This is a genomic window from Corynebacterium sp. MSK074, from assembly GCF_030229735.1.
Classification (GTDB): Bacteria; Actinomycetota; Actinomycetes; order Mycobacteriales; family Mycobacteriaceae; genus Corynebacterium.
Genome location: NZ_JASPIX010000004.1, coordinates 143,935 through 198,019 on the forward strand (window position 1 = coordinate 143,935; position 54,085 = coordinate 198,019).

Genomic DNA, 54,085 nt, shown 5'->3' on the forward strand with positions numbered 1-54,085 from the left:
GGTTGTTGTTAAGGACAAGGATGGCAACAAGGTTGGTGATCCGATTGATGTGAAGATCACTGCGCCGAAGACCGATGCCCCAGACACCTCTAATGCTTCTGTAGTGCCTGACACTGTGACCGTTGTTGAGGGTCAGGAGGCTAAGCCGTTCGAGGTTGCTAAGAACATCCCAGAGGGTGGCAAGGTTGCTGCTGAGGGTCTTCCTGACGGCTTGAGCATTGATGAGTCCACTGGTGAGGTCACCGGTACTCCGTCGGTTTCTGACTGGGGTAAGGATGAAGAAGAGCGCGATGTTGAGGTAACTGTTTCTGTCACCGATAAGGATGGCAAGGAAGTTGCTCAGGGCACCAAGATTGTTACGGTTCAGCGTGATACCGATGGCGATGGCCAGCCGGATGTCACCGACACTGATGATGACAATGATGGTGCTACCGATGCAGAGGAAGCTGCGGCAGGTACCGATCCGAAGGATGCCTCCTCCAAGCCTGCTCCGACTGATGAGCCTTCCGTAGTGCCTGACACTGTAACCGTTGTCGATGGCCAGGAAGCTGACCCGTTCGCAGTTGCAAAGAACATCCCAGAGGGTGGCAAGGTTGCTGCTGAGGGTCTTCCTGACGGCTTGAGCATTGATGAGTCCACTGGTGAGGTCACCGGTACTCCGTCGGTTTCTGACTGGGGTAAGGATGAAGAAGAGCGCGATGTTGAGGTAGCTGTTTCTGTCACCGATAAGGATGGCAAGGAAGTTGCTCAGGGCACCAAGATTGTTACGGTTCAGCGTGATACCGATGGCGATGGCCAGCCGGATGTCACCGACACTGATGATGACAATGATGGTGCAACCGATGCAGAGGAAGCTGCGGCAGGTACCGATCCGAAGGATGCCTCCTCCAAGCCGGAAGCCAAGCCAGGTGATGACCAGGGTGCAACCTCCGTCGATAAGTCCGATGTGAAGGATGTAAAGCCTTCCGGTGAAGAGCAGAACACCGGCATCAAGGTGACCAACCCTGATGAAGGCACCAAGGTTTCTGCCACGGATAAGAATGGCAAGGACGTTCCTGCCAAGATTGATGACAACGGCAACGTTGTTGTTACTCCGGGTAAGGATGTTGAAGGCCCGATTACCGTAGTCGTCGAGGACGAAGACCTTGATGGTGGTAAGGCCGAGGTTGAGGTCGGCGTTAAGGACGAAGAGCCGGACAACCAGGGCGGTTCTTCCGACCTGCCTGACGGATCCTCCTTGCCGGGCCAGTCTTCTGGTTCTTCCAATGTTGATTGGAAGCGTTGTGCGCCGGCTGCTGCTGGTGTTGGCATCCCGCTGCTGTTCCTGATTCCGGTTGGTTTGGCTTCCCAGATGAACATCCCGGGCTTCTCCCCGCTGGTAAAGCAGGTCTCTGCACAGATTGATGGCATCAACCGTCAGCTGGCACAGCAAAACACCGCGCTGCAGAAGCAGCTGGGTATCTACAACGGCCCGCTGGCAAAGCAGGCTAGCCAGATTGACCTGATGCTGAAGAAGGTTAGCCCAGAGGCTGGCCGCATTGGTGGCGGAATTGCTCTGGCTGCGGCTGGCGCACTGGCACTGGGATTGCTTATCAACTCCTGTGCTCCGGGCGCTGGTTCCTCCAGCTCTTCCAAGTAATCGTGAGTGCGGGACCGTTTAGAGTCTTGCACTTCCGCGCCACGGGAAGGGCGTAATCTTCCCACCGAGTAGGGAACGGTAATGGCCGTTAGCCCAGTACAGTCCGTAGGGATTGCTGGTGCTAACGGCCTATCGTTTTCTTACGTCTGATAACTGATTGCGCTGGTGATTTTGGCTGGGCAATTGACCTCAGATCGTGACCCTGCGTGGCGTTTGTTGGCGCTCCGCAGGGTTTCATTGTTCTGGGTGGCTTTGGTGGAGGGTGGTGAGCATCTGGGCCGCGCTGTGGGGAAAGTGCTCGTTCGGTGCTGGGTAGGTAGACATGTCTCGATGATGTGGCTGAACCTTATGCTGCGTGCCGAGTGGTAGTAAGGGGTAGGGTGTTGGGACTTGCTAGGATGAGTACAGCTTTTGGTCAGGAATGCACATACGTCTGTGTGGCTCTTGACTGAGGTTTGATAATTGCACAATTCACGGGTGCTTTTGCCTGCGCTAACAATGACGTTGTTGAGCGGGGTAGAGGCTGAGATGCCACAGAAGTTGTGGCGAACCGTAGAACCTGATCCGGATAATGCCGGCGAGAGGGAGGAAATTATGACTACTAATACACGTGTGTCTGCAGCACCGAAGCGCAGCTTGAACTGGCGTGTGGTCGATATTGTGGTGGCATCCGTGCTGGGTGTGGCCTGTGGCTTTGTGTTCCTGGGGTGGAATGCGGTGGGCTATGCCTGGTTTGAAGCGATGGATGCCGTGACGCCGGGCCTAGGCGGTATCGCTACGGGTATTTGGCTTATCGGTGGCGTGCTTGGTGGCCTGATTATTCGCAAGCCAGGTGCGGCTGTCTATGTGGAGGTTCTTGCCGCAACCGTTTCTGCGGTGCTGGGCTCCCAGTGGGGCATTAGCACCCTGTACTCTGGTCTCGCGCAGGGCATTGGTGTGGAGATCATCCTGGCCATTTTCCTCTACCGTAAGTTTGGTCTGGGAGTATCTATCTTGGCCGGCATGGCTGCCGGTTGGGGTGCGTTTGTTCTGGAGCTATTTCTCTCCGGTAACCTGGCGCGAAGCTTTGAGTTCAAAGTTATTTACCTGGCTACGCTGAGCATTTCCGGTGCTATTTTGGCCGGTGCGTTGGGCTACTTTGTGGTCAAGGCGTTGGCGAAGACCGGTGCCTTGGACCGCTTTGCCGCAGGTCGTGAACAGCGCGCTTAGGGCGAGTTGTATCGGTGTCTGATTTTTCAACGCTGGCGGGAAACGCCACCAAGATAACGGCCCGCGGATTCGGCTGGACCCATGCCGGGCGCAGCGAGCCGGCCCTGTCCGATATTGACGTGGTTATCGAGCCAGGTGAACGCGTGCTTCTCTGCGGCGACTCTGGCTCGGGCAAATCCACCCTTCTTGCGGCGATGGCCGGGGTATTGGGCTCCGTTGAGGAAGGAACCCGCACGGGTGAGCTTCTCTTGGAGGATGCCACCGGCCTGGTGGAGGAACCGGGGCGCTCCATTCCGGTGGGGTTGGTGCTCCAGGACCCAGACTCGCAGGTGATCTCCGCGCGTGTGGGGGATGACATTGCCTTTGGCTGTGAGAACCTGGCTTACCCGCGGGAGGAAATTTGGCGTCGAGTAGCGGCTGCTAAGGAACTGGTTGGCCCATTTGTGGATCTGGATTTTCCCACCGAGCGGCTCTCCGGTGGGCAGAAACAGCGCTTGGCGCTCGCCGGCGTCATCGCTATGGGGGCGGGCGTGGTGCTTCTCGATGAACCCACGGCCAACCTTGACCCCGCCGGCGCACGCGATGTGGTGCGCGCCGTATCCAGGCTGGTGGAAGAAACCGGCGCGACGCTCGTGGTGGTAGAACACCAGCACGCGGCGTGGGACGGCGTGCTCGACCGAGCAGTGGAGCTGGACCGCGGGCGCATCGTGGCCGATACCTCCTTCGCGGAGGTGGCCCAGCGCCGCCAGGTCTCCGGCCTACCGCAGGCGCGCCGCCTCAGCGAGGCCGAACTTGCCCAGAGCGACGCCGCGCTGTGGAGTACCGACCTCGTCACCCGCTATGGCCCGCCGCGCACGATTGCGCTGCCAGCGGGAGCCTCCACGGTCATTACCGGGCCGAATGGCGCGGGTAAGTCCACCTGGTTGATGACCATGGCCGGGTTGCTGTCGGCAAAATCCGGTGAGATTGGGGTCGCCGATTTCGTGCGTCGCGGGGTTAAGGGGCCGCCACTGCGCTGGAAATCGCGCGAGCTGGCGGACCGCATTGGCTTTGTCTTCCAGAACCCGGAGCACCAATTCGTCGCCCGCACGGTGGCCGAGGAGCTGCGGGTTGCGCCCAAGGTAATGCGCGTGGACCCGCCGGAGGAGAGGATCGCGCAGCTGGTGGATTCACTGCGGCTGGAGCATCTCTTGGAGGCCAACCCGTTTACGCTCTCGGGCGGTGAGAAACGGCGCCTGTCGGTGGCCACTGCCTTGGTGACCGCGCCATCGGTGCTGCTCTTGGATGAGCCCACCTTTGGGCAAGACCCCCAGACCTTTGTGGAGCTGGTGCGCTTGCTGCGGCAAATGGCAGATGATGGCACCACCATCGCCTCTATTACCCATGACCCGTTATTTATCCAGGCCTTGGGGGATCACCGAGTGGAGGTGCGCGGTGCCTAATCTTTTGCGCGGGGCTAACCCGCTAAGCCGCATCTTTTTGATGTTTATCTGGGTTACCCCACTATTGGCCTCCATTGACTGGGTCTCGGCGGCGGTATCGCTGGCTCTTACCCTGATCCTCGCGCCGCTGTGCGGGGTGTCATGGGGGCAGCTATTAAAGGGCGGTTGGTTCCTGTTTCTCATTGCGCCGATATCTGGCATCTCGATGCTGTTGTATGGCGAGCCAGGTGGCGCGGAGTACTTCAGTTGGTGGCTGGTGCAGGTCACCGAGAATTCCCTTACCCTCGCGATCGCGATTACGCTGCGCGTCTTTGCGGTGGCGCTACCCATGGTGGTCTTAGCCCGCGATATTAACCCGACGGAATTGGGCGATGCGCTCTCGCAGATCCTCAAGCTGCCCTCGCGCTTTGTCATTGGTGCGGTCGCCGGCGTGCGTATGATGACGCTCTTCCAGTCCGACTGGCAGTCGTTGGGGATGGCGCGCAGGGCAAGGGGACTGACGGACGTCGGCAAGCTGCAGCATTTGCTGACCATGTCCTTTGGCCTTCTGGTAATTGCGCTGCGCCGCGGTGGCAAGTTGGCAACGGCCATGGAGGCGCGCGGTTTCGGCCGTACCCCGCCTGGCGGTGGGAAGCGCTCGTGGGCGCGTGAGTCGCGCCTGCGGGCCCGCGATTGGTGGATTATGGCCTGCGGCACCGTCCTCGCTTTTGTACCGGTGGTAGTTTCGGTACTCACTGGGGCCTGGAGATTCTTCGGCCTATAAACCGCGAAAGCAGTGATTGAGCGACCATGGACTTTGATAGCCAACAAGAGCGCCTTTTAGAGGACATCGTCAAGCTGGCGGCAGCCAGAAAGCGCGCCTTCAAGCCAGTGACCGTGCTTATCGACGGCCCCTCGGGCGCCGGCAAAACCTGGACGGCCGCCGCGCTGGCCGAGCGCACCAATTGGCGCGTGGTACATCTCGATGAGTTCTACCCTGGCTGGCACGGTCTGGATAAGGGCTCCGACATGGTGGCCGAGCAGGTATTGCGCACCATGAACCCCGGCTACTGGCGCTGGGACTGGGAAGCAGGCGCCCCAGGGGACTGGGCCAGCTTGGACGTGCGCGATGATCTCATCGTGGAGGGCGTGGGCTCGGTAACCGCCGCCAATATTGCCGCGGCCAAGGAGAGGGGAGCGGTAGTAAGCGTGCTTATCGACGGCCCCCGGGACCAACGCCGCGAACGCGCCATCGCCCGCGAGCCTGGCTACGAGCCGTGGTTTGAAACGTGGGAAGAACAGGAAAAGGACTACTTTGCCACCAAGGCCGCCGAGACGGACCTGGTCTGGGAATGGTCCTAGCAGGAGGACGCTGCCGATCGTGTTTTGTATAAAGCGCGGTCGGTTTGCTAGTCTAAACCTCAGTTCACTATGCGTGCCTTGATGGCACGCGGTGAAGAGTCTGATCCTTAACAAGGCACCGGCCTTGGAAAGAGTTCTGGACATGCGGCAGCGCCCCGGGAAAGAGCGCCCATTTTTGCATGTTTGGTTCCTTTCTTTTGGTCTCGGTGCGATTCGACAGAAAGACTGTTAAATGCCAACTATTCAGCAGCTGGTCCGCAAGGGCCGCCACGATAAGCGTAAAGAGGTTTCCACCGCTGCGCTGAAGGGTTCCCCGCAGCGTCGCGGTGTGTGCACCCGTGTGTACACCACCACTCCTAAGAAGCCGAACTCCGCACTGCGTAAGGTTGCTCGTGTTCGTCTGACCACCGGTATTGAGGTTTCCGCCTACATTCCGGGTGAGGGCCACAACCTGCAGGAGCACTCCATGGTCCTCGTTCGCGGCGGCCGTGTGAAGGACCTTCCTGGTGTTCGTTACAAGATCATCCGCGGCGCTCTGGATACCCAGGGTGTCAAGGACCGTAAGCAGGCCCGTTCCCGTTACGGCGCAAAGAAGGGACAGTAATAAACAATGCGTAAGAATGCTGCTCCGAAGCGTCCTGTAGTCAAGGACCCGGTATACAACTCCGAGCAGGTAACCATGCTCGTCAACAAGATTCTCCAGGACGGCAAAAAGTCCACCGCAGAGCGCATCGTTTACGGTGCTCTCGAGGCTTGCCGCGAGAAGACCGGTACCGATCCGGTTGGCACCCTGGAGAAGGCACTGGGCAACATCCGCCCAGACCTCGAGGTTCGCTCCCGCCGTGTCGGTGGAGCTACCTACCAGGTGCCGGTTGAGGTTCGCCCTGACCGCGCTAACACCCTGGCACTGCGTTGGATGGTGACCTTCACCCGCCAGCGTCGCGAGAACTCCATGATCGAGCGTCTCGCAAACGAGATCCTGGATGCCTCCAACGGCCTCGGCGCTTCCGTTAAGCGTCGTGAGGATACTCACAAGATGGCAGAGGCCAACCGCGCCTTCGCCCACTACCGCTGGTAATTTCAGCACCCACATCAATGGCCCAAGCAACGAGAAACAAGTTTCGCGCTGGCTGCCGGCAGTTTTCCTGCCGCGGCAACACAAAACTCCATATCTCTTGCTTGGGTCATTTTTTGCCCTAATGGGTGTGATCCCTGGGCAGTATCCCTGCCCAGTCCAGCGGCATCGTGGAGTGTCCAGTACACTGAAGCGATGGAAGTCTAGGGGCAGGCTGCCCCGAGGACGGCCAAATAGTGGCAAAAATATACATGACCTTATCCATGCAGGCGTCATAGCCAGAAACCTGGTCACGGCGTCGACGACTATTAAGTTGGGGTATAAACGTGGCACAAGAAGTGCTTAAGGATCTGAACAAGGTCCGCAACATCGGCATCATGGCCCACATCGATGCTGGTAAGACGACGACCACCGAGCGTATTCTCTTCTACACCGGTATCAACCGTAAGGTGGGCGAGACCCACGACGGTGCTTCCACCACTGACTGGATGGCACAGGAGAAGGAACGCGGCATCACCATTACCTCCGCTGCCGTGACCTGCTTCTGGAACAACAACCAGATCAACATCATCGACACCCCGGGTCACGTTGACTTCACCGTTGAGGTTGAGCGTTCCCTCCGTGTTCTCGATGGCGCCGTCGCAGTCTTCGACGGTAAGGAAGGCGTTGAGCCGCAGTCCGAGCAGGTGTGGCGTCAGGCTGCTAAGTACGACGTTCCGCGTATCTGCTTCGTCAACAAGATGGACAAGCTGGGCGCAGACTTCTACTACACCGTCTCCACCATCGTTGACCGCCTGGGCGCTAAGCCGTTGGTTATGCAGCTGCCTATCGGCGCTGAAGATGACTTCGACGGCGTGGTTGACCTGCTGAACATGCAGGCCATCACCTGGCGCGGCAAGGTCGAGACCGGTGCTGAGCCTACCTACGAAGAGATCCCTGAGGACCTCAAGGACAAGGCAGCAGAGTACCGCGAGAAGCTGGTTGAGACCGTTGCTGAGTCCGACGAAGAGCTCATGGAGAAGTACTTCGGCGGCGAGGAGCTGACCATTGACGAGCTCAAGGCCGGCATCCGTAAGCTGACCATTAACTCCGAGGTTTACCCGGTTTACTGCGGTACCGCCTACCGCAACAAGGGCGTGCAGCCGCTGCTGGACGCTGTCGTTGACTTCCTGCCTAACCCGCTGGACGTCGGCGAGGTTATCGGCCACGAGGTGGGCAACGAGGACAACCAGCTCACCCGTAAGCCTTCCGTGGAGTCTTCCTTCTCCGCACTGTCCTTCAAGATTGCAGCTCACCCGTTCTTCGGTCAGCTGAACTTCATCCGCGTGTACTCCGGCCAGGTCACCCCGGGTACCGAGGTCATGAACTCCACCAAGGGCAAGAAGGAGCGCATCGGTAAGCTCTTCCAGATGCACGCCAACAAGGAGAACCCTGTTGAGCAGGCAGACGCCGGCAACATCTACGCAGTTGTTGGCCTGAAGGAGACCACCACCGGTGACACCCTGTGTGACAAGGATGACCAGATCATCCTCGAGTCCATGGACTTCCCGGATCCGGTTATCAAGGTTTCCATCGAGCCGAAGACCAAGGCCGACCAGGAGAAGCTGGGTAACGCAATTCAGAAGCTTGCTGCTGAGGACCCAACCTTCACCGTTGAGCTGGATGAAGAGACCGGCCAGACCGTTATCGGCGGCATGGGCGAGCTCCACCTCGACGTTCTGGTTGACCGCATGAAGCGCGAGTTCAAGGTCGAGGCAAACATCGGTAACCCGCAGGTTGCATACCGTGAGACCATCCGCAAGAAGGTTGAGTCCATGGAATACACCCACAAGAAGCAGACCGGTGGTTCCGGCCAGTTCGCAAAGGTTATCTGCACCATCGAGCCGTACAACCCGGACCCAGAGACCCTGGAAGAGGGCGAGTCCGCAACCTACGCATTCGAGAATGCCGTTACCGGTGGCCGCGTGCCGAAGGAATACATTCCTTCCGTTGACGCTGGTATCCAGGACGCAATGCAGTACGGCTACCTGGCAGGCTTCCCGATGGTCAACATCAAGGCCACCCTGGAAGACGGCGCTTACCACGACGTTGACTCCTCCGAGATGGCCTTCAAGCTGGCCGGCTCCCAGGTCTTCAAGGAAGCAATGGCCAAGGCTAAGCCGGTTCTGCTCGAGCCGATGATGGCCGTTGAGGTCGTTACCCCTGAGGAGTACATGGGTACCGTTAACGGTGACATTTCCTCCCGTCGTGGCCAGGTCTTCGCTATGGAAGACCGCTCCGGTGCGAAGGTTGTTAAGGCTAAGGTTCCGCTGTCCGAGATGTTCGGTTACATCGGTGACCTGCGTTCTTCCACCGCAGGCCGCGCAAACTTCACCATGGTCTTCGATTCCTACGCAGAGGTTCCTTCCTCCGTGGCACAGGAGATCATCGAGGAGCGCACCGGCGGCGCTAACTAAGCGCTAGCCCCGTCTCCTCCGCGGTCTAGTCGGGCTGGTACTCTTCGCCAGTAGATGCCAGACCCGCCGCGGGGCGGGACAACTGGGCCAGGGTAGCGGCGGGCTGAGTTTGCAGCTTGGGGCTCTAAGTTGTGAATTGAGCCGGCCGTTACCCTCCCAGGATCCTTTTCAAAGATTCTTGTCGAGGGAAATGGCCGCGATTTTTCGCGGGGTTACCTCCTATAACGGCGGTTTGAAAAAACCGCGACATAAATCTAGGATCGTGTAACTGGCACGTAAAGAAAGCGTCATTAGCGCTTTGCCCCACATACTGTGGGTCGGGTGCCAATGACAACTGTCAACCACGTGGCTGCGAAGGTCGTAGCCACCATATAGTCCAGGAGGACATACAGTGGCAAAGGAGAAGTTCGAGCGTACGAAGCCGCATGTGAACATCGGCACCATCGGACACGTCGACCACGGCAAGACCACCACCACCGCAGCGATCACCAAGGTTCTGGCTGACCAGTACCCTGAGGAGAACGAGGCATTCGCGTTCGACATGATCGACAAGGCTCCTGAGGAGAAGGAGCGCGGTATTACCATCAACATCTCCCACGTTGAGTACTCCACCCCGAAGCGCCACTACGCACACGTTGACGCTCCGGGCCACGCCGACTACATCAAGAACATGATTACCGGCGCTGCTCAGATGGACGGCGCTATCCTGGTTGTTGCTGCAACCGATGGCCCGATGCCGCAGACCCGCGAGCACGTTCTGCTTGCTCGCCAGGTTGGCGTTCCTTACATCCTCGTTGCACTGAACAAGTGCGACATGGTTGATGATGAGGAAATCATCGAGCTCGTTGAGATGGAGATCCGTGAGCTGCTCGCAGAGCAGGACTACGATGAGGAAGCTCCTATCGTTCACATCTCCGCTCTGAAGGCTCTCGAGGGCGATGACAAGTGGGTACAGTCTGTCGTTGACCTGATGGAAGCATGCGACAACTCCATCCCGGATCCGGAGCGCGCTACCGACCAGCCGTTCCTGATGCCTATCGAGGACATCTTCACCATTACCGGCCGCGGTACCGTTGTTACCGGCCGTGTTGAGCGTGGCCGTCTGAACGTCAACGAGGACGTTGAGATCATCGGTATCCAGGAGAAGTCCCAGACCACCACCGTTACCGGTATCGAGATGTTCCGCAAGATGATGGACTACACCGAGGCTGGCGACAACTGTGGTCTGCTTCTGCGTGGTACCAAGCGTGAGGACGTTGAGCGTGGCCAGGTTGTTATCAAGCCGGGCGCTTACACTCCGCACACCAAGTTCGAGGGTTCCGTCTACGTCCTGAAGAAGGAAGAGGGCGGCCGCCACACCCCGTTCATGAACAACTACCGTCCGCAGTTCTACTTCCGTACCACTGACGTTACCGGTGTTGTTAACCTGCCAGAGGGCACCGAGATGGTTATGCCTGGCGACAACGTTGAGATGTCCGTTGAGCTCATCCAGCCGGTCGCTATGGACGAGGGCCTGCGCTTCGCTATCCGCGAGGGCTCCCGCACCGTCGGCGCTGGCCGCGTTACCAAGGTTATCGAGTAATCGATACCCCGTAACCGCTCAGTAGAGCTTTAAAGAGTCCGCTCCACCTTCGGGTGGGGCGGATTTTTGATCTCTGGTCACCGGTGCTGAGCGTAGTGCTACCGCGGACAGTTGATACCGTATGCGTGGATTCTGTGGGCAGAAGAAAGCCTCCCGCGGCATAGCCTGTTGGGTTTGCCGCGGGAGGCTTGAGCGTAGTGCGCTAGAGGCTTGTAGAGCTTCTACTTCTCCCAGCCGATGTCTTCCTTGGGGAGGATGGCGAAGCCGTTAGCGCCATAGTTAGCTAGGCCCTTCTTCACACCGACCATCTGTGGGCCGTTGGCGAAGGGGAGGATGCCGTAGTGACCAAAGGCCTCCGACTCGAGTTCATTGACGCGGTCGATCTGCTCGTCCTTGGTTGGTAGGTTCTGCAGTTCCTCAATCTTCTTATCGAATTCCTTGGTGCCGGTGCTCGACATGTTCAGCGTGGAATCGCTGGCGTAGGTCTGGCCAAAGTATGCGACTCCAAACGGGTCAGAGGAGGCAAACGCGGAAAGGAAGAGGTCGAAGTCTCGCTCCGAGGTTACTTTGGAGAACTCGGACGAAGGGCGCTCTTCAATCTTGAGGTCAACGCCGACGTCCTTGAGCATCTTTTGCACTGCTGCGGCGAGGGACTTTGACACTTCATCGTCACCGATGAGGATATAGCGCAGGGAGAGCTTTTCGCCGTCTTTAGCGTAGATACCATCATCGCCTTGCTGGTAGCCGGCGTCCTCTAGCAGCTTCTTGGACTGCTCAGGATCGAACTTGATGACGTCCTTGATGTTGTCCTTGTATCCCTCCTGAGTGGAGTAGAGGGTAAGGGAGCCCGGCATCTCTTCTTCGTAACCCAGGCCGTTGTAGCGGATTTCGGCCAGCTGATCGCGGTCGATGGCGGAGAAGACGGCGTGGCGTACGTCCTCGTCCTGGAGCTGTGGTGCCTTGGAATTGAGGGTGAAGATGACGTTGGCGGGGCGTAGTGCGGCACGGATGTCGATGGCATCGCCCATCTCGCCGGCAATGGTGAGGCTGTTCTTATCGGCCACACCGGCGGCGTCAATTTCGCCGGCTTGGAAGGCGTTGATGGTGGCCTGCGATTCCATGACGCGGAAGCTTACCTTCTTCAGCTTCGGCTTATCGCCCCACCACTTCTCATTGGGCACGAGGGTGAGGGTGCCGCCCTTGAAGTCCACGTTATCAACCTTGAACGGGCCGGCGCCGTATTGCGGGTTCAGCTTGCCCAGATACGCCTTGTCGAAGTTTTCAGGGCTGTCGATGGCGGGGTGGAGAAGCTCGTTGAAGAGGCCCTGCCACCACGGGTAGGGGCCGTCGAAAGTGACAACGACGTCCTTGTCGGTAGCGCCCTTTTCCACAGAGGTAATGCGCTCGAAGCCATCGGTGGCGTTTACCTGGACGTCTTCATCCTTACCGTTGTTGAAGCGCCAGGTATTGTCAAAGGCCTTCCAGTCAATAGGCGTGCCATCGTTGAAGGTGGCATCCTTGTTGACCTTGAAGGTGACGACGGTGTTCTCGCCCTTCTTATCTTCCTTGACATCATCGATGTAGTCGGGGTTTGGGGTGTAGTTTCCCTCGCCGTCGTATAGCGCCAGCTGTGGGTTGTACCAGCCCCAGACCTTGCGGGTATCGGCGGTCATGTTGGCGTGGAACATGTTTTGTTGCTCGGTGAGTTCATCGAGAGCGAGGGTGAGCTCGCCGTCGTCCTTGAGCTCGTCGCGGGACTTTTCGTTGTAGTCGCCAGCCGGATTAACCTCGATGTCGAGGCCGCCGACTGCCTTGGAGGAGTCGCCGTCCGAGTTAGCGGCGCAGCCGGTGAGGGCGAGGGCTGCGGCGGAGAGGGTAGCTACGGTAGCAATCCGGAAGCGGGTGAACTTTTTCATGGTGGGGTGTCTCCTTGAGTGAGAGGAAAGTGAAGGTTGCGGTAGCGGGGTAAGCTGCCGCAGCACTTCAGGTGTGAGGTTTACTATATATAACGCACGCTGTGTAGCGGGTCACTTTTGGGAAATTTGTGAGGCTTGTGCCGGACCGGGGTTGCGTCGCCTGCGGGCAGCCTCCGGATCCGGAATCGGAATGGCATCCAGGAGCTTCTTGGTGTAGTCCGCTTGGGGGTTTTCGAAGATGTTATCGGTCGGCCCGGACTCCACAAACTGAGCCTTGTACATGACGGCCACCCGGTCTGAAAGGTGGCGCACCACGGACAGGTCATGGGCGACGAAAAGGTAGGACAGGCCCAGCTTTCGTTTGAGATCCTCGAGCAGGTTGATGACGCCGGCCTGGATGGAGACGTCGAGCGCGGAGACGGGCTCATCCAAGACCAAAACCGAAGGGTTCGTGGCCAGCGCGCGGGCGAGGCCGATGCGCTGGCGTTGCCCGCCGGAAAAGTGGCTGGGGAAGCGATCCAGCTGAGAGGAGTCCAAACCGACAAGGCCCATGAGCTCGTTCACGCGGGCGTCCACGTCGCCGTCGTAGCCTAGGGAGTTGAGTGGTTCGGCGATGACCTCGCGCACGGTCAGGCGCGGGTTGAGGGAGCTCATCGGGTCCTGGAAGACAATCTGGATGTCCTTGCGGGCCTCGCGGCGCTCGGAATTGCTCATCCCGGCCGCGTCCTTCCCGTTGAGTACTACCGCGCCGTTTTCGGGCTTTAAGTCCATGATTTCTAGCAGGGTGGTGGTCTTACCGCAGCCAGACTCGCCTACGATGGCCATGCATTCGCCCTTGCGAATATCAAAGGTGAGGCCGTCCACTGCCTTTACCGTGCCTACGCGGCGCTTGACTAGTGCGCCCTTGGTAAGTGGAAATTCCTTGCGCAGGCCCGTGACCTCCAAGGTGGTGGGACGCTCGTCGCGGGGGATGCCGGCCATGACGTCCTCCGCGAGCTGCGGGGGCTTGAACATGAGCTCGCCGCCAATCTTGCGGTCGCGGATCTCGGGGGCGCGCAGGCAGGCGCTTTGGTGCGAGGGGGCGTCGTCAAGCGGGATAAGCGGCGGCTCGCCGTCGGAGCAGGCGGGCTGCGCCACGGGGCAGCGCGGGGCAAATTGGCAGCGCTGCTTGAGGTCCACCAGCACCGGCGGGCTGCCCACGATGGGCGTGAGCGGCTCTTCTGCCGATACGTCCGGGCGGGGCGTAGAGCCGAGCAGACCCACGGTATAGGGCATGCGGGGTTGGGAGAAAATGGTATCCACATCACCGCGTTCCACGGGCCGGCCGGCGTACATGACCATGACATCATCGGCCGTTTCTGCCACCACGCCCATATCGTGGGTAATCATGATGGTGGCGGCGCCGGTTTCGCGCTGGGCGAGCTTAATGACGTCCAAAATCTGTGCCTGAATGGTCACATCCAGCGCGGTCGTGGGCTCATCGGCGATGAGCACGCGCGGATTATTGGCGATTGCGATGGCAATGACCACGCGCTGGCGCATGCCGCCCGAGAACTCGTGTGGGAAAGACTTCAGGCGCAGGTGCGGATCGGGGATGCCCACGAGGTCGAGCAGCTCCGTGGCCTCTTTGAGGGCCTGCTTCTTGCCGACGTCCCTATGGGCCTGAATTGCTTCCACCAACTGCGATCCAATATCGAAGACCGGGGTGAGCGCGGAGAGCGGATCCTGGAAGATCATGCCAATGCCGTTGCCGCGGATCTCGGACATCTGTTTGTCGCTGAGACCGAGCAGCTCGCGGCCGTCGAACTTTACGGACCCGGTGATCTTCGCGTAGTCCGGCAAAAGCCCCATGATGGACATGGAGGTCACGGACTTACCGGAACCGGATTCGCCCACGATGCCGAGCGTGCGGCCAGGGTAGAGATCAAAATCTACGCCACGGACCGCGGAGACGGATCCGGCTTCGGACGGGAAGTTTACGCGTAGGTCTTTGACGGATAAGACGGGCGAGGTCATGCTTTTCCTCCGGAATTCGAGTTGGGGTCGAGCGCATCGCGCAGGCCATCGCCAATGAAAGCCATGGACACGGTGAGCAAGGTCAGGGTTGCGGCAGGGAAGTAGAACAGCCACGGGGAGGATTGCACGGCGGCGGTGCCGCCCTGCAGGAGGGTGCCGAGGGAGACGTCGGGAAGCTTGACGCCCAACCCCAGGAAGGACAGGGCCGTCTCGGAGCCCACGGTGCCCACCACGCCGAAGACGAACTGGATGATGAGCAGCGAACCAATATTGGGAATGACGTGGCGCACGATGGTGCGCAGCTTGGACACACCCATGTAGCTTGCCGCGCGGACGTAGTCTTGCTCGCGCACCGTAAGCGCCAGCGACCAAATCACGCGGGCCTGGTACATCCAGCCAAAGAGGATGAGCACGACGATAAGCAGCTTCCAATCGCCGCCGGAATCCGCCACCACCAGTGCGATGAGCAGGAAGGTAGGGATGGACAGCAAAAAGTGAATGACCGCCAGCACCGCCTTTTCCGCCATGCCGCCCCACAGGGCTGCGGCCGAGCCGATGAACGCGGAGATGACCAAGGTGGCCAGGGACACCACGATGGCGATGGTCAGGGACCTGCCTAAACCGTGAATGGTCTGGGCATAAAGGTCATTGCCGGTGTCATTCGTGCCAAACCAGTGCTCGGGGCTCGGCGGCTCCGATAGCGCAAGGAAGTCCGGCTCGGTGTAGTCCCACTTGGCAAAGAAGCCGCCAAAAAGTGCCGCAAGGACCAAGAAAGCCAGGATGATAAGGCCCAGGGTGGCGAGCTTATTGCGGAAGAAGCGGCGCAGGTACAGCTTGTAGCGCGAGGTGCCACGAGGCATTTGCTCCAGGGTGGCTACCTGCTCGGCCTCGGCGGGGGAGAAGGGGTCTCCCGAAGTGACCTCGCTGTGTGCGGTGATTTCCCCGCGCGGTTCCTGCTTGAAATAGTTGCGGTCTTTAGATGGGGTCATTTAACTCACCCTCACTCGTGGATCAAGCGCGACGACAACCAAGTCCGCCAAGACAGCGGAGATGGCGGTCATGGCGGCGCCAAAGGCAGCGACGGCCGCTGCACCGTTGACGTCGTTCTTGCTAATGGTCTCGATGAAGTACTGGCCCATACCGTTCCAGCCAAAGATGCGCTCGGTCATCACCGCACCGGTGAAGATGCCCGGGATGGAAAAAGCCACCGAGGTCGCCACCGGGATGATGGAGGTGCGCAGTGCGTGCTTGCGAATCGCCTGTTGGCGGGTCAAGCCCTTAGCGCGGGCGGTGCGCACATAGTCCGCATCCAAGTTATCCAGCAGCAAGGTGCGCTGGGTCATGTGATAGCTGGCGTAGCTAATGAAGACCAGTGAAATGGTGGGAAGAATCAAGTGCTGTGCGGAGTCCACCAGTTTGGGAAAGAAACCTTCCACATCCAGCGAATGGGAGCCGACGACGTAGAAAATCTTCTTGCCGCTGAGCTCGTTGATCTTGAGCGCGCCCCACACCACGGCGATGGACGCCACCACTACGTGGGTGTTCATCGCGATGATGGAGATGCCCTGCCAGATGCGGTCGCCGGTCTTGTACTGGCGCGAAGCGGTGTAAACGCCCACGGCCACGCCGATGAGAATGGACAGAATGGTGGACAGTAGGAGCAGCTGCGCGGAAACCCAGATGCGGTAGCTAATTTCTGAATTCACCACCTCGCCCACTGGGGATTGGCCCCAGTCCCATTTGGTGAGGATATTGGTCAGCCAGGTCCACCAGCGTTGCACAAGTGGGGTATCGGGGCTGAGGTTATAGGGCTCAAGGAGGCTATTGATTTCCTCCGGTGAAAGCGGTGGTCGGCGGCCGGTGTAGTTGGACCGTGGGTCCAGGAAGCTGGCCGCCAAGAGATAGGCGAGGTTGGTAGCCAAAAAGATCATGAGTAACCAGCCCAAGGTCTTTTTGATCAGATATTTAGTCATAGAGATTCTCCGTGCGCGGTTAAGCAGGAAACGTGGTGCGAAGGTGTATCCAACGAGCGAATCGTTGTATGTGACTAATCTAATAATATGTTATTCAGAGCACAATCAAATTAGCCCCGTGACATAAATCCCCAATAAAATGACAGGTATTACTGAACGCGGCTAAGGTGGGAAAACCTTCAATAAATGCACCTTGAGCAGGAAATACGCGGCTCGAGATTGTTGAACACTTATAGTATTTATTTAATTGAATGAAATTACCTCGGGGGTGAAAATTCTCCTCTCGGCCCCGGCTGCCGGACCGGCGCCGGTGCTGGGTAATCTTGGCGGATATGGATGACCCCACCCGCATCGATCCCACGCTTGAGTCCCTCCGCCGCGCCTGGGAGGGCCAGCCCGACCTCAGCCTTCCCACTTTCTTTGCCATGCTGGCTAATCAGGGCATTGGATGGGGCGCCACCGACGCCGAACTCGTTGCGGAATTGGAGCGCCAGGCGGGCGTGCACCCGCCCTTGCTTCCCCTGGAGGGCGGCCGCATTGCGGCAGGGGAATGGCTCGTGCTTGCCGACGCCCCCACCTACCGCATCACCGCCACCCCTACCCACATCATTGTGCGCCGCCTTGACACCCAGCCCGTGGTGTGGGCCTATGAGTCCATTCGTCCCACGGGCCCTGGCCGCCCATTTACCATTCGGGATACCGAGGGCTTTGAACACCGCTTTGGCGTGGTCTCAAGTCTCATGCGGTTGAGTGCTGAGTGCCCAGACCTTAATGGCCTGAAGCGGCAGGATTTGGGTGATTTCGTGTTTATCCTTCGCTTTGCAGCGGCCATCGGTGTGCTCGATCATGGGCTGCACCTATTTGCTAAGGAAAACCGGCGCGTAACTCGCCAGGACTACTCTTGGCAGCGCATAGAAAAATGCCGCCCCGGCGAGGAACTGGAAATGATCCTCGGGGGCGGCGAGTCGGCCCGCCTTGGGGCCGTTCAAGAGATCTTGGTGGCGGAGACTCCGAACCCGCTATTCGGATAGGTCCTTCATCGGACCTACCTTGCTGAACTGCAGCTTGTAGATGGTGTCCAAATCGGCATCGGGAAACGCTGCGCGGAAATCGCACTCATTGGTTTCAACCGCACCGGTAAGGCGCTCCACCGGAGTGTCCGGATTTGCTGTCACCGTGTACTGCAGCGTGGGCCGCGCGCGGTCATAAGCCACAAGGCGCTCTACGTGGTCTACGCCCTTGACTCCATCCAAATCCTGGGCCACGGCGCCGGCGATAGCGTTCATCGACGTCGTGATAGAGCCCTTGTCATCGGAAGAAGCGGACTCCACGTTATTGAAGCGGCGGTGGCGCAGGTTGGCCACCACAATCCACAGCCCCAAAATAAGTAGCAGTGCGGAGCCACCGGCCAGCGCCCATACCCACCAGTCATTGTCCGCCAAGCTCTTCCACGTATCGTGGTCCACCCACAGGGCTAAGTACTTGGCAAATTCCACATTGAAGTGAATCAAGATAGGCCACACACCCAAAGCGATGAGGACTATTCCCAGCAGGCCCAGCAGGATGCGGTCAAAGGTAGCAAGTTTTCTAGACATTGTTATCCAACTCCGGAATCTTCTCTACAGCTACGGTGACCTGCGGCGGGTTCTTGAGGTGGGCCAGGCAGCGTGTTACCGCCGTCTCCACCCGGCTCTGCAGCTCCGCATCGTCCGTATCGCCATTAACGGTGACCTTGGCCGTCTTGCTATCCGCGGAGGTCTGCGCCGAGGCCACGCCCGGAACACGGCGAGCAGTAGCCGACGAGAGGCGGGCGATATCTACCGGTCGCATCCACATGGACGCGGTATCGGAGGCAAGTTGCATGTGCGTGGTGCGGCGCGTCTTCACTGCTGCGAAGAGGAAAATTAGGCCTACGACAATGGAGGCAACGCCGGCCCAAATCATCCACGTCTGCAGCTCTTCGGTGGCAATGAGATTAAGCACCGGCTGTACCCAGGACTGGGCATCGGAGCCGGAGCCCACTAGCCACGTCTCGCGCACGCCGACGACGCCCGCGGCGAGCAGTAGGAGCCCAAGGATTACGGCCCAAGTACGCGCCGCCGGAGACGCCTTCGGCTGCTGCCCAAAGTGTTCAGGCATGTGCTGATCAGCCATTATTGCCTCCTTGTGGGCGGTACGGGTTAATGGAAATGGCGCGCAGGGGCTCGGGTCGTGGCGCATCGACGTGCAACGGCCGAGGATTTGCCGGCCTGACCTCAATGCGCTTGAGCGGTTGTGGCCGCGGGGCCTTTACCGCGCGCGCAGGAGCAGACTTGGGGGCCTCGACGCGGCGCGGAGCCCACTCGTGGCGAATCTCGATCTCGCGCAGCGGCTGCGGCCGAGGAGTTGCTACCTGAACCTTTCGTGCCAGTGGACGAACCTGCCCACTAGGGATCAACCTGGCTGGGCGGGGTGCAGCCACGCTGTGCACGCGGACCGGCTTGGGTTCCCTGATCGGTCGCACCGTGTGGTCGCTCGGGGACGTCACCTCGCGCAGCTGGTGGTCTGGGAGGTCAGCGGAAATGTTGCGTACCTCGGCCTCGCGCGGGGTGTCCACGGACCGCACCGCGACACCGGTGGCCGGGGCGGCGATGGTGCGCACCGGTACCTCCTGCGGTGTGGCAATGCTGCGTACATTCACCGACTCCGCAGTGACCGGCTGCCATACCGGCGAGGGCGTGATGTGGGGCGCGACGGCAGCAGCGATCTGGCGCTGCTCCACCTCGGCGGCAGTTACTCGATTGCCCGGAACGGAACCGCCGACGGTGACGTTGACGCGCGTGGTGGAATAACCGGTGTGCGCCGCGATGGCTTCCGAGATGGCGGCACGAGTATGTTCCGCCACCGTGGTGACCGGCGAAGGCCACACCACGCCAATGGTGGCGTTGACGGCTGCTACCTCGCGCTCTGGGTCCATTTGGACCGAGGCCCGTGGAAAACCGCGGCCGCCGATGCCCGCTAGCTTGGCCTCTATAGCCTTGGTGCCGGGCACGCTAGCAATCGCGGCGGCAACGATGTGTTCCATGGTCCGCAGCGAGATACGCGTGTGGCCCTGAGTGGAACTATCTGTCATTAACCTTGGCCTTTCTCCTTACCAATGAGGCCATTCCACACAGAAGTGAGATCAATACGGCCATCAAAGTGTGCACCCACAATGCCGCCGATTGCGGCAAGAAGTACCGCGAGCAAAGTAGGACCCCAGCCTAGGTACAAGAAGAAGGCAAGAATAAGGCCGGAAATGATGCCCAAAGTGGTGTAATTCTTCATATCTATTCCTTCGATGGAGCAGCGGATAAGCCATCTACGGCGTCAGAAAACTCAACGTCAATGCGCTGCAGTTCGGGACAAGCCCCACGGGCGGCGGACCGAATATCTTCTGCCAAGGCATAAAGGTCCGGCGCGGCGCTGACATCAACGCGAATGCTGATCTGCAGGTGGCGATCATCGCGCGGGTCGGGCCGCCGCATGCCGACGATGCGTTCGCCCGGCAGGTACAAACTCACCGAACCGAACGAACCGCCGTCGAGCGCGGCGACGCCGCGCACCTTCTGGACTGCCTCCGCAATAGCGCGGGCATGGCTTACCTCGAGCTCAAAACGTGCTCGGGGCTCAGACATTGGGCTTAAGCCTGACCCTGGTTCAAAGCAGCCTGGTCTTCCCCTTCGGACTCATCCTTCGGCAGCTTTACGTCGTGAACAACAACGTTGACGCGCTCGACGCTCAGGCCGGTCATGCGCTCAACGGCATTCATGATGTTGCGGCGGATGGCCTCGGCGAGCTCGTGGATGGCCACGCCGTACTCAGCGGTGATGGCAATCTCGATGCGAGCGCTCCCGTCTGCTACCTCTACGTCCACGCCCTGGCGGACGTCTTCAGAAGCACCGAAGGACTCGCGGATATTGCCGATCATGCGAGCGCCGCCGCCCCCCAGGGAATCCACGCCGGAAACCTCGCGGGCAGCAATGCCGGCAATCTTAGACACCACGACATCATCGATGGTGGTGGTGCCGTACTGGGTTTCCAGGTTGTTATTGACCTCGCGCTCCTCGGAGGCAGGAACCTGGTTGTCGGTGTTGTGTGCAGGAGTCTTGTTTTCAGACATGGGCGAGTGAGCCTTTCTCTTTTGGGTGATGCATGAACGCGATATTCAACTATCTAGGCAGGACAAACAGTCCACAGCCAATAACTCCGAGCTTAGATACTTCTCAAGCGAGTGTGGGGTGCGAGCCAACAAAATTTTCCAAAACGTGATTTTTGGCACGGTTTAATACGCGGCTTGAAAAACCGCAGCCCAACATGCTTAAATACAAAGGTTGCTTTAACAGGGCAGCGAGAACCGAGATTCGGTAATGGCGGCGGACGTCGCCAAGCGTGAGTCTCGGGGAGACGCTGAGCTGGTAAAGCGAACATGACACCTTCGTTGTCGCCATGGTTCAGGGAAACCTGAAGCATTGACTGGAAGGTCATCCGATCGGGCTAGGTCCGCGTTAGAGCAGTGACACCCCGAGAAGATGGACCGGAGAAGGGGCATGGCAAATAAACAGCGGCAGTAGACGAATTGGACACTCTCCACGTGTAATGCGTGAAAACCGTCCTCTTCACAATACTTTGACTACGGGTCTTGTACCCCGTCGAGAGCACTGCGTTCTGGCACTTGCCATGTACCGCAACTCTTGGTCGTCATGACAGTCAGACCACTGGCGTTGTGTCAGGCCCCAAGCCCGGACAACGTTATAGAGAAATCGAGAAGCAATTTCCCACCGCTTCACGCCCCGGAAACGCCGGGAATGTGAAAGTGGGGAAGCGAGGAAGAGGATAAGCGTGGCGGGACAAAAAATCCGCATTCGGCTGAAGGCCTATGACCACGAGGCTATCGACGCTTCTGCAAAGAAGATCGTCGAGACCGTTACCCGTACCGGTGCTCGTGTAGTTGGCCCAGTGCCGCTCCCAACCGAGAAGAACGTATACGCAGTTATTCGTTCTCCGCACAAGTACAAGGACTCTCGCGAGCACTTCGAGATGCGCACTCACAAGCGCCTGATCGACATTCTCGACCCAACCCCGAAGACCGTTGACGCTCTTATGCGCATCGATCTTCCGGCAAGCGTCGACGTGAACATCCAGTAAGCGACTTTGGTGGAGAACAAATAATGAGTGAAAACGAGATCAAGGGCATTCTGGGCAAGAAGCTCGGCATGACCCAGGTCTTCGACGAGGACAACCGCGTTGTGCCGGTTACCGTCGTCGAGGCAGGGCCATGCGTTGTCACCCAGATTCGCACCCCCGAAACCGATGGCTACAGCGCCATCCAGATCGCCTTTGGCGAAATTGACCCACGCAAGGCAAACAAGCCGGTTGGTGGACACTTCAAGAAGGCTGGCGTAACCCCGCGCCGTCACGTTGCGGAAATCCGCATGGACGACACCTCTGCATACGAGGTTGGCCAAGAGGTCAAGGTTGACATCTTCGAGGGCATCACCTTCGTTGACGTCACCGGCAAGACCAAGGGCCACGGCTACGCCGGCGCCATGAAGCGCCACGGCTTCGCAGGCCAGGGCGCAGCTCACGGTAACCAGGCCGCTCACCGCCGCGTTGGCGGCATCGGCGGCGCTGCTACCCCGGGCCGCGTCTTCAAGGGCAAGCGCATGGCTGGCCGTATGGGCCATGACCGCGTGACCACCCAGAACCTGAAGATTCAGAAAATCGATGCCGAGTCCAACCTGCTGCTCATCAAGGGTGCTATCCCTGGTGCGCGCGGCGGCCTCGTCACCGTTAAGACCGCAGTGAAGGGCGGTGCACACGCATGAGCAACCTCAAGCTAGACGTCCACACTTCCGAGGGTAAGACCAACGGCTCTGTAGACCTGCCAGCTGAAATCTTTGACACCGAGGCATCCATTGCTTTGATGCACCAGGTTGTTAACGCTCAGCTTGCTGCTGCACGCCAGGGCACCCACGCAACCAAGACCCGCGGCGACGTCCGCGGTGGTGGTCGCAAGCCTTTCCGTCAGAAGGGCACCGGCCGTGCACGCCAGGGTTCCATCCGCGCACCGCACTACACCGGTGGCGGCACCGTCCATGGCCCACAGCCACGCGACTACGCACAGCGCACCCCTAAGAAGATGATCAAGGCTGCTCTCTTCGGTGCACTGTCTGACCGTGCTCGCAACGAGCGCATCCACGTCATCGAAGAGCTCGTACCGGGCCAGAAGCCGTCCACCAAATCGGCCAAGGACTTCCTCGAGTCCCTGACCGAGCGCAAGAACGTGCTCCTGGTCATCGGCCGCGAGGACATCAATGCTCGTCGTAGCGCTAATAACCTGCCTAACGTTCAGATCCTGGACGCTGGCCAGCTCAACACCTACGACGTTCTCTACTCCGATGACGTTGTGTTCTCCGTTGAGGCGCTACACACCTTCATCAACCGCGCAACCGGCGCGGATAAGGAGGAGAACTAATGGCTAAGATTTCTAACCCACGCGATATCATCATCGCCCCGGTTGTATCCGAGAAGTCCTACGGTCTGATGGAGCAGAACGTCTACACGTTCTACGTCTCCACGGACTCCAATAAGTCCCAGATTAAAGATGCCGTAGAGCAGATCTTTGGCGTAAAGGTCGACTCCGTGAACACCGTTAACCGTGCAGGTAAGCGTAAGCGCACCCGCACCGGTTACGGCCAGCGTAAGTCCACCAAGCGTGCATACGTGACGCTCCGTGAAGGCAGCGACTCCATCGACGTCTTTGGCGCACAGGCCTAAGACGGAGACGAAGTAAGGAAGAATTATGGCTATTCGTAAGTACAAGCCGACAACTCCGGGTCGCCGCGCATCCTCCGTTTCTGAGTTTGACGAGATCACTCGTTCTACTCCGGAGAAGTCCCTGCTGCGCCCGCTGAGCAAGACTGGTGGCCGTAACAACTACGGTCGCATCACCACCCGCCACATCGGCGGTGGCCACAAGCGCCGTTACCGTCTCATCGACTTCCGTCGTAACGACAAGGACGGCATTCCGGCAAAGGTCGCTCACATCGAGTACGACCCGAACCGCACCGCAAACATTGCACTGCTTCACTACGTTGATGGCGAGAAGCGCTACATCATCGCCCCTAAGGGCCTGAAGCAGGGCACCATCGTAGAGTCCGGCCCGAACGCAGATATCAAGGTTGGCAACAACCTGCCGCTGCGCAACATCCCGACCGGTTCCATCATCCACGCTGTTGAGCTCAAGCCGGGCGCCGGCGCTAAGCTGGCTCGCTCCGCTGGTGCTTCCATCCAGCTGCTGGGTAAGGAAGGCAAGTACGCAGTTCTGCGTATGCCGTCTTCCGAAATCCGTCGTGTGGACATCCGCTGCCGCGCCACCGTTGGTGAGGTCGGCAACGCCGAGCAGATGAACATCCGCTGGGGCAAGGCCGGCCGCATGCGCTGGAAGGGCGTACGCCCGACCGTCCGCGGTGTCGTTATGAACCCGGTTGACCACCCACACGGTGGTGGTGAGGGTAAGACCTCGGGTGGTCGCCACCCTGTGTCCCCATGGGGCCACAAGGAGGGTCGTACCCGCAACCCGAACCGTTACTCCAACAACATGATCGTGCGCCGTCGTCGCCCGAACAAGAAGCGCTAAGAGGAGGTAAACAATGCCACGCAGCCTTAAGAAGGGCCCGTTCGTCGATGAGCACCTCCTCAACAAGGTGGATGCTCAGAACGATGCAGGCACCAAGCAGGTCATCAAGACCTGGTCTCGCCGCTCGACCATTCTCCCCGATTTCATCGGTCACACCTTCGCCGTCCATGACGGCCGCAAGCACGTGCCGGTTTTCATCGAGGACTCCATGGTCGGCCACAAGCTGGGCGAGTTTGCACCAACCAAGACCTTTAAGGGTCACGTCAAGGATGACAAGAAGGGACGTCGATAAGCGATGAGTGAGACCATCACCTCCGCATCCGCCACGGCCCGCTACGTCCGCGTCACCCCGATGAAGGCACGTCGCGTGCTCGATCTGGTCCGCGGCAAGTCCGTAAGCGAAGCCCTGGCTATCCTGAAGTACGCACCGCAGGGTGCCTCCAAGCCAGTTGCTAAGGTCGTTGCTTCTGCAGCCGCTAACGCTGAGAACAACTTCGGCCTCGACCCACGCACCCTGGTCATCTCCGAGGCTTATGCCAACGAGGGTCCGACCATGCGTCGTTTCCAGCCGCGTGCACAGGGTCGTGCATTCATGATTCGTAAGCGCACCAGCCACATCACCGTGGTGGTCGAAAGCCAGCAGGAAGGGGCCAAGTAATGGGCCAGAAGATCCATCCTCACGGCCTACGTTTGGGCATCACTTCCGACTGGAAGACCCACTGGTTCGCCGATAAGGACTACGCGAACTACGTAGCCGAAGACATCAAGATTCGTAACTACCTCAACAAGGGCCTCGAGCGCGCCGGCATCGCCGACGTCGTCATCGAGCGCACCCGCGACCGCGTCCGCGTGGACATTCACACCGCCCGTCCGGGCATCGTGATTGGCCGCCGCGGTGCTGAGGCTGACCGCATCCGCCGCGAGCTGGAAAAGCTCACCGGCAAGATGGTTGCCCTCAACATCCTCGAGGTCAAGCAGGTAGACGCAAACGCAACCCTGGTTGCTCACTCCATCGCGGAGCAGCTGGTTAACCGCGTCGCATTCCGTCGTGCAATGCGCAAGGCTATCCAGTCCGCTATGCGCCAGCCACAGGTTAAGGGCATCAAGATTCTGCTGTCCGGCCGCCTGGGCGGTGCAGAAATGTCCCGCGTTGAGCGCTACCACGAGGGTCGCGTTCCGCTGCACACTCTTCGCGCCGAAATCGACTACGGCACCGCAGAGGCCCACACCACCTTTGGCCGCATCGGCATTAAGGTGTGGATCTACAAGGGTGACGTCGTCGGTGGCGTACGCGAGTCCGAACTGAACGCTCCGGCACAGGGCCGTGGCCGTGACCGCAATGGTCGCTCCCGCCGCGGTGGCCAGCGCCGCCAGCGTGCACAGCAGAAGCAGGAGGGCTAATCCATGCTGATTCCTAAGCGTGTTAAGTACCGCCGTCAGCACCGCCCGAACCGTCGCGGCGTGTCCAAGGGCGGTAACCGCATCAACTTCGGCGATTACGCAATCCAGGCTCTCGAGCCGGCGTACATCACCAACCGTCAGATTGAGGCCGCACGTATTGCCATCAACCGCCACGTCAAGCGTGGTGGCAAGGTGTGGATCAACATCTTCCCGGACCGTCCGTTGACCCAGAAGCCGCTCGGCGTTCGTATGGGTTCCGGTAAGGGCCCGGTCGAGAAGTGGGTGGCTAACGTTAAGCCAGGCCGCGTACTTTTCGAGATGAGCTACCCAACCGAGGCCGTTGCTATTGAGGCTCTGCGCCGTGCAGGCCAGAAGCTTCCTTGCAAGGTCCGCATCATCAAGAAGGAGGACCAGTTCTAATGGCAACCGGTACCCCCGCCCACGAGTTCCGTGAGCTCGACAACGCTGAGCTGCAGTCCCGCCTGAAGGATGCGAAGGAAGAGCTGTTCAACCTCCGCTTCCAGAAGGCCACTGGCCAGCTGACCAACAACCGCCGCATCGGCACGGTTAAGCGCGACATTGCCCGCATCTACACCGTTCTGCGCGAGCGCGAGCTGGGCCTGTCCGTTGCTCCGGGAGCTGAGGCTTAATCATGAGTGAGGCTAACGTGACTGATTCCAAGAAGGCACCTACTCCGAAGAAGGAGAAGGTCAAGGGCGCTCCTAAGGTTCGCACCGGCTACGTAGTATCCGACAAGATGACCAAGACCATCGTTGTCGAGCTGGAAGACCGCAAGCAGCACGCCCTGTACGGCAAGATCATGCGCTCTAACAAGAAGGTTAAGGTGCATGATGAGGAAGAAACCGCAGGCATCGGCGATCTCGTACGCATCGCTGAGACCCGCCCGCTGTCCAAGGACAAGCACTTCCGTCTCGTTGAGATCATCGAGAAGGCTAAGTAAAACCTAGCCAGCAGAAAGCCCCCGCTAACGAACCTAGAGTTCGGAGCGGGGGCCTTCGCCGTTTTAGGACTTTTTTACGGCCGGGCCCTGCCATAAAACCAGTAGGGAACCCACGTGACGTCGGTGGTATCTAGGCCCCATTCATTCACCGCGAGGCCTCGCACGCTTTTTGCTAGCCTCCCCTCGCCGGAAGCCCATACGTACCCTGGCCTCGGCGCACCAGCATAGTCCGCTCTCAGGGCGGCAACGACAGCCTCCGCCTCCTCGTGCGGTTGGGTATGAATAATCCGCAGGCTGCGTACGCTCGCCTCCCATCTAGCTGCGAGGCCTGGTTCTACCTCGTCGTTGCTGGTAACCACGGCCATAACGTCGGTGGCCCGAAGCATTTCCGGGTTATGGTCTTCTTGGTAGGCCAAAATGTGCCGCAGCGCGGGCAGGGCGGATGCGTCGGCGACTAGAAGTTGTGGCTTCTCGGTTGGCCGCCACAGATCGTTGCAGGTGAAGAATCCCGCTGTATCCCCGGCTTGTGCGCGGCGAATCCACCGCGAGCCAGGTCCTGAATCACCGTGTGTCACCACGTCGACATCGACTGTGGCCTCCTCCGAGTGGAGCGCGCGGATGGTGTACCAGCGCAGGTCCGGCCGCCTCTCCTCGTCGATCGCGCTCACAGCCGAGCGGAGGTTTATGCCGTCGACGGGGAAGGGGGTAAATTCTTGTTCAGCTCGGGGCATGACGAGTCCAAAGAATTCATCGGGACCGGAGAGAGTGTATGTCCGGAAAGCCTCGGCGTAGAACGTGAGCCGGTGCAAGCGCGGACGGATCCGTCTATTGGCGGTCAAAGTAACGGGGATGAGTTCGTGCGCAGACATTGGGGCCGATTGTAGAGAAGGGTTCATGTGTCTAGTAAATTACTATTTTAGTTTAGCCTTGCCTAATCGTGCCTATGCGTTATAAGGTAAGCAAGGCTATTTTCCTCCTTTATTGAAAGGCTTAACCTCATGAAGATTTTCGGCCGTCGCACCATGGGCGCAGTAGCAATGTTTTCCGCCGGAGCCTTAGCTTTAGGCGGTTGCTCGCGTGGTGAGGGCGATGAAACAGCTCAGGCGACCGACGCTGTCAGCGAGCAGCGCGTGGCTAGCCTGGGTCTAGGCGATGCCGACACGCTGCTTGCCCTGGGGATCACTCCCGTAACGGTGGCGCCGTGGGGTGCTGAGGGGGATGGTGATCCTTCTGGCGTTGGCCCCTGGGCAGAGGAACTTTTGGGCGAGGCAAAGCCTGAGGTGATTTATAATACCGCAACCGGATTTACGGCGGATACCTTTGAGCAGGTCACCGCGGCTGACCCCACTCAGATCATTGCGGTGAACCAGGCGGTGGATGCACGCACGAAGGGATCCCTGGAAGAAATCGCGCCTACCACCGTCAAGCCAAACGGCTATGAAGACTGGCAGGTGCCCTGGGAAAAGCAGGTAGAAACCATCGCGGATGCGGTGGGTAAAAAAGACGAAGGCGATAAGCTTATCGATGACACCGAAAAGGCCTTCGAGGAATTCCGCCACGAGCACGCGGAATTGCAGGATAAGTCTGCGGCCATCGTCATGCCTTATGACGGCAAAATTGGCCTATACACCGAGGAGGATGGACGTGGACAATTTATCGAGGACCTTGGCATGGAGATCCCCGATGCATTGCAGGGCGATGGTGGCAGCTTCTTCGTCGACATTGCCCCAGAAAACTACGCGAAGCTTAACCAGGTTGATTACCTCTTTGTCCTGGACTACAACGGCTCCTCCGATGTCTTGAAGAAGGATAAGACCTTCCAAGGCCTCGACATTGTCAAGGATGGTCGCGTGCGCTACTTGGATACCGATACCGGCAATGCCATGAGTATGCCCAACCCGGTGACCATCCCCTGGGCAGTAGATAAATTTGAAGAGAAACTGTAATTGTCAACAACCACGATGGACGGCCAACAAATCCAGTCGGATTCCGCAGCAGATAGTCCTACGACCACCGGCACCCCCGCACCGGTAGTGACGCGGGCACAGAGCCATAAGATGCTCCTTGTCGCCTTCATCCTCGCCAGCCTGGTGTTGGCGGTGGTGTCTTTGGCGGTGGGCTCCCGCTCGATTCCGCCCGAGGGGGTTATCGCTGCCCTGCACGGGGCAGGGGAGCAGGATATCCGCGATATCGTGTGGAACCTGCGCATGCCGCGCACCTTCTTGGCTTATTTCGCCGGCGCGGCCCTTGCTGTGGCAGGTGTGCTGGCGCAATCGTGGACCAGAAACCCGCTAGCGGATCCAGGATTTATTGGCGTTACCGCAGGCGCGTCCTTCTTCGTTGCCTTAGGCACGGCCATTGGCATTGCTACCTCCACCAGTATGCGGACCGCCCTCGCGCTCGTTGGCGCGGGTATTACTACGCTGCTGGTCTTAGCCGTATCGCGGCGGTTTGAGGATCCCCTGACGCTCATTCTGGTGGGTGCCGGCGTCTCCGCAGCCTTGGGATCGGGCGCGACGATTATCGGTCTATATTCCACGGACGTCCTCGATAGCATGCGTCGGTGGACTATCGGCTCGACCTTTGGCCGCGGCCCAGAAGATGTCGCGATCGCGGGCATAGGGCTTGTTATTGGTGTAGCGTGTGCGGTGATGGTCGCTAGACCCCTCGACCTTTTGGCCATGGGGGAGGAGTCCTCCCTCGCCTTGGGTGGGTCCCCCACTACCGCGCGGGTAGGCGCGGCGCTCAGCGTCGTGGTGTTGGCCGGCAGCGCAACGGCAGCAACGGGCCCCATTGCCTTCGTCGGTTTTGCCATTCCCCACATCGTGCGGCGGGTGGTGGGCCCTAGCGTTGCCACCTTGCTTTTGCCCTCCGCGCTCTTGGGCGGTTGTGCCGTGCTTGCCGCTGATATCACCGGCCGCCTCATTGCGGGTAACTCGGAGCTGGAGATGTCGATCGTCCTCGCGATAGTGGGCGCACCTTTCCTCATTTGGGGTGCTCACCGCGGCGTGGGCAGAGCATGGGGGCAATAACGCATGACCGCAATCGGCACTATTTTAAAAGCTCAACAACGCCGCCGGCACGTGCGCGTGCTCGCTTCCACGCTGGCATTCATCCTCATCGCTCTTGGCGCGTACCTAGTGTTACTGGGGCAAGGTCCCATGGCATTGAGTCCGCGGCAGGTTATCGATGTCCTCACCGGAGGCGGCAGCAAGAACCACATCAGGGTGGTGTGGGACTTGCGCCTGCCGGTTGCCATCGCCACCGTCATCGTGGGCGCCGCTCTCGGCCTGGCCGGTTCTTGGACGCAAACCATGGCTCGTAACCCGCTGGCCTCCCCGGATATTTTAGGCGTTACCGGCGGGGCGTCGGTGCTGGTGGTCTTGGGCACCGTGCATTCGCGCCCCAGTTTCGCCGAGGGTATCCCGGAGTTTTGGTGGCGGGCATGCTTGGCGATGATCGGCGCCCTCCTCGTTGTCATCCTCCTCGCTGTTCTGGGTGGCATCGGTACGAGCAACCGCATCGTCATCATCGGTATTGCGTTATCGCTGATGTTTAACGCCCTAGTCGCGTATTTAATGCGCAGCGCCCAGATCCTGCGCGCTGCGGAGGCGCAGACTTGGCTCGCGGGATCGACTGGATTTGTACATATGGAGGTCATCCTCCCCCTCCTGGTGGCATTAGCGCCGTTTCTCGCCATCGGCATCTGGTGCGCGCGGGAGCTGCCGCTGCTTGCCCATGATGATTCCTCCGCAACCACCCTGGGCGTGAACATCGCCCGCCAGCGCGCCCTCCTGCTTATTGCGGCAACCGGTATCAGCGCCGTGGTGGTCTCGGTGGTGGGGCCCATTGGGTTTATCGCGCTGTTGGCGCCGCACCTGGCGCGGATGGTGGCGCGCACCCCCACGCCATCGCCGCTGGCATCGGCGGCCGCGGGCGCGGCATTGCTGACCGTGTGCGCCGTCATCGCCGGCGCTATCCCGGTAAATGCACCGGTGGGTGCGGTTTCCTCGGTCATTGGTGGCTGCGCCTTGGTGATATTGGTGTGGAATGCGGCCGGGCGCAGCTAAACGTTGTGCTGCGGTACAGCAGGGGACAGATAAGTACAGCGCTGGATGGTGCTAGACAGTCAGACGTGGATGAAGGAAAAGAAATGACGGATAATCGGCCTAATCAGCCTAAACAGACCACGAGCCCGGAGCCTCGGTGCAGCCTCCACGCCACCGGCATTCATGCGGGATATAAGGATGGCGAGGATATCCTTGCCGGCGTTGATCTGCACGCCCGCGCCGGCGAAGTTACCACGCTCATTGGGCCGAATGGCTGCGGCAAGTCCACGCTGCTGAAAACTCTCTCGAAAATCCTGGCCCCGCGGCAGGGCAGCGTCATGGTCGGGGAAGTTGACCTACACGCCATGTCCGCGAAGGATGCCGCGCAGCAGGTGGCGCTGCTGCCACAGCACCCCGTGGCCCCCGATGGGCTGCGGGTGGGGGAGTTGGTCGCGCGCGGGCGTCATCCCTATCAGGGGAGGATGCGCGGCCTTTCCGCGACGGACCGGGAGATCATTGCGCAGGCCTGCGAGGCTACCGACATTGTGGACTTCCTCGATCGTGATATCGCTTCGCTATCGGGCGGGCAGCGCCAGCGCGTCTGGCTGGCGTTGGCACTGGCACAAGATACGCCCGTGCTGCTTCTCGACGAACCCACGACCTTTCTCGACCCTGCCCATGCCATGCGCATGCTGGAGTTGGCCCGCGCACAGGCGCAGGCGGGAAAGACAGTGGTTGTAGTCCTACACGATCTCATGCTGGCGGGCCACTATTCTGATTCCATGGTGGTGATGAAATCCGGCGATATCATCGCTCGTGGGGCACCGAAACAAGCGCTGTCGCCGAAGGTATTGGCGCAGGCCTATGGCATCGAGGCTGAGGCCTGGGAGGATCCGCTTGGCGATGCCCCCATTATCGTTCCCCGCCGCGTCGTAGCGGCGCATTAGTGAAGACCTGACAATGGTGGCTGTGTGCCAGAGGCTTTACTTGACCTTTCGTTGTACATCTAGAAAGGAAATTGCCACTACAAAAAGATTGAGCACGCTTCCCGCGCCGAGCAAAAAGGTGCCGATTCGATAGGAGCCTGTGCCTACGGCGGCCATATTGCCGTAGATATAGACCCAGATGCCCCAGCCGATGAGCAGAACGAGGCCGGCAAGACCAGAGAGCAGGCGGAGGCTACGAGGGGAGGTAGGGGCGAAGAATTTATAGGCGGCGTCGACAAGCGCGCAGGCAGCAATGCCCAAGCTCAAGCCGCCAGTGAGCCAGACCGGCAGCAGAGCGGAGGTGCCAAAGACCACCGGCAAAATGAACGCGAGAAACGCCAGGACAAAGAGCGCGGCGTGCAGCCACAGAGTGCGCTTGGTGTAGGTCATAGCGAAGCCTCTACTTCCTCGCGGCGCGGGGGATTGGCGCCCTTGCGGGAGACGGTGATGCCGGCGGCAGCCACGGCGAAGGACAAGATGTCTTTCCACTGCGCCGGATCCAGGGCAACAAGGGCGGCGGCGTCGAGCCCGCGTTCATCAATCTGGGTCAGCAGGGCGGCCATGATGGTGTCGCCGGCACCGATGGTATCGGAGACGGTTACTTGCGCGGCCGGCACCGAAAGGGTGGTATCGCCCGCGCGCACGCTAAGCCCCTCCCCGCCGCGGGTAACTATTACAACGGGTACCTGGGAGATGAGGTCGTCGCCCAGGAACTCGACCTCTTCATCAGAAAGCTTCAACAAAGTCACGTAGGGGAGAAGCTCCGTTAAGAACTCGCGGTGCTCCGCAGTGGCATAGAAGGGTCGGATATTCGGGTCGAGGGCGACCAGGGTTCCCTGCGCGGCAAAGTCCTTCAGAAGTTGCGCATAGCGGGAGGCCCCCGGCTCAAGGGCGAGGGAGACCGTGCCGAAGCAGGCGATATCGGCCGGGACCAGCTGTGGCTCGACCAGGCGGTCGGCCGTGCCCTCGATATAGAAGTTATAGGAGGCCGAGCCATCCTCGTGGATGGTCGTCACGGCAAGCGTGGTGGGTTCATCGCCGCGCTGCAGGTGCGTGGTGGTGACACCCTCGGCCTCGAGGCGGCCGACAAGTTCTTGTCCAAAACCATCGGTGGAGATACGGGACTGGAATTCCACATCGGCGCCCAGTCGTGCCGCCGCGATGGCCACGTTAAATGGTCCGCCGCCCAGCGCCGGGGTGTGGTCGTTCAAGCTGCCAGGGGCCACGGGGACTAGGTCCACCAGGCCTTCGCCGCACACATGAATAGTCATATTTTCATAGTATCGGTGATATGAACTACCGTCCCAATTTTCACCTGGCCCCGCCGCAAGGCCGCCTCAATGATCCCAATGGCGTCTTTGTGGATGGCGATACCCTCCACGTGTACTACCAGCACGACCCGGCCTTTCCCCGCAAGCCCAAGCGCACGGGCTGGGGGCATGCGACGGCGAGCGTATCGGCTCCCACGCCGTGGCAGCATCACCCGGATGCTTTGTATCCAGATCTGCCTTATGACAAGGACGGCTGCTACTCGGGCGGCGCGGTGGTGGATGGAACCGACGTCTGGCTGTTCTATACGGGCAACCTGAAGGAGGACGGCCGCCGCATTCCGTCCCAGAACCGCGTGCGGGCCATCGATCCTTCGGGCCCGGAGGGCGGCATCTACCTCCGCGACGAGAATAATCCCCTGATTCCGGACTCCCCGGAGGGCTATACGGGGCACTTCCGCGACCCACAGATCACCCGCGATGGCGACGGCTGGCGGATGGTCATCGGCGCCCAGACCGAAGACGAGCGCGGCACCATTGTGCTGTACCGCTCGCCGGACCTGGCCCAATGGGATCTCCAGGGCGAGATTTCTTTCGACGATCCTTCGCAGCTGCCCAGCGGCTACATGTGGGAGTGCCCCAACCTGCTTACCTTGGGTGATAAGCAGGTCCTCATCTTCTGTCCCCAAGCCGAAACGGACCGGTGCGGTTATATTGTGGGCACGCTCGACGGCCTGAATTTCCATATCGAGCGTGGCTTTACTCTCCTGGATCATGGCACCCAGTTCTATGCGCCCCAAGCCACCGAGGACGGCATTCTATTGGGATGGATGGGTATGCCCGCCCAGGATGACACCCCAACGGAAGGCTGGGTCCATACCTTGACGCTGCCGCGCCGCATCTGGCTGGAGGATAACTACCTGCACCAGGAGCCGCTGTGGTCCGCCTTGCCGGAGACCCACGGGCGCGAAGGCTTTGGCTCCACCATCGACATCAAGGGCGAAGGCTCCTTTGCTCTTATCGACGCCGCCGGGGACGAAGCCTTCCGCGTCACCCAACACGACGGCACCATCGCCTTTAACGGCGGCGATCCCATCGACTGCCCGGATGGAGAGATGCGCTTGATTGCTGATGGCTGCGCCGTTGAGGTCTATGCCGGTGGCGGTCGCATCGCCGCGTCTTTCGCTGTGTTTGGCGAGTCCCCCTGGCAGGGGTGGGAACCGCGCGGGTAGGTGTACCCGGAACCGGTGAAGTTGCCAACACTCCGCCCGAATGTGTGGACTTAGGCCCGAATCCCGGCTGTAATGGAAATAAGTAGTCACGTCCGGCATTCGGATGTGATCCATTACACTGAAGGGCTCTTCTATGGACCACAAGGAAGTAGCCGCCCGTACGCTTAAGGCGCTGGGCGGCGAAGACAACATCATTGCACTCGCGCACTGCGCCACGCGCTTGCGCATGGTGCTGCAAGATTCTGACAAGGTAGACACCGCAGCGCTGGATAATGACCCCGACCTCAAGGGCACCTTTGAGGCCGGCGGCATGTTCCAGGTCATCGTCGGCCCCGGCGACGTCAATATCGTTTTCCAAGAAATGACCAACCTCATTTCTAAGGACGTGGCCGTATCCACCGACCGCCTGAAAGACATCGCCGCTGAGTCCGGCAATTGGTTCAGCCGTGCGGTCAAGATGCTTGCGGATATCTTCGTTCCGCTCATTCCAATTCTGCTTGGCGGCGGTCTGCTCATGGCGCTCAACAACGTCTTGACAGCTGAGGGGCTCTTCGGTGACCAATCCGTCATCCAGATGTTCCCCGCCTGGGAAGGTTTTGCCGGCTTGGTGAACCTGCTTGCCTCTGCACCGTTTGCCTTCCTGCCCATCCTCGTGGGCTTTACCGCGACGAAGCGCTTCGGCGGCAACGAGTTCCTCGGCGCCGGTATGGCCATGGCCATGGTCATGCCCGATTTGGTCAGCGGCTACAGCGTGGCCGAGGCGATCGAAAACGGTGAGATGTCCTACTGGAACATCTTCGGCTTCGACGTCGCTCAGGCCGGCTACCAGGGCTCCATCCTGCCCATCCTGGTGATTTCGTGGATTCTCGCCACCTTAGAGAAATTCCTGCACAAGCACCTCAAGGGCACGGTGGACTTCATGCTCACCCCACTGCTCACCTTGCTGATTACTGGCTTCCTGACCTTCATGGGTTTGGGACCCATCCTGCGCACGGCCGGCGAGTGGCTGGGCATGGGCCTGGCCAATCTCTATGACTTTGCCGGTCCCGTCGCCGGCTTCCTCTTCGGCCTCGTCTACTCGCCGATTGTGATTACCGGCCTGCACCAATCCTTCCCGCCGATTGAGACGATGCTGTGGAACGAGGGCGGCTCCTTCGTCTTCCCGATTGCCTCCATGGCCAATATCGCCCAGGGCGGCGTCGCACTCGCCGTGTACTTCCTGGCCCGCTCCGAAAAGCTCAAGGGCCTGGCCGGCGCTTCGGGTATTTCTGCCCTCTTCGGTATTACCGAGCCCGCCATCTTCGGCGTGAACCTCCGCCTGCGCTGGCCGTTCTATATCGGTATGGCAGCATCTGCTATTTCTTCTGCCTTCATCGCCATCTTTGGCGTGCTTGCCGACGCCCTCGGTGCCGCCGGCTTCATCGGCTTCGTCTCCGTCCCCCGCTTCGTCCCGACTTTCCTGTTGTGCGGCGTTATCTCCTTCGTAGTTGCCTTTGTGGGCGCTTACCTCTACGGACGGGTGCTCATTCGCAAGAATGGCTCCATCGACCCGGATGAGGTCAACCCTCCCGCAGCCGAGGCGCAGGCCGCCGCAGGCACCCCGGCCGCGGTAGCTACCGATGATGCGTGCACCATCTTCTCCCCGCTGGAGGGCACCGCCGTACCGCTGTCTCAGGTCAGCGACCCCATGTTTGCTGGCGGCAAGCTGGGGCAGGGTGTAGCAATCGAGCCGACCGTGGGCAAGCTCGTTGCGCCTGCCGACGGCAAAATCACCGTCACCTTCCCCTCCCATCACGCCTACGCCATCCGTGCCAAGGACCCGGCGGTGGGAAATATCGATATCCTCATGCACATTGGTTTCGATACGGTAAACCTCAAGGGCGAACACTTCACCTCCCACGTCACCAAGGGCGATGAAGTCAAGCGAGGCGATATCCTTGCCGAATTCGATATCGACGCCATCAAGGCCGCCGGCCTTCCGGTAACCACCCCGGTGGTGGTCTCCAACTCCAAGAAGACCGGCCCCGTAATTCCTACCGAGGCCTTCCGCCCCGGCGAGCTCATTGGCTCCGGCACCGATATCTTTACCGTGGACCCCAAGCCCGCCGCAGTACCTGCACAGACAGCCTCGCCGGCTTCCGAAGCCGCGTCCTAGTATGCATCTCTGAAAGCAAACGGTGGGCTCTCGAGCCCATCATCTTAGGGCCATCCCATTAGGTCCATAGTGATCAGGCCGATCTGAGGAAAACCACTCCTCAGATCGGCCTTTCCCGCCTCAATTCAGCCTGATCAGATCGGCCTTTACTCGGATGGGCCCTTGATTCTGCGTGACCGCAGTTTTAGTCAGGCATACAAAAAGCTGTGCCGGCCGGACCGAAGTCCGACCGGCACAGCCAGTCTCAATTCAGTTTCCTACTTGGTAGGAAGGCTCTTGCTTAAGCGAAGAACTTGCGGCGTGCGGCGAATGCGCCAGCAGCAACCATTGCAGCTACGGCCAGAGCAGCCAGAGCCTGTGCAACGGAGTTGGAGCCGGTCTCAGCGGACATACCACGTGCGGCGTCTGCGGACTCGCCAGCTGCCGGGGCAGATGGTGCGGAAGGAGCCTCAGCCTGGGCAGCGTCGCCCTCAGCGAGCTGACCGCCCTGGGCGATAACTTCGTCCTTGTTAGCGTTCAGCATCTGCTCGGAAGCAGCCTTCTCCTCAGCGGTCGGCTGCTGGTTCTTGCGTGCCTCGTCCTTGACGTAGGTCTTGCCATCCTGGGACAGGTACCAGGTGATGCCACCAATCACCAGGGCTGCCGGAAGCGCCAACCATGCGAGCTTCTTCTTGTCGAATTCAGGCTTCGCATCTTCAGAAGGGAATGCCTTTGCGTAAGCATCGCGCATCTCGTCGGTGATCTCTTCATTCACCAGAGCCGGGTCGTTGACGTAGACATTGGGATCCTTCAGGCTCTGGTACCACTCGTTACCTTCGGCGTCCTTCTTGGTTGCAGGATTAGGAATTGCGGAGGTGTCCTGCTGCTCCTTCACGAACTCTTCTGCCTGCTCAGGGGTCAAGCGAACAGGATTGCCTGCGACCGGCTTGGACAGCCAAGAACCGTCTTCCTGCTTGAAGTACTCGACACCATCGACGGTAATCGGATCGGCAGCAACATCATGGCGTTCAATATCGCTGGTGTCCTCTTCGGCTGGGGTGTCTTCGGTGGCGGCATCTTCATCCGCAGACGGGGTAGGCATCTCGGTCAGGGGCTCGTCCACTACCGACTCCGGAATCTGAGCCTGAGCAACAGCTGCGCCACCAAAGGCGAGTGCGCCGGTCAGTACAGCAGCGGTCAGGGTCTGTGGCAAACGCTTCATGTGTTTCTCCTTCGGGAAATTTGGGAAAGCGCAAAGAAATGTCTTTCGCGACGCAAATAACAGTAGTCACATAATTCGCAGTTGTCACGTGGAAATCAGAAGTTAACTGTAATTTTCATGCGTCACAGCTGTTAAAAAATTAGGCTATTAGAATGGCTGTGCGACCTGGTTTGCACTGAGTGGCGTTAAGGTGGGATTTATATGTGCAGAGTGTGTCGACAATTTTAGAGACCGTGCGTGTCGGTGCATTCGAAATAAGGGGCCAAGGGGTAAGCGGGTGTACTGGCGAAAATAAATGTGGAGGTAGGGGGGCGTCGACAAGCGTCGAGCGGCGTTTTGGTAAGGGCGCTGGCGTGTGGTTGAATGTATAGGTTGCAAAAGCTGGTCGGCCCGTAGCGGTGCGTTTCCGAACCGCCGGTCCGAGACCCTTCGGCACAGTCCGTTGTCAAGGCTTGAGCATCGCAAGTTTGTAGACCGCGTGCGGCAAGGACGGAAATCTTACCGCACATCAATCCAGGTCAGGAGACCCATAGTGATTCAGCAAGAATCGCGTCTGCGCGTCGCCGACAACTCTGGTGCACGTGAACTGCTGTGCATCCGCGTTCTCGGCGGCTCTGTCCGACGCTCCGCTGGCATCGGCGACGTCATCGTCGCGACTGTCAAGGACGCTGTCCCAGGTGGCAACGTCAAGGAAGGCGACATTGTAAAGGCAGTTATCGTCCGTGCGAAGAAGGAAACCCGTCGTCCGGACGGCTCCTACATTCGCTTTGACGAGAACGCTGCAGTTGTTCTCAAGGGCGATAGCGAGCCCCGTGGTACCCGTATCTTTGGACCGGTTGCTCGCGAACTTCGTGACAAGCGTTTCATGAAGATCGTTTCTCTCGCACCGGAGGTGATCTAGTCTTATGAAGATCCATAAGGGAGATATGGTGATTGTCATTTCGGGCCCAGATAAGGGCGCGAAGGGCAAGGTCATCGAGGCATACCCAAAGCGTGACAAGGTCCTCGTTGAGGGCGTTAACCGCATTAAGAAGCACGTCGCAAACTCTGCTGCCGAGCGTGGCGCCGAGTCCGGCGGAATCGTTACCCAGGAAGCTCCGATCCACGTGTCCAACGTTGCGATCGTTGACTCCGAAGGCAACCCGACCCGCGTGGGCTACCGTTTCGACGAGAACGGCAAGAAGGTCCGTATCGCGCGTAGCAACGGGAAGGACATCTAAAAATGAGCGAGAACTACACCCCGCGTCTGAAGACTCGCTACCGCGAGGAAATCCGCAAGTCCCTGAATGACGAGTTCAACTACGACAACGTCATGCAGATCCCTGGCGTCACCAAGGTTGTTGTCAACATGGGTGTTGGCGAAGCCGCACGTGACTCCAAGGTCATCAACGGCGCACTCGAGGATCTGACCGCTATTACCGGTCAGAAGCCGCAGCTGCGTCGCGCTAAGAAGTCCATCGCGAACTTCAAGCTCCGCGAGGGCATGCCTATCGGTGCACGCGTTACCCTGCGCGGCGACCGCATGTGGGAGTTCCTTGACCGCCTGCTGACCATCGCGCTGCCACGTATTCGTGACTTCCGCGGCCTGTCTGATCAGCAGTTCGATGGCCACGGCAACTACACCTTCGGCCTGTCCGAGCAGTCCATGTTCTATGAGATTGACATCGACAAGATCGATCGTCCTCGTGGTATGGACATCACCGTCGTTACCACCGCTACTAACGACGACGAGGGCCGCAAGCTCCTGCGCGAGCTTGGCTTCCCGTTCAAGTAAATAGAGCGCTAAGAAATCCCAACTCCCCGGAAGGGGCGTTGGGATTTTCTAGTTTTACCGAGCAGCTTGACTTCAAAGGTGTGCAGGCGCTGGCTTGTGCGGGTGTGGCTTAGGCGCTTTCGGCGTTGGTGTGCGTGGTGCCCTCATACTGCCAGCCGACGACCGCGTTACGCACCGCTGGCTCCAGCGGATTCGCAGGTTGAATGCAACTGATGGTGAGAAGGCGGCCGGGCATGGGGCCTTCGCCCCAAATAGAGGCGTCGTCAGAAAGCCCCTGTTTATCTGGGTCGTGCAAGTCGGTAGCAGTATAGATGAGCCAGTTCTGGCCGGAGTTCTGTGTACGCACGTAGAGCTTGTCCCCCAGATGAACCTTGTGCTCATTCGCGGAACCATCGTAGAGGTTATTGAAAACGCCTGGCACGCCCGCACCGGTATGGCCGGCAATGACCACGATGTCCTGGGACGTCGTGCCCGGCAGAGAATAAGGGCGGTCTTCGGCAGTATAGGTGCAGGCCTTATTCATGGAGTCCGGATTGATGGCACCGTTGACTACGCGGCAGGAGCCGTCTTGAAAATCGGCATGAACCTCAATAGCTGGGATGAAGAGCTCGACTGCAGGTGAAGGGTCGATGGCAGGTGCCTCTTCTGCAGTGACTTCATTGGTCTCTAGACCCTCTGGTGGGTTGACCACCCGGTTAATCGTGCTGGCGAGTAACACCGTGGCAACGATGCCGATAACCACGCGAAGGATGCCGGAGGACTTCCATACCTTTTTGATCCGCTCCCACAGCGTGGGCTTGCGGCGGTGTCGGGGAAGTGAGGTGTCCTCAATGCGGCGCGGTGGGCGGCGGCGCTGTTGTTGGCGGGTGCGCGTTTCGGTCTGGCGCCATTGGCGATCAGCATCTGTGCGGTCGGATCGCGATGGAACGCTGCGGTGCCCGTTAGCGGGAAGCCGATTCGGTTCCCTCCGCGGCCGGTAGTGGGAATCCATGCGACCTCCGAAGAGAAAATACGGGTAATAGGAAAGTTCTAGCTTACAACGTAGTGTTATGCATACCCGGAATTGACGCGGAATCAGGTGGTCAGGATAAGATTAGAAGGGTTTAATACTCTTTGATTAATGAGGTAGAAATGTCTCTCAATGATGCCGCCAAGGCGGCGGCCGTCAAGAAGGTCACCTTATTAGATGAATCCTTCGCTCGCTTTGCAGTTCGCGCTACCTTGGCGGGTGTGTACCTGTGTATCGGTACCGCCTTCGCCGGTGTGGTAGGCCAGGCCGTCAACGGCGTTGCGCCGGGAATGGGCTCCGTGGCTTTTGCCCTATTTTTCGGCGTAGGCCTGTTCGCCATTCTGCTCTTGGGCGCCGATCTGGCTACCGGCAACATGATGTACATGGTCTATGCCGCTAGCAATAAGCACGTGGCGTGGGGCAAGGCCCTGTACCTGCTGCTCATCACCACCATTTTCAACCTGGTCGGTGCGATCATCTTTGCCGCGATTATGGCGATGTCTGCCAAGTTCGCCGACCTAGATCCCTCGCACCTTTTGGTGACGGTTACTGAAGGCAAGCTCATCAAGTCCCCGCAAGGCATGCTGGTAGAGGCCATCGCCGCGAACTTCGTGGTCAACATGGGCATTGTCGGTGCCATCTTTGCCAAGGATGCGGCTTCGAAGTTCTTTGTCATCATCCCGATTATTGGTGCTTTCGTGGCGTTAGGCCTAGAGCACGTTATCGCGAACTTTTGCCTGTTTAGCATCACGCTCTTCGCTTCCGACCCGTTGCCGGCCACTCTCACTGTTGGCAACGTAGCGCTCAATTGGATCCTGGTCTGGATCGGCAACTTTATTGGCGGCGGCCTTTTGGTTGGCGGCGTCTACGCGTGGCTCAATCGCGGCCCTGAGGCCTACCGCGACTAAGCGAGCTCGCCGGAATAAAGGTTAAAGCGGTCGCCGCGGGCGAAGCCCACGAGTGCCATGCCAGTTTCGCGGGCCGTCTCTACCGCTAGGGAGGAGGCGGCGCTGACGGCAACGAGCATGCCGAAGCCCGCCATCGCCGCCTTTTGGACGAGCTCAAAGCTGGCGCGCGAACTCATGACCAGAATGAGGTCATCCGCAGGAAGTCGGTTCTCTAGTAGTAAGTGGCCGATGACCTTATCGGCGGCATTGTGGCGGCCAATATCCTCCCGGATGACTACCGGTTCACCGTCTAGGGTGAAGGCACCGGCGGCGTGAATGCCGCCGGTCTTTTTAAATTGCTTCTGCTCAGCCCGGAGCTTGTCTGGCAGCTTGGCGACGACATAGGGATCCACCGGCACCCGGGGAATCCGGTAGCGGGTCTGTTTGGTCAAGGCCTCGATAGAAGAGGTGCCACATACGCCGCAAGCAGAAGTTGTGGTGGTCAAGCGCAGATCGCTGAGGTCGAGCACATTCTTTTTTGTAAGTTCGACGTCGAGCAGGTTGTAGGTATTCATGCCGTTGACGGTGGCACCGGCGCAGTAGCGGGCCTCGGTGACGTCGCTAAGCGAAGCAATATGGCCCTCTGAATGCAAGAATCCATGCGCCAGCTCAATGTCATGGCCGGGAGTGCGCATGGTGGTGGTGATGGTCTGGCCACCCGCGCGGATTTCGAGTGGCTCTTCGCCGGCGACGGTATCGGCGCGGGTATCGACCTGCAGGCCAACTCCCAGGCGGACCTTGGTGACGGCAAAGGTGGAGTTTTTGCGGCCGGCCATTACTGCAACACCTGCTTCAGGGCATTGATATTGCCGCGGGCTTCCTCTACATCGCTGGAGGCTAGGCCCACGAGGAAGGCAGTAAGTGGGGCCGCGGGGCGGGAGCGATTGTGTGCGACGTCCTTGGTGAGGTCTAGGATTTCGCGGGTGAGTGCGGTTGCCTCCTGAGGATCAAGGCCGAGGAGACGGGCGGCTTCTTCGAGCCACTCGTGTGCGGATTGGATGGGGTCCTCGTGTGTTTGGCTCATCACCATCTCCTTATTTACGTTCGTGCTGGTCTCGACTCTAATGAAGGTGCCAGACTATTTGGAAAACCGCAGGTTATGGCGTAGCATAGTACCTCGTGCTTGCGCCGAGGCGTTGGCGTGCCCCAATCATTGTGGATTTTGGCACGCTGAGCTGCAGAAAGCGCTGAGCCGATGCAAGAACTGAACATCAACTTTGTTGTAGGCCCCTCGCCGTAGATAGCGGACCGTTGTCTGAATCAAAGGGTGGCGAGCGCCTTACGGTATTGACCGTAGGGAGCGTGAGTAGCCCGAAATCACACGGAGAACGCTTTGGTGAGCACGGGAACCGCAACGAGAAAGGTACACGGTCACTCATATGACTATGACTGATCCTATTGCCGACATGCTGTCGCGCGTGCGCAACGCAAGTAATGCGCACCATGACACCGTGTCGATGCCTACCTCCAAGCTGAAGGCAAACATTGCCGACATCTTGAAGCAGGAAGGCTACATCGCTGACTACACCGTCGAGGGCCACACCCTGTCCCTCGAGCTGAAGTACAACAACCGCGAGCGCTCCCTGTCTGGCCTGCGTCGCGTGTCTAAGCCGGGTCTGCGTGTGTACGCAAAGTCCACCGAACTGCCACAGGTCTTGGGCGGCCTGGGCGTGGCTATCATTTCCACGTCCCACGGCGTGCTGACTGACCGTCAGGCTGAGGAGAAGGGCGTAGGCGGAGAAGTTCTCGCCTACGTCTGGTAAAGGGAGGTTTGACACATGTCTCGAGTCGGTCTAGCACCAATCGCCGTACCGAACGGCGTCGAAATCAAGATCAACGGCCAAGACGTTGAGGTTAAGGGCCCAAAGGGCACCCAGAGCGTTAACGTTCCAGAGCCTATCGCCATCAACCTGGAAGACGGCGTACTGTCCGTCTCCCGCCCTGATGACCACCGCAAGCACCGTGCTCTGCACGGTCTGTCCCGCTCCCTGCTGAACAACGCCGTTGTTGGCGTGACCGAGGGCTACACCATCAAGATGGAAATCTTCGGTGTCGGCTACCGTGTCCAGCAGAAGGGTAAGGACCTGGAATTCAGCCTGGGCTACTCCCACCCGATCCTCATCGAGGCTCCGGAGGGGATTACCTTCGCAGTGGACGGCGCAACCAAGCTGTCCATTACCGGTATTGACAAGCAACTAGTCGGACAGATCGCCGCAAATATCCGTCGTCTGCGTAAGGACGATCCTTACAAGGGCAAGGGTATTCGCTACGAGGGCGAGCAGATCCGTCGCAAGGTCGGAAAGACGGGTAAGTAAGCAATGGCAAACACTGAAAACACCAAGCGCACTCCAGTCGGCAAGGACATTTCCTCTCGTCGTCGCGAAGCACGCGCACGCCGTCACTTCCGTATCCGTAAGACCCTGCGTGGCACCCCTGAGGCACCACGCCTGGTTCTTCACCGCTCCTCCCGTCACATGCACGTACAGGTCATCGATGACCTGGCAGGCCACACCCTGGTCTCCGCATCCTCCATGGAGGCGGACGTTCGTGCACTCGAGGGCGATAAGAAGGCCAAGGCTGCCAAGGTAGGCGAGCTGGTTGCCGAGCGCGCTAAGGCCGCTGGCATCGAGCACGTCGTATTTGACCGCGCAGGCTACAAGTACCACGGCCGCGTCGCTGCGCTGGCTGACGCCGCACGTGAAGGTGGTCTGAAGTTCTAATGATCATCGTCAACGGAAACATCAACGGAAGGAACGCCTAATGTCGGACCGTGAACAGCGTGACGGCGGACGCTCCGCCGAGAACAACAAGAACAACCGCGGTGGCAACGGCCGCCGCAACGATCGTCGTAACCAGCAGGACAACGAGCGCGATAAGTACATCGAGCGCGTTGTGACCATCAACCGCGTCTCCAAGACCGTTAAGGGTGGCCGCAACATGTCTTTCACCGCCCTCGTCGTCGTTGGTGACGGCCAGGGGCAGGTTGGCGTTGGCTACGGCAAGGCCAAGGAAGTCCCAGCCGCAATCCAGAAGGGCGCTGAAGAGGCTCGCAAGAACTTCTTCCGCGTTCCGATGATTGCCGGCACCATCACCCACCCGGTTGAGGGTCGCGACGCAGCTGGCATCGTCATGATGAAGCCTGCCGCACCTGGTACCGGTGTTATCGCTGGTGGTGCTGCTCGTCCAGTGCTCGAATGCGCTGGCGTGCAGGACATCCTGTCGAAGTCCCTGGGCTCCGACAATGCACTCAACGTCGTCCGCGCTACCGTGGACGGCCTCAAGCAGCTGGTCCGCCCTGAAGAGGTTGCCGCACGTCGTGGCAAGTCCATCGAAGAGGTCACCCCGGCCCGTATGCTGCGCAAGCGCGCAGGTCAGGAGGCATAAGCAATGGCTCTGAAGATTACACAGGTAAAGGGCCTGGTGGGCACCAAGCCGAACCACCGCAAGAACATTGAGGCTCTCGGCCTCAAGCGCATCGGTCACTCCGTAGTTAAGCAGGACACCCCGATCGTTCGCGGTATGGTTCACAAGGTTCGCCACCTGGTCACCGTCGAAGAAGTGGCAGGGGAGTAAACCATGGCTGATATCATCAAGCTGCACGACCTGCGCCCAACCGCAGGAGCAAATAAGCCTAAGACCCGCGTCGGCCGCGGTGAGGCATCCAAGGGTAAGACCGCTGGTCGCGGTACCAAGGGCACCGGTGCTCGTAAGCAGGTTTCCGCTGCTTTCGAGGGTGGCCAGATGCCGATTCACATGCGTCTGCCTAAGTTGAAGGGCTTCAAGAACCCGAACCACGTTGAGTACCAGGTAGTTAACGTTGCTGACCTGGCTGAGAAGTTTGCAGATGGCGGCGACATCACCGTTGCTGACATCGCAGCTGCCGGCCTGGTCCGCGCTAACAAGCCGGTCAAGGTTCTGGGCAACGGCGACATCAACGTTAAGTTGAACGTCACCGCTGACAAGTTCTCCAAGTCTGCTGTTGAGAAGATTGAGGCTGCTGGCGGTTCCGCCAACACCAAGTAATCTCCTCTAGGTAGATTTCATCCCCCTCTCCGCACACGCGGGGCAGGGGGATGTTTCCGTTTTGTAGGCACCCCGGTGCCGATATATAGCGTGGCGCCTAGGCTATGCGCGCCATTGGTGGTGAAAATAGTTGACAGGAAACCGTTATTAATAAATAAGGTTACCGGTATGGTGAATTATATTCACGAGTGTTACAGTCATCCTTAGTTGATAATCATCTAACGTTAAGGAGAATCTTATGTCGGCTATTTCTTCCCTGCTCGCTACCGCTATTGCTGCCCTCATGCCATTTGCCGGCTCCACCGGTCCGGTCGATGCCCAAGACCAGCTTTCCCAGCCGGATCCTGCGGAAACCGCCCAGACCGCACCGGCCGAGGCTGGGGAGCAGCCCGCTCAGGACCAGCAGCCGGGCGCGCACGCTGAAAAGGGCCGTATCACCGGTGACAAAGAAGATGTCATCAACGGTGAGGGGGAAGGTGCCGACGAGGTCGATCCTGGCTTCAACGGCGGCAACCTGCAGAGCGGCAAGCTAGCCGTGCAGCGCGAGCTGGCACTTGCTACCCAGGAGGCGGGTCACGAGTTCATGAACATTGAGTTCAAGGACGATCACTCCGCCCACCTGACCTTCCGGGAGACCTATAACCCGGACAAGGACGAGGCGGCTGTGCAGCGCGTCATGGATGCGCTGAAGGTGAACGGCTACGAGAACATCACCGCTGCCTACTAAAGCGCGGGAATCCTAGATAAGGGCAAAGAAGAGGGTGGAACGCCTGGGAAAGGCGTTCCACCCTCTGTGTATAACAGGCCGCGTGGGGTGGTGGGTGAGGGCCTAGGCCTCGTCCACGGTCTTTTCGTACAGGCCAGGGAAGCGGTCCTCCGGATCGGTAACCGCCTTAATGGTGTCGGGAAGGTTGCCACCGTAGAGCTCTTCGAACTTTTCCCGGGAATAAAAGGCCTCGGAGTAGAGGGACTTGTGTCCGCCAAGCTCGTTGACCTTGGACTCAATGACGCGGTTGAAAGCACCATTATTCGGGGCGGAAGGATCCACGTGGTCGCCTTCTACACCGGACCAGAAGCCGACATTGACCCATGTTTGTCCTGGGTGAAGGGGGTAGAGCGGCCATGGGTCCGTGGAGTGGGAGGCAATGTCACCGGAGCCTACGAGTTCGTCGACGCCGTCGCGGAGCCGAATGGGACACAGCCAGACCGGCTGAATATCGGAGGCTTGAAAGAACCAGTGGAGGAACTCCGGCAAGTTTTCCGGGGTCACCTCGATATCTTGCACCACGCGCTCGGCGCGCGGTTTGCCGTGCGGCCTTTTGATGAAGTTATATTCCAACTCGTATTTTCGATCGAGGCGGACCAATTTCCAATAGAAAGAGCTACGGCGCAACTCGCGGGGCCACACCTTGCGCACCTTCGGGTTCTGGGCGCCGAAAGCGCGTGAGCACCAGAACCAGTCGGTATCCCAGCGCCAGATGTAATCGCGGATGGTGAGGCGATCGCGGCGGATGCCAGAGGCGTGCTGAATGCTGCGGTAGTAAATCTTGTCCCGTGTGTAATCGGAGGTTGGTCCCTCCTCATCAGTAAAGCGGGCAAAGACAAGGTACGCCTCGTCCTCGGAGAAGACTACGCCGTCGAGGCCGTGGACGGGTTCGCCGCGGTGGGTGTGGGAAGAGGCGACGTCGGCAAGCGCGCGGCTCGCTTCCTCCACGGTGTGGAAACGCTCTTCGCGCAGCTCTACATAGGCGGGCACGGGTTCCAGCTCAATCTTGAGGCGCACCGCGTAGCCCAGCGAGCCATAGGAGTTGGGGAACAGGCGGAAAAGATCGACGTTGTCTTCGCGGGAGCAGGTGAGAATCTCGCCGGTGCCGGTAAGGACATCCATCTCCAGCACGGACTCGTGTGGGAGACCGTTGCGGAAGCTGGTGGATTCCACGCCCATGCCAGTAACCGCACCCCCCAAAGTAATGGTCTTAAGCTGCGGTACGACGAAGGGCATGAGGCCGTGGGGCAAAGTGGCATCCACGAGGTCCTCATAGGTACACATGCCCTGCACATCGGCCGTGCGGGCAACTGGATCGACCTCAATGACGCCGCTAAGGCCGGATACGTCGAGGCCCTCCTGCTCCTCGCTGCGGCTGCGGAAGAGGTTGGAGGTTTTCTTTGCTAGGCGCACGCGCTTTCCGGCCGGGACGGCACGGAAGCTCGCCAGTAGCTTATCGACGCCCTCCTGGTGCGCCGTCCACCCCACCGGCTCAATGGGCATGGCATCCACTGGCCGCGGCTGGGCGGCGGCGAGGCGTTCACGCAGGTTATCAATGAGAGTCATGACACCCCTCCTTAAAAGCGGCTATCTTCCCACCAGCGGCGCTCGGGAACGCCGGCGCGGGAACCGGCCTCGCCTAGCTTGACGCCGAGGAAGTGATACAGGTTGATGATATTGCGCTCAAAGCCCCACTCAGATCCGGCCATATAAATGCCGTAGAGGCGGGCGGTGGGCAGGCCCACGGTTGCGCAGGCCTCGTCCCAATTGTCCTTCAGGTTCTCGCACCAATCGTGCAGCGTGCGCATGTAATCAAAGCGCAGAGACTCGGTGTGAATGACTTCAAAGCCATTGTCTTGCATGGCCTTGGTGACATTGCCGGAGCCGGTGAGCTCGCCGTCAGGGAAGATATAGCGGTCAATGAAGCCGCCCTTGGGAGTCTTGTGGTTATCCGGGTAGGTGATGTTGTGGTTGAGCATCAGGCCACCGACCTTCAATTTGCCGTGGAGGAACTTGAAGAAGTCGTTGTAGTTCTTCACGCCAATGTGCTCGATAATGCCGATGGCGGAGATAGCATCGAAGCCCTCTTCGGTGATATCGCGGTAGTCCATGAAGCGGACCTCCGCCAAGTCTTGGAGGCCTTCCTCCTCAATCTTGCGCTGGCCCCACTCGGCCTGTTCCTTGGAGAGGGTGACGCCGATGGACTTCACGCCGCGGCGTGCCGCGTAGCGCACCATACCGCCCCAGCCGCAGCCCACATCCAAGTGGCGGTCGCCCTCTTTGAGGCGGAGTTTGTCAAAGATGAGGCGGTACTTATTTTCCTGCGCTTCCTCTAGCGTGGCGTCTGGGGAGGGGTAGTAGGCGCAGGTGTAGGTCATCGAATCGCCCAAGAACAGCTCGTAGAAATCATTGCCAACGTCATAGTGATCAGAAATGACATCGGCATCGCGCTGTTTCGAGTGCTTGGACAGGCCGTCGTGTAGCTTGCGGCGCAGCCATGAAGCGCGCTCCACCTCGGGGACCGGCTGGATTTGGAAGGCGCCCATGGATGCTAGGGAGCGAACAACGCGCGCCAGGGTCTTGGCATCCGGCTTCTGGAATTTGTCATACATGGCATGCAGCGCATCAAAAATTCCATAGGGGTGGGCCGGGTGATCGCCATGCACCGTGATGCCGTCCGTGACATATGCACGCGCAAAACCGACATCGCCGGGATGGGTAGCAATAAAAGAGAGGCCCTCAAGGCTATTAATAGTCACCTTGTATTGGGCGTCTTCTGGTCCGGTCGCGGACCCGTCAAAGGCCTCCCAGCGGAAGGGGTTGGGGCTAGGGACAAAAACGTCGATGATCTCAGCAACGGTCATCGGCGTGAATTTCTTGCTCATAAGTACTTCTTTCGAAACATTTGGTTCACACCAATAACGGCCTCGAAGCGCAAGGCTGTGAGGTCGGAGACTATTTAAGGGGATTGCGCGGGGGCAATACCCCTCATGGTAAACCCCGGATGCAAAACGCGCGAAAGATCAAGCAATCATGGTCACACTATTGGGTCTTAATGTGGCTATGTGGGGTAAGGCTGGTAGGGTAATGGGGTCATAAGTGTTCAACCGTCCCTGAAGGAAACCTGAACTTCCCCTAAGCTTTCTGGCTCAGGGGGTGTGGTTTCCTAGGGGTAGATGAGTTTCCACCTCCGTGTGTGAACGCGAAACCCTCCCTAGATTTTGCGTTCGGCAGCGGTAGGCCAGGAGGATTTTGTAGTGTCCGCCATTGTCCAGGCTTTCAAGGATGCCGACCTACGTAAGAAGATCATCTTCACCATCGTGATGATCATCGCGTACCGCGTCGGTGCACAGATCCCGTCTCCGGGTGTTGACTATGCGTCTATTGCTGGCCGTTTGCGCCAGTTGACCGAGCAGTCCGGAGACCTTTACTCCGTCATCAACCTCTTCTCGGGTGGTGCGCTGCTGCAGCTGTCGATCTTCGCTATCGGCATCATGCCGTACATTACGGCGTCTATTATTGTGCAGCTGCTGACCGTGGTCATTCCTCGCTTTGAGGAATTGAAGAAGGAGGGCCAGTCCGGTCAGGCCAAGATGACCCAGTACACCCGCTACCTGACCCTCGCGTTGGCGTTGCTGCAATCCTCCGGCATCGTCGCGCTGGCAGACCGTGAGCAGCTGCTGGGCCAGGGCGTACCGGTCTTGGCAGATGACCGAAACTTCTTCACCCTCATTGTCTTGGTCATCACCATGACCTCCGGCGCTGTACTGGTGATGTGGATGGGTGAGCTCATCACCGAAAAGGGCATCGGTAACGGCATGTCCCTGCTCATCTTCGCTGGTATCGCAACCCGCCTGCCCACCGATGGTGCAAGCATCCTGCAGAACAATGGCGGCCTCGTCTTCGCCATGGTTGTAGCCGGCTTGGTCGTCCTAGTTGTTGGCATTACCTTCATCGAGCAGGGCCAGCGCCGCATTCCGGTTCAGTACGCAAAGCGCATGGTCGGCCGCCGCCAGTACGGTGGTTCCTCTACCTACCTGCCGCTGAAGGTCAACCAGGCCGGCGTTATCCCGGTCATCTTCGCTTCCTCCCTTATCTACATGCCGGTCCTCATTACCCAGATTGTGAACTCTGGCTCCCCCGGCACCCCGGATAACTGGTGGCAGCGCAATGTCATCGCGCACCTGCAGGCACCTTCCTCCTGGCAGTACATCGTGCTGTACTTCGTCCTGACCATCTTCTTCGCTTACTTCTATGTCTCGGTCCAGTACGATCCGGCAGAGCAGGCGGATAATATGAAGAAGTACGGCGGCTTTATCCCGGGTATTCGCCCGGGCCGTCCGACCGCGGAGTACCTTGGTTATGTGATGAACCGTCTGCTGTGCGTGGGCGCCCTGTACCTGGCACTTATCGCCATCCTGCCGAATATCCTCTTGGACCTCGGCGTAGGCAGCTCCTCCGCCAGCGGCACCTCCGCCTTTGGTGGTACGGCCATCCTGATTATGGTCTCCGTCGCCTTGACCACGGTCAAGCAGATCGAGTCCCAGCTACTGCAATCCAACTACGAAGGACTACTTAAGTAATGCGTCTTGTACTTCTAGGACCTCCCGGTGCCGGCAAGGGCACCCAGGCAGCTATCCTCAGCGAGAAGCTGAACGTTCCGCACATCTCCACCGGCGACCTGTTCCGCGCCAACATTGGCGAAGGCACTCCGCTGGGTGTAGAGGCAAAGTCCTACATCGATGCAGGCAAGCTGGTACCTACCGACGTCACCGCCCGTATGGTCGAGGACCGCCTTAATCAGGATGACGCCAAAAATGGCTTCCTGCTGGACGGCTTCCCACGTACCACCGAGCAAGCAGACATCTTGGAGGAGCTGCTTGCTAAGAAGGGCGAGAAGCTCGACGGAGTTCTCAACTTCGAGGTCTCTGAGGATGTTGTTGTTGAGCGCATGATGGCCCGTGGCCGCGCCGACGATAACGAGGAGACCATCCGCACCCGCCTCGGTGTCTACCGCCAGGAAACCTTCCCGCTTATCGAGCACTACGGCGATGCCATCATCTCCATCAAGGCCGAAGGCGCCGTGGAGGAAATCAACGCCCGTGCGATGGAAGCACTGGGTAAGTAAGCATGGCTTTTCGACGCCGCAGTAAGCGCATCCCCGCCCGCACCCCGGGCGAGCTAGACGCCATGCAGGCCGCCGGCGAGATTGTTGGCAAGGCACTGCAGGAAGTCCGCGCTGCTGCGGCGTCTGGCGTATCTACCCTCGAGCTGGATGCGGTGGCTGAGCAGACCATTCGCGATGCCGGCGCCTATCCCACCTTCAAGGGGTACGAGGGTTTCCCGGGTTCCATCTGTGCTTCCGTTAATGACGTCATCGTGCACGGCATTCCGGATAAGGAAACCGTCCTCGCAGATGGCGACTTGGTGTCCATCGATTGCGGTGCCACGCTCGATGGCTGGGTAGGCGATAGCGCTTGGTCCTTTGCAGTAGGCGAGCTCGATGCAGACGTCGCAGCCCTCAATAAGGCCACCGAGTATGTCCTCATGGAGGGCATGCAAGCTATGGTTCCGGGCAATCTGCTTACCGACGTCTCCCATGCCCTAGAGCAAGCCACCCGCCGGGCCGAGCAGAAGTTCGGCGTGGATCTTTTCATCGTGGATGGCTATGGCGGTCACGGCATCGGACGCACCATGCACGAGGATCCTTACCTGGCCAACGAGGGCCGCCCGGGGCGCGGCCCGCTGATCCAAGAAGGTTCCGTCCTAGCTATTGAACCCATGCTAACTTTGGGCACAGAGGATTCTGCCGTGCTAGAGGATGACTGGACGGTCGTTACCCTCGATGGCTCCTTTGCCGCTCACTGGGAGCATACGGTGGCCGCGACCGCCGATGGGCCCCGTATTCTTACCCGCCGCTACTGACATTTATTCCCCGATATGCCTGTTGCACTAGGCATATGCCCCTGAAAGGTTTATACTCACAGCCATGTCTAAATTTAGCTTCCGCAAGATCCGTGCCACGGTTGCAGCGCCCGCAGTCGCTGGCGTGATAGCCTTGAGCACCACCATTGCGGCTCCTGCCGCTACCGCCCAGGAGATTCCGAACCTGGATCAGCTCAGCTCCAAGGCAAACTCCGACCTCGCTCAGTTCTCTTCCCAGTCCGGCCTGGACCAGCTCACCGCTGAGGCAAAGAAGCAGCTGGATAACTTCCATGGCCAGAGCCGCGAGCAGGCCTGGAATACCCGCAACCAGATCCTGGACCAGGCAGAGAAGTTCTCCCCGGAACTGGCACCTAGCGTCCAGACCGCTGTGGACGGCGCCGTAGAATTCCTCTTCCCAGGCTTGATTGCACAGAAGAATGAGGAAGCACGCAAGGCCCGCGAGGCCGCCGCTCGCGCCAACGCTGAGCGCGTCGCTGCTGAGAAGGCTCGTTCTGAGGCTGCCGCACGCAAGGCGGAAGCACAGCGCCGCGCCAACCAGTTCGACCGTGGCCCGTGCCCGGCCGATGCCAAGGTATGCGTTGATCTCGACGGTCGCCGCACCTGGTTGCAGGACGGCGGCAAGGTGTCCTACGTGTCCCCGGCCATGTCTGCTGGCATGCGTGGACAGGAGACCCCGCGCGGCACGTTCTACGTTGGCCGCAAGGTAGAGCATGACATCTCCCGCGAGTTCAATAACGCGCCGATGCCATACTCCATCTACTTCACCAATAACGGTCACGCCTTCCACCTGGATGACCCGGCCGTTGATTCCAATGGTTGCGTTCACCTGCCGCCAGACGCTGCAAAGCGCTACTGGGATAATGTACAGGTTGGCGATAAGGTCTTTATCTACTAAGGCCCGCGCTTAAGCGAAAGCCTCATCCCCCGAACTATTCTTCCGAAGAGGAGAATCGGTTCGGGGGATTTTGCTGGCTTAGGGGGAGGGGCGGGCGAGCTAACGGGGCGTCGGAAAGTGCAGCGGTTTGGAAAACGTGTCGCTGCAGCGTATGCTGTTAAGTCGGTGTATAGCGTCAGCGAGGCTGGCGCGGATACGCCACCGCAGTAGACAACAAACATGCAGGTGACGGCACACTTGGCCGTCGCCAGAAAAGTAGAGGTTATGGCTAAGGAAGGCGCAATCGAGGTAGAAGGCCGAATTATCGAGCCTTTGCCCAACGCAATGTTCCGTGTCGAGCTCGACAATGGACACAAGGTTCTTGCACACATTTCTGGCAAGATGCGTCAGCACTACATTCGCATCCTCCCAGAGGATCGCGTGGTGGTAGAGCTGTCTCCTTATGACCTGACCCGCGGACGCATCGTCTACCGCTACAAGTAAAGACAGTAAGCCTCCTCACCCAAGGGTGAACCCACAGGTTCACTCTGTCCACCTCAGGCTACGGTGGCCTGAGCCCGCACTGGTAAGCAACCCAAGGATTCCCGGCACGGTCCGGGCGAAGCGTTGCATGGAGCGGGACGGATGGGGAGAAAACCGCCGTAACAACCCGAAAGGACACGCCATATGGCACGTCTAGCTGGTGTTGACCTCCCCCGCAATAAGCGCATGGAGGTCGCTCTCACCTACATCTACGGCATCGGTCCAACCCGTGCCAAGGAACTGCTAGAAAAGACTGGCATTTCTCCTGACCTGCGCACTGACAACCTGGATGATGACCAGCTGTCGGCGCTCCGTGACGCAATTGAGGCTACCTGGAAGGTTGAGGGTGACCTCCGCCGTCAGGTTCAGGCTGATATCCGCCGCAAGATTGAAATCGGAAGCTACAAGGGTCTGCGCCACCGCCGTGGCCTGCCTGTACGTGGCCAGCGCACCAAGACCAATGCGCGCACTCGTAAGGGTCCGAAGAAGACGATCGCAGGAAAGAAGAAGTAGTTCATGCCTCCAAAGACTCGTTCCGGCGCGCGCCGTTCCGGCCGTCGCGTCGTAAAGAAGAATGTGGCCCTCGGCCACGCATACATCAAGTCCACCTTCAATAACACCATCGTCTCGATCACCGATCA

General features: G+C 59.4%; 64 protein-coding genes and 1 riboswitch (1 of these 65 cut by a window edge). Of the genes, 45 read left to right on the plus strand and 19 right to left on the minus strand.

The annotated features are described in order from the left end of the window. From QP965_RS05690 to tuf, 9 genes are all read left to right on the plus strand, one after another. The coding region (locus QP965_RS05690; protein WP_284844359.1) for a putative Ig domain-containing protein at positions 1-1,639 on the plus strand (1,639 nt) is incomplete at its 5' end. Between the two features lie 463 nt (positions 1,640-2,102). Further along, positions 2,103-2,244, plus strand: a riboswitch (TPP riboswitch). Further along, a complete protein-coding gene (locus QP965_RS05695; protein WP_284844360.1) occupies positions 2,234-2,848 on the plus strand; it encodes an ECF transporter S component in 615 nt (204 codons plus the stop codon). (Overlaps the previous riboswitch by 11 nt.) Positions 2,849-2,862: 14 nt before the next feature. After that, the gene (locus tag QP965_RS05700) at positions 2,863-4,290 is read left to right on the plus strand and encodes an ABC transporter ATP-binding protein (protein WP_284844361.1); all 1,428 of its coding nucleotides are present in this window, start codon (positions 2,863-2,865) and stop codon (positions 4,288-4,290) included. Beyond that, positions 4,283-5,053 carry an energy-coupling factor transporter transmembrane component T family protein gene (locus QP965_RS05705; protein WP_284844362.1) on the plus strand — a complete coding sequence of 257 codons (771 nt, stop codon included), beginning with the start codon at positions 4,283-4,285 and terminating at the stop codon, positions 5,051-5,053. Before QP965_RS05700 ends, QP965_RS05705 begins: the two co-directional genes overlap by 8 nt. Before the next feature lie 26 nt (positions 5,054-5,079). Further along, positions 5,080-5,631 carry a nucleoside/nucleotide kinase family protein gene (locus QP965_RS05710; RefSeq protein ID WP_284844363.1) on the plus strand — a complete coding sequence of 184 codons (552 nt, stop codon included), beginning with the start codon at positions 5,080-5,082 and terminating at the stop codon, positions 5,629-5,631. A 232-nt stretch (positions 5,632-5,863) separates the two neighbouring features. After that, complete coding sequence (rpsL, locus tag QP965_RS05715) at positions 5,864-6,235, plus strand: 30S ribosomal protein S12 (protein ID WP_005322866.1); 372 nt, start codon at positions 5,864-5,866, stop codon at positions 6,233-6,235. Between the two features lie 6 nt (positions 6,236-6,241). After that, positions 6,242-6,709 (plus strand): 30S ribosomal protein S7, encoded by a 468-nt coding sequence (gene rpsG / locus QP965_RS05720; protein ID WP_005322865.1) that lies wholly within the window; start codon positions 6,242-6,244, stop codon positions 6,707-6,709. A 323-nt stretch (positions 6,710-7,032) separates the two neighbouring features. Next, positions 7,033-9,162 carry an elongation factor G gene (gene fusA, locus QP965_RS05725; protein WP_284768291.1) on the plus strand — a complete coding sequence of 710 codons (2,130 nt, stop codon included), beginning with the start codon at positions 7,033-7,035 and terminating at the stop codon, positions 9,160-9,162. Between the two features lie 391 nt (positions 9,163-9,553). Then, positions 9,554-10,744: an elongation factor Tu gene (gene tuf, locus QP965_RS05730; protein WP_284766029.1), complete on the plus strand. Its 1,191-nt coding sequence runs from the start codon at positions 9,554-9,556 to the stop codon at positions 10,742-10,744. Positions 10,745-10,965: 221 nt separating this feature from the next. On the opposite strand, the gene QP965_RS05735 is transcribed toward tuf, so the two are convergent. From QP965_RS05735 to QP965_RS05750, 4 genes are all read right to left on the minus strand, one after another. Continuing rightward, positions 10,966-12,660, minus strand: a complete 1,695-nt coding sequence (locus QP965_RS05735) for an ABC transporter family substrate-binding protein (protein WP_284844364.1) — start codon at positions 12,658-12,660, stop codon at positions 10,966-10,968. A gap of 111 nt (positions 12,661-12,771) precedes the next feature. Next, positions 12,772-14,676 carry a dipeptide ABC transporter ATP-binding protein gene (locus QP965_RS05740; protein WP_284844365.1) on the minus strand — a complete coding sequence of 635 codons (1,905 nt, stop codon included), beginning with the start codon at positions 14,674-14,676 and terminating at the stop codon, positions 12,772-12,774. Beyond that, entirely contained in the window at positions 14,673-15,665 is a 993-nt protein-coding gene (locus QP965_RS05745) for an ABC transporter permease (RefSeq protein WP_284844366.1), read from the minus strand. Before QP965_RS05745 ends, QP965_RS05740 begins: the two co-directional genes overlap by 4 nt. Further along, positions 15,666-16,649, minus strand: coding sequence for an ABC transporter permease (locus QP965_RS05750; protein ID WP_023020541.1), 984 nt, complete (start codon positions 16,647-16,649; stop codon positions 15,666-15,668). Between the two features lie 332 nt (positions 16,650-16,981). Between QP965_RS05750 and QP965_RS05755 the strand changes: the two genes are divergently transcribed. Beyond that, positions 16,982-17,680 (plus strand): hypothetical protein, encoded by a 699-nt coding sequence (locus QP965_RS05755; protein ID WP_284844367.1) that lies wholly within the window; start codon positions 16,982-16,984, stop codon positions 17,678-17,680. On the opposite strand, the gene amaP is transcribed toward QP965_RS05755, so the two are convergent. The 6 genes from amaP to QP965_RS05785 are packed head-to-tail and all read right to left on the minus strand — an operon-like array spanning position 17,669 to position 20,790. Further along, on the minus strand, positions 17,669-18,244 hold the full coding sequence (gene amaP / locus QP965_RS05760; RefSeq protein WP_284844368.1) for an alkaline shock response membrane anchor protein AmaP: 576 nt from the start codon (positions 18,242-18,244) through the stop codon (positions 17,669-17,671). The two genes, QP965_RS05755 and amaP, sit on opposite strands and share 12 nt — an antisense overlap. After that, positions 18,237-18,803 (minus strand): DUF6286 domain-containing protein, encoded by a 567-nt coding sequence (locus QP965_RS05765; RefSeq protein ID WP_269954328.1) that lies wholly within the window; start codon positions 18,801-18,803, stop codon positions 18,237-18,239. Before QP965_RS05765 ends, amaP begins: the two co-directional genes overlap by 8 nt. Beyond that, a complete protein-coding gene (locus tag QP965_RS05770) occupies positions 18,796-19,761 on the minus strand; it encodes an Asp23/Gls24 family envelope stress response protein (RefSeq protein ID WP_269954329.1) in 966 nt (321 codons plus the stop codon). Before QP965_RS05770 ends, QP965_RS05765 begins: the two co-directional genes overlap by 8 nt. Then, the gene (locus tag QP965_RS05775; protein WP_005322852.1) at positions 19,761-19,955 is read right to left on the minus strand and encodes a hypothetical protein; all 195 of its coding nucleotides are present in this window, start codon (positions 19,953-19,955) and stop codon (positions 19,761-19,763) included. Before QP965_RS05775 ends, QP965_RS05770 begins: the two co-directional genes overlap by 1 nt. Positions 19,956-19,957: 2 nt before the next feature. After that, positions 19,958-20,305 (minus strand): hypothetical protein, encoded by a 348-nt coding sequence (locus QP965_RS05780; RefSeq protein ID WP_284844369.1) that lies wholly within the window; start codon positions 20,303-20,305, stop codon positions 19,958-19,960. Positions 20,306-20,310: 5 nt separating this feature from the next. Continuing rightward, the gene (locus QP965_RS05785) at positions 20,311-20,790 is read right to left on the minus strand and encodes an Asp23/Gls24 family envelope stress response protein (RefSeq protein ID WP_284844370.1); all 480 of its coding nucleotides are present in this window, start codon (positions 20,788-20,790) and stop codon (positions 20,311-20,313) included. Positions 20,791-21,509: 719 nt separating this feature from the next. Between QP965_RS05785 and rpsJ the strand changes: the two genes are divergently transcribed. The 11 genes from rpsJ to rpsQ are packed head-to-tail and all read left to right on the plus strand — an operon-like array spanning position 21,510 to position 26,671. Further along, positions 21,510-21,815: a 30S ribosomal protein S10 gene (rpsJ, locus tag QP965_RS05790; protein WP_003848085.1), complete on the plus strand. Its 306-nt coding sequence runs from the start codon at positions 21,510-21,512 to the stop codon at positions 21,813-21,815. 23 nt (positions 21,816-21,838) lie between these two features. After that, on the plus strand, positions 21,839-22,495 hold the full coding sequence (gene rplC / locus QP965_RS05795) for a 50S ribosomal protein L3 (RefSeq protein WP_005322848.1): 657 nt from the start codon (positions 21,839-21,841) through the stop codon (positions 22,493-22,495). Then, on the plus strand, positions 22,492-23,145 hold the full coding sequence (gene rplD, locus QP965_RS05800) for a 50S ribosomal protein L4 (RefSeq protein ID WP_239278126.1): 654 nt from the start codon (positions 22,492-22,494) through the stop codon (positions 23,143-23,145). Before rplC ends, rplD begins: the two co-directional genes overlap by 4 nt. Then, entirely contained in the window at positions 23,145-23,447 is a 303-nt protein-coding gene (rplW, locus tag QP965_RS05805; RefSeq protein ID WP_284820963.1) for a 50S ribosomal protein L23, read from the plus strand. The genes rplD and rplW overlap by 1 nt, the downstream gene beginning before the upstream one ends. Before the next feature lie 25 nt (positions 23,448-23,472). Beyond that, entirely contained in the window at positions 23,473-24,309 is an 837-nt protein-coding gene (gene rplB / locus QP965_RS05810; protein ID WP_204610252.1) for a 50S ribosomal protein L2, read from the plus strand. A gap of 13 nt (positions 24,310-24,322) precedes the next feature. Beyond that, on the plus strand, positions 24,323-24,601 hold the full coding sequence (gene rpsS, locus QP965_RS05815; RefSeq protein WP_005276936.1) for a 30S ribosomal protein S19: 279 nt from the start codon (positions 24,323-24,325) through the stop codon (positions 24,599-24,601). Between the two features lie 3 nt (positions 24,602-24,604). Continuing rightward, positions 24,605-24,967, plus strand: coding sequence for a 50S ribosomal protein L22 (rplV, locus tag QP965_RS05820; RefSeq protein ID WP_005276938.1), 363 nt, complete (start codon positions 24,605-24,607; stop codon positions 24,965-24,967). Further along, on the plus strand, positions 24,967-25,710 hold the full coding sequence (rpsC, locus tag QP965_RS05825) for a 30S ribosomal protein S3 (protein WP_023027807.1): 744 nt from the start codon (positions 24,967-24,969) through the stop codon (positions 25,708-25,710). Before rplV ends, rpsC begins: the two co-directional genes overlap by 1 nt. A 3-nt stretch (positions 25,711-25,713) precedes the next feature. Continuing rightward, on the plus strand, positions 25,714-26,130 hold the full coding sequence (gene rplP, locus QP965_RS05830; RefSeq protein WP_005322843.1) for a 50S ribosomal protein L16: 417 nt from the start codon (positions 25,714-25,716) through the stop codon (positions 26,128-26,130). Further along, positions 26,130-26,360: a 50S ribosomal protein L29 gene (gene rpmC / locus QP965_RS05835; RefSeq protein WP_005322842.1), complete on the plus strand. Its 231-nt coding sequence runs from the start codon at positions 26,130-26,132 to the stop codon at positions 26,358-26,360. Before rplP ends, rpmC begins: the two co-directional genes overlap by 1 nt. Positions 26,361-26,362: 2 nt before the next feature. Next, entirely contained in the window at positions 26,363-26,671 is a 309-nt protein-coding gene (rpsQ, locus tag QP965_RS05840; protein WP_049378865.1) for a 30S ribosomal protein S17, read from the plus strand. Positions 26,672-26,745: 74 nt separating this feature from the next. On the opposite strand, the gene QP965_RS05845 is transcribed toward rpsQ, so the two are convergent. Further along, the gene (locus tag QP965_RS05845) at positions 26,746-27,540 is read right to left on the minus strand and encodes a siderophore-interacting protein (RefSeq protein ID WP_284766021.1); all 795 of its coding nucleotides are present in this window, start codon (positions 27,538-27,540) and stop codon (positions 26,746-26,748) included. Between the two features lie 129 nt (positions 27,541-27,669). On the opposite strand from QP965_RS05845, the gene QP965_RS05850 reads away from it, so the two are divergent. The 4 genes from QP965_RS05850 (at position 27,670) to QP965_RS05865 (ending at position 31,667) form a co-directional block, all read left to right on the plus strand. Next, positions 27,670-28,617, plus strand: coding sequence for an ABC transporter substrate-binding protein (locus QP965_RS05850; RefSeq protein WP_284844371.1), 948 nt, complete (start codon positions 27,670-27,672; stop codon positions 28,615-28,617). Next, complete coding sequence (locus tag QP965_RS05855; RefSeq protein ID WP_284844372.1) at positions 28,618-29,703, plus strand: FecCD family ABC transporter permease; 1,086 nt, start codon at positions 28,618-28,620, stop codon at positions 29,701-29,703. A gap of 3 nt (positions 29,704-29,706) precedes the next feature. Then, positions 29,707-30,741, plus strand: a complete 1,035-nt coding sequence (locus tag QP965_RS05860) for a FecCD family ABC transporter permease (protein ID WP_284844373.1) — start codon at positions 29,707-29,709, stop codon at positions 30,739-30,741. Between the two features lie 83 nt (positions 30,742-30,824). Then, positions 30,825-31,667, plus strand: a complete 843-nt coding sequence (locus tag QP965_RS05865) for an ABC transporter ATP-binding protein (RefSeq protein ID WP_284844399.1) — start codon at positions 30,825-30,827, stop codon at positions 31,665-31,667. A 36-nt stretch (positions 31,668-31,703) separates the two neighbouring features. Here QP965_RS05865 and QP965_RS05870 read toward each other — a convergent pair whose 3' ends face one another. After that, positions 31,704-32,096, minus strand: a complete 393-nt coding sequence (locus QP965_RS05870; protein ID WP_239278119.1) for a multidrug transporter — start codon at positions 32,094-32,096, stop codon at positions 31,704-31,706. Continuing rightward, positions 32,093-32,977 carry a carbohydrate kinase family protein gene (locus QP965_RS05875; protein WP_239278118.1) on the minus strand — a complete coding sequence of 295 codons (885 nt, stop codon included), beginning with the start codon at positions 32,975-32,977 and terminating at the stop codon, positions 32,093-32,095. The genes QP965_RS05870 and QP965_RS05875 overlap by 4 nt, the downstream gene beginning before the upstream one ends. A 20-nt stretch (positions 32,978-32,997) precedes the next feature. On the opposite strand from QP965_RS05875, the gene QP965_RS05880 reads away from it, so the two are divergent. Together QP965_RS05880 and QP965_RS05885 are read left to right on the plus strand one after the other, a co-directional pair. Further along, the gene (locus QP965_RS05880) at positions 32,998-34,206 is read left to right on the plus strand and encodes a glycoside hydrolase family 32 protein (RefSeq protein ID WP_239278117.1); all 1,209 of its coding nucleotides are present in this window, start codon (positions 32,998-33,000) and stop codon (positions 34,204-34,206) included. A gap of 133 nt (positions 34,207-34,339) precedes the next feature. After that, complete coding sequence (locus QP965_RS05885; protein WP_284844374.1) at positions 34,340-36,361, plus strand: sucrose-specific PTS transporter subunit IIBC; 2,022 nt, start codon at positions 34,340-34,342, stop codon at positions 36,359-36,361. Positions 36,362-36,641: 280 nt separating this feature from the next. On the opposite strand, the gene QP965_RS05890 is transcribed toward QP965_RS05885, so the two are convergent. Then, entirely contained in the window at positions 36,642-37,562 is a 921-nt protein-coding gene (locus QP965_RS05890) for a hypothetical protein (RefSeq protein ID WP_284844375.1), read from the minus strand. Positions 37,563-38,094: 532 nt separating this feature from the next. On the opposite strand from QP965_RS05890, the gene rplN reads away from it, so the two are divergent. The 3 genes from rplN to rplE are packed head-to-tail and all read left to right on the plus strand — an operon-like array spanning position 38,095 to position 39,336. Further along, positions 38,095-38,463 (plus strand): 50S ribosomal protein L14, encoded by a 369-nt coding sequence (rplN, locus tag QP965_RS05895; RefSeq protein WP_049378875.1) that lies wholly within the window; start codon positions 38,095-38,097, stop codon positions 38,461-38,463. Positions 38,464-38,467: 4 nt separating this feature from the next. Then, a complete protein-coding gene (gene rplX, locus QP965_RS05900) occupies positions 38,468-38,782 on the plus strand; it encodes a 50S ribosomal protein L24 (protein WP_023027809.1) in 315 nt (104 codons plus the stop codon). Positions 38,783-38,784: 2 nt separating this feature from the next. Continuing rightward, positions 38,785-39,336, plus strand: a complete 552-nt coding sequence (gene rplE / locus QP965_RS05905) for a 50S ribosomal protein L5 (protein ID WP_200436216.1) — start codon at positions 38,785-38,787, stop codon at positions 39,334-39,336. Between the two features lie 109 nt (positions 39,337-39,445). Here the strand turns inward: rplE and QP965_RS05910 are convergent, their stop codons facing one another. Beyond that, entirely contained in the window at positions 39,446-40,327 is an 882-nt protein-coding gene (locus QP965_RS05910) for a hypothetical protein (protein ID WP_284844376.1), read from the minus strand. 140 nt (positions 40,328-40,467) lie between these two features. Here QP965_RS05910 and QP965_RS05915 point away from each other — a divergent pair, with 140 nt between their 5' ends. Continuing rightward, on the plus strand, positions 40,468-41,253 hold the full coding sequence (locus tag QP965_RS05915) for a formate/nitrite transporter family protein (RefSeq protein WP_284844377.1): 786 nt from the start codon (positions 40,468-40,470) through the stop codon (positions 41,251-41,253). Here the strand turns inward: QP965_RS05915 and fdhD are convergent. Next, on the minus strand, positions 41,250-42,068 hold the full coding sequence (gene fdhD / locus QP965_RS05920) for a formate dehydrogenase accessory sulfurtransferase FdhD (protein ID WP_284844378.1): 819 nt from the start codon (positions 42,066-42,068) through the stop codon (positions 41,250-41,252). The two genes, QP965_RS05915 and fdhD, sit on opposite strands and share 4 nt — an antisense overlap. Continuing rightward, the gene (locus QP965_RS05925) at positions 42,068-42,316 is read right to left on the minus strand and encodes a DUF6457 domain-containing protein (protein ID WP_284787121.1); all 249 of its coding nucleotides are present in this window, start codon (positions 42,314-42,316) and stop codon (positions 42,068-42,070) included. Before QP965_RS05925 ends, fdhD begins: the two co-directional genes overlap by 1 nt. 355 nt (positions 42,317-42,671) lie before the next feature. Between QP965_RS05925 and rpsH the strand changes: the two genes are divergently transcribed. The 7 genes from rpsH to QP965_RS05960 all read left to right on the plus strand — a co-directional run bounded on the left by rpsH (position 42,672) and on the right by QP965_RS05960 (position 46,042). Beyond that, positions 42,672-43,055: a 30S ribosomal protein S8 gene (gene rpsH / locus QP965_RS05930; protein WP_005322799.1), complete on the plus strand. Its 384-nt coding sequence runs from the start codon at positions 42,672-42,674 to the stop codon at positions 43,053-43,055. A gap of 15 nt (positions 43,056-43,070) precedes the next feature. Beyond that, the gene (gene rplF, locus QP965_RS05935) at positions 43,071-43,607 is read left to right on the plus strand and encodes a 50S ribosomal protein L6 (protein ID WP_005322792.1); all 537 of its coding nucleotides are present in this window, start codon (positions 43,071-43,073) and stop codon (positions 43,605-43,607) included. Positions 43,608-43,610: 3 nt separating this feature from the next. Then, on the plus strand, positions 43,611-44,012 hold the full coding sequence (gene rplR, locus QP965_RS05940) for a 50S ribosomal protein L18 (RefSeq protein WP_005322788.1): 402 nt from the start codon (positions 43,611-43,613) through the stop codon (positions 44,010-44,012). Positions 44,013-44,052: 40 nt separating this feature from the next. Beyond that, entirely contained in the window at positions 44,053-44,676 is a 624-nt protein-coding gene (gene rpsE, locus QP965_RS05945) for a 30S ribosomal protein S5 (RefSeq protein WP_005322780.1), read from the plus strand. A gap of 3 nt (positions 44,677-44,679) precedes the next feature. Continuing rightward, positions 44,680-44,865, plus strand: a complete 186-nt coding sequence (rpmD, locus tag QP965_RS05950; RefSeq protein ID WP_239278110.1) for a 50S ribosomal protein L30 — start codon at positions 44,680-44,682, stop codon at positions 44,863-44,865. A 3-nt stretch (positions 44,866-44,868) separates the two neighbouring features. After that, positions 44,869-45,315: a 50S ribosomal protein L15 gene (gene rplO, locus QP965_RS05955; RefSeq protein WP_005322777.1), complete on the plus strand. Its 447-nt coding sequence runs from the start codon at positions 44,869-44,871 to the stop codon at positions 45,313-45,315. A gap of 238 nt (positions 45,316-45,553) precedes the next feature. Further along, positions 45,554-46,042 (plus strand): hypothetical protein, encoded by a 489-nt coding sequence (locus QP965_RS05960; RefSeq protein WP_284844379.1) that lies wholly within the window; start codon positions 45,554-45,556, stop codon positions 46,040-46,042. 102 nt (positions 46,043-46,144) lie between these two features. On the opposite strand, the gene QP965_RS05965 is transcribed toward QP965_RS05960, so the two are convergent. Beyond that, a complete protein-coding gene (locus QP965_RS05965; protein WP_284844380.1) occupies positions 46,145-47,647 on the minus strand; it encodes an FAD-binding oxidoreductase in 1,503 nt (500 codons plus the stop codon). An 11-nt stretch (positions 47,648-47,658) separates the two neighbouring features. Continuing rightward, positions 47,659-48,966, minus strand: a complete 1,308-nt coding sequence (locus QP965_RS05970; protein WP_204610220.1) for a class I SAM-dependent methyltransferase — start codon at positions 48,964-48,966, stop codon at positions 47,659-47,661. A 372-nt stretch (positions 48,967-49,338) separates the two neighbouring features. Here QP965_RS05970 and secY point away from each other — a divergent pair, with 372 nt between their 5' ends. The 7 genes from secY to rpsK form a co-directional block, all read left to right on the plus strand. Further along, positions 49,339-50,664: a preprotein translocase subunit SecY gene (gene secY / locus QP965_RS05975; protein WP_284766004.1), complete on the plus strand. Its 1,326-nt coding sequence runs from the start codon at positions 49,339-49,341 to the stop codon at positions 50,662-50,664. Further along, complete coding sequence (locus tag QP965_RS05980) at positions 50,664-51,209, plus strand: adenylate kinase (protein WP_269954279.1); 546 nt, start codon at positions 50,664-50,666, stop codon at positions 51,207-51,209. The genes secY and QP965_RS05980 overlap by 1 nt, the downstream gene beginning before the upstream one ends. A 2-nt stretch (positions 51,210-51,211) precedes the next feature. After that, positions 51,212-52,006, plus strand: coding sequence for a type I methionyl aminopeptidase (map, locus tag QP965_RS05985; protein ID WP_269954280.1), 795 nt, complete (start codon positions 51,212-51,214; stop codon positions 52,004-52,006). A 64-nt stretch (positions 52,007-52,070) separates the two neighbouring features. After that, positions 52,071-52,922, plus strand: coding sequence for a L,D-transpeptidase (locus QP965_RS05990; RefSeq protein ID WP_284844381.1), 852 nt, complete (start codon positions 52,071-52,073; stop codon positions 52,920-52,922). A gap of 264 nt (positions 52,923-53,186) precedes the next feature. Then, entirely contained in the window at positions 53,187-53,405 is a 219-nt protein-coding gene (gene infA, locus QP965_RS05995; RefSeq protein ID WP_004566852.1) for a translation initiation factor IF-1, read from the plus strand. 183 nt (positions 53,406-53,588) lie between these two features. Then, entirely contained in the window at positions 53,589-53,957 is a 369-nt protein-coding gene (gene rpsM, locus QP965_RS06000; protein ID WP_005322765.1) for a 30S ribosomal protein S13, read from the plus strand. Positions 53,958-53,960: 3 nt separating this feature from the next. After that, on the plus strand, positions 53,961-54,085 hold the 5' portion of the coding sequence (rpsK, locus tag QP965_RS06005; RefSeq protein ID WP_005322764.1) for a 30S ribosomal protein S11. Its footprint extends 280 nt past the window's final position; 125 of the gene's 405 nt are visible here — the first part of the coding sequence; it begins with the start codon at positions 53,961-53,963; its stop codon lies off the right edge, out of view.

What these genes read in the sequence shown, in the direction of transcription:
- QP965_RS05965 (WP_284844380.1), bottom strand. Translation starts at nt 47,647, where the DNA reads ATGACTCTCATTGATAACCTGCGTGAACGCCTCGCCGCCGCCCAGCCG.
- rpsM (WP_005322765.1), top strand. Translation starts at nt 53,589, where the DNA reads ATGGCACGTCTAGCTGGTGTTGACCTCCCCCGCAATAAGCGCATGGAG.
- QP965_RS05870 (WP_239278119.1), bottom strand. Translation starts at nt 32,096, where the DNA reads ATGACCTACACCAAGCGCACTCTGTGGCTGCACGCCGCGCTCTTTGTC.
- fdhD (WP_284844378.1), bottom strand. Translation starts at nt 42,068, where the DNA reads ATGGCCGGCCGCAAAAACTCCACCTTTGCCGTCACCAAGGTCCGCCTG.
- rpmD (WP_239278110.1), top strand. Translation starts at nt 44,680, where the DNA reads ATGGCTCTGAAGATTACACAGGTAAAGGGCCTGGTGGGCACCAAGCCG.
- rplR (WP_005322788.1), top strand. Translation starts at nt 43,611, where the DNA reads ATGGCAAACACTGAAAACACCAAGCGCACTCCAGTCGGCAAGGACATT.
- rplD (WP_239278126.1), top strand. Translation starts at nt 22,492, where the DNA reads ATGAGCAACCTCAAGCTAGACGTCCACACTTCCGAGGGTAAGACCAAC.
- QP965_RS05910 (WP_284844376.1), bottom strand. Translation starts at nt 40,327, where the DNA reads ATGGATTCCCACTACCGGCCGCGGAGGGAACCGAATCGGCTTCCCGCT.
- rplE (WP_200436216.1), top strand. Translation starts at nt 38,785, where the DNA reads ATGAGCGAGAACTACACCCCGCGTCTGAAGACTCGCTACCGCGAGGAA.
- infA (WP_004566852.1), top strand. Translation starts at nt 53,187, where the DNA reads ATGGCTAAGGAAGGCGCAATCGAGGTAGAAGGCCGAATTATCGAGCCT.
- QP965_RS05890 (WP_284844375.1), bottom strand. Translation starts at nt 37,562, where the DNA reads ATGAAGCGTTTGCCACAGACCCTGACCGCTGCTGTACTGACCGGCGCA.
- QP965_RS05915 (WP_284844377.1), top strand. Translation starts at nt 40,468, where the DNA reads ATGTCTCTCAATGATGCCGCCAAGGCGGCGGCCGTCAAGAAGGTCACC.
- QP965_RS05735 (WP_284844364.1), bottom strand. Translation starts at nt 12,660, where the DNA reads ATGAAAAAGTTCACCCGCTTCCGGATTGCTACCGTAGCTACCCTCTCC.
- QP965_RS05860 (WP_284844373.1), top strand. Translation starts at nt 29,707, where the DNA reads ATGACCGCAATCGGCACTATTTTAAAAGCTCAACAACGCCGCCGGCAC.
- QP965_RS05970 (WP_204610220.1), bottom strand. Translation starts at nt 48,966, where the DNA reads ATGAGCAAGAAATTCACGCCGATGACCGTTGCTGAGATCATCGACGTT.
- QP965_RS05885 (WP_284844374.1), top strand. Translation starts at nt 34,340, where the DNA reads ATGGACCACAAGGAAGTAGCCGCCCGTACGCTTAAGGCGCTGGGCGGC.
- rplB (WP_204610252.1), top strand. Translation starts at nt 23,473, where the DNA reads ATGGCTATTCGTAAGTACAAGCCGACAACTCCGGGTCGCCGCGCATCC.
- rplP (WP_005322843.1), top strand. Translation starts at nt 25,714, where the DNA reads ATGCTGATTCCTAAGCGTGTTAAGTACCGCCGTCAGCACCGCCCGAAC.
- rplC (WP_005322848.1), top strand. Translation starts at nt 21,839, where the DNA reads ATGAGTGAAAACGAGATCAAGGGCATTCTGGGCAAGAAGCTCGGCATG.
- rplX (WP_023027809.1), top strand. Translation starts at nt 38,468, where the DNA reads ATGAAGATCCATAAGGGAGATATGGTGATTGTCATTTCGGGCCCAGAT.
- rpsG (WP_005322865.1), top strand. Translation starts at nt 6,242, where the DNA reads ATGCGTAAGAATGCTGCTCCGAAGCGTCCTGTAGTCAAGGACCCGGTA.
- QP965_RS05875 (WP_239278118.1), bottom strand. Translation starts at nt 32,977, where the DNA reads ATGACTATTCATGTGTGCGGCGAAGGCCTGGTGGACCTAGTCCCCGTG.
- rpsC (WP_023027807.1), top strand. Translation starts at nt 24,967, where the DNA reads ATGGGCCAGAAGATCCATCCTCACGGCCTACGTTTGGGCATCACTTCC.
- rplW (WP_284820963.1), top strand. Translation starts at nt 23,145, where the DNA reads ATGGCTAAGATTTCTAACCCACGCGATATCATCATCGCCCCGGTTGTA.
- QP965_RS05765 (WP_269954328.1), bottom strand. Translation starts at nt 18,803, where the DNA reads ATGGCTGATCAGCACATGCCTGAACACTTTGGGCAGCAGCCGAAGGCG.
- rpsE (WP_005322780.1), top strand. Translation starts at nt 44,053, where the DNA reads ATGTCGGACCGTGAACAGCGTGACGGCGGACGCTCCGCCGAGAACAAC.
- QP965_RS05845 (WP_284766021.1), bottom strand. Translation starts at nt 27,540, where the DNA reads ATGTCTGCGCACGAACTCATCCCCGTTACTTTGACCGCCAATAGACGG.
- rpsQ (WP_049378865.1), top strand. Translation starts at nt 26,363, where the DNA reads ATGAGTGAGGCTAACGTGACTGATTCCAAGAAGGCACCTACTCCGAAG.
- QP965_RS05755 (WP_284844367.1), top strand. Translation starts at nt 16,982, where the DNA reads ATGGATGACCCCACCCGCATCGATCCCACGCTTGAGTCCCTCCGCCGC.
- QP965_RS05740 (WP_284844365.1), bottom strand. Translation starts at nt 14,676, where the DNA reads ATGACCTCGCCCGTCTTATCCGTCAAAGACCTACGCGTAAACTTCCCG.
- QP965_RS05695 (WP_284844360.1), top strand. Translation starts at nt 2,234, where the DNA reads ATGACTACTAATACACGTGTGTCTGCAGCACCGAAGCGCAGCTTGAAC.
- QP965_RS05865 (WP_284844399.1), top strand. Translation starts at nt 30,825, where the DNA reads ATGACGGATAATCGGCCTAATCAGCCTAAACAGACCACGAGCCCGGAG.
- QP965_RS05980 (WP_269954279.1), top strand. Translation starts at nt 50,664, where the DNA reads ATGCGTCTTGTACTTCTAGGACCTCCCGGTGCCGGCAAGGGCACCCAG.
- QP965_RS05770 (WP_269954329.1), bottom strand. Translation starts at nt 19,761, where the DNA reads ATGACAGATAGTTCCACTCAGGGCCACACGCGTATCTCGCTGCGGACC.
- amaP (WP_284844368.1), bottom strand. Translation starts at nt 18,244, where the DNA reads ATGTCTAGAAAACTTGCTACCTTTGACCGCATCCTGCTGGGCCTGCTG.
- rplV (WP_005276938.1), top strand. Translation starts at nt 24,605, where the DNA reads ATGAGTGAGACCATCACCTCCGCATCCGCCACGGCCCGCTACGTCCGC.
- QP965_RS05750 (WP_023020541.1), bottom strand. Translation starts at nt 16,649, where the DNA reads ATGACTAAATATCTGATCAAAAAGACCTTGGGCTGGTTACTCATGATC.
- QP965_RS05850 (WP_284844371.1), top strand. Translation starts at nt 27,670, where the DNA reads ATGAAGATTTTCGGCCGTCGCACCATGGGCGCAGTAGCAATGTTTTCC.
- rplO (WP_005322777.1), top strand. Translation starts at nt 44,869, where the DNA reads ATGGCTGATATCATCAAGCTGCACGACCTGCGCCCAACCGCAGGAGCA.
- map (WP_269954280.1), top strand. Translation starts at nt 51,212, where the DNA reads ATGGCTTTTCGACGCCGCAGTAAGCGCATCCCCGCCCGCACCCCGGGC.
- QP965_RS05745 (WP_284844366.1), bottom strand. Translation starts at nt 15,665, where the DNA reads ATGACCCCATCTAAAGACCGCAACTATTTCAAGCAGGAACCGCGCGGG.
- QP965_RS05785 (WP_284844370.1), bottom strand. Translation starts at nt 20,790, where the DNA reads ATGTCTGAAAACAAGACTCCTGCACACAACACCGACAACCAGGTTCCT.
- rpsS (WP_005276936.1), top strand. Translation starts at nt 24,323, where the DNA reads ATGCCACGCAGCCTTAAGAAGGGCCCGTTCGTCGATGAGCACCTCCTC.
- QP965_RS05775 (WP_005322852.1), bottom strand. Translation starts at nt 19,955, where the DNA reads ATGAAGAATTACACCACTTTGGGCATCATTTCCGGCCTTATTCTTGCC.
- QP965_RS05990 (WP_284844381.1), top strand. Translation starts at nt 52,071, where the DNA reads ATGTCTAAATTTAGCTTCCGCAAGATCCGTGCCACGGTTGCAGCGCCC.
- QP965_RS05710 (WP_284844363.1), top strand. Translation starts at nt 5,080, where the DNA reads ATGGACTTTGATAGCCAACAAGAGCGCCTTTTAGAGGACATCGTCAAG.
- QP965_RS05780 (WP_284844369.1), bottom strand. Translation starts at nt 20,305, where the DNA reads ATGTCTGAGCCCCGAGCACGTTTTGAGCTCGAGGTAAGCCATGCCCGC.
- rplF (WP_005322792.1), top strand. Translation starts at nt 43,071, where the DNA reads ATGTCTCGAGTCGGTCTAGCACCAATCGCCGTACCGAACGGCGTCGAA.
- QP965_RS05960 (WP_284844379.1), top strand. Translation starts at nt 45,554, where the DNA reads ATGTCGGCTATTTCTTCCCTGCTCGCTACCGCTATTGCTGCCCTCATG.
- rpsL (WP_005322866.1), top strand. Translation starts at nt 5,864, where the DNA reads ATGCCAACTATTCAGCAGCTGGTCCGCAAGGGCCGCCACGATAAGCGT.
- rpsH (WP_005322799.1), top strand. Translation starts at nt 42,672, where the DNA reads ATGACTATGACTGATCCTATTGCCGACATGCTGTCGCGCGTGCGCAAC.
- QP965_RS05880 (WP_239278117.1), top strand. Translation starts at nt 32,998, where the DNA reads ATGAACTACCGTCCCAATTTTCACCTGGCCCCGCCGCAAGGCCGCCTC.
- QP965_RS05925 (WP_284787121.1), bottom strand. Translation starts at nt 42,316, where the DNA reads ATGAGCCAAACACACGAGGACCCCATCCAATCCGCACACGAGTGGCTC.
- rpmC (WP_005322842.1), top strand. Translation starts at nt 26,130, where the DNA reads ATGGCAACCGGTACCCCCGCCCACGAGTTCCGTGAGCTCGACAACGCT.